Source organism: Embleya scabrispora DSM 41855 (assembly GCF_000372745.1).
GTDB classification, from domain to species: Bacteria; Actinomycetota; Actinomycetes; order Streptomycetales; family Streptomycetaceae; genus Embleya; species Embleya scabrispora.
This window is the reverse complement of the sequence record NZ_KB889686.1, coordinates 54,815-112,485: the sequence shown is the minus strand read 5'-3', so window position 1 is coordinate 112,485 and position 57,671 is coordinate 54,815. Positions and strand designations below refer to the sequence as shown.

The 57,671-nt window shown below is 70.3% G+C and carries 45 protein-coding genes (2 of these 45 running past the window's edge); 13 read left to right on the top strand and 32 right to left on the bottom strand.

The window, feature by feature from the left end:
* Together A3IC_RS57770 and A3IC_RS0132450 are read left to right on the top strand one after the other, a co-directional pair.
* On the top strand, positions 1 to 145 hold the 3' portion of the coding sequence (locus A3IC_RS57770; RefSeq protein WP_158696185.1) for an XRE family transcriptional regulator. The gene continues 668 nt to the left of window position 1, outside the view; the window shows 145 of its 813 coding nt (coding positions 669-813); its start codon lies off the left edge, out of view; its stop codon occupies positions 143 to 145.
* Positions 132 to 1,325, top strand: coding sequence for a hypothetical protein (locus A3IC_RS0132450; protein WP_026219003.1), 1,194 nt, complete (start codon positions 132 to 134; stop codon positions 1,323 to 1,325). The genes A3IC_RS57770 and A3IC_RS0132450 overlap by 14 nt, the downstream gene beginning before the upstream one ends.
* 59 nt (positions 1,326 to 1,384) lie before the next feature.
* On the opposite strand, the gene A3IC_RS0132445 is transcribed toward A3IC_RS0132450, so the two are convergent.
* Complete coding sequence (locus A3IC_RS0132445; protein WP_020554247.1) at positions 1,385 to 2,314, bottom strand: hypothetical protein; 930 nt, start codon at positions 2,312 to 2,314, stop codon at positions 1,385 to 1,387.
* 388 nt (positions 2,315 to 2,702) lie between these two features.
* On the opposite strand from A3IC_RS0132445, the gene A3IC_RS62930 reads away from it, so the two are divergent.
* Positions 2,703 to 3,701 carry a hypothetical protein gene (locus A3IC_RS62930; RefSeq protein ID WP_020554246.1) on the top strand — a complete coding sequence of 333 codons (999 nt, stop codon included), beginning with the start codon at positions 2,703 to 2,705 and terminating at the stop codon, positions 3,699 to 3,701.
* Between the two features lie 100 nt (positions 3,702 to 3,801).
* Here the strand turns inward: A3IC_RS62930 and A3IC_RS0132435 are convergent, their stop codons facing one another.
* A complete protein-coding gene (locus A3IC_RS0132435; RefSeq protein ID WP_020554245.1) occupies positions 3,802 to 4,947 on the bottom strand; it encodes a Glu/Leu/Phe/Val family dehydrogenase in 1,146 nt (381 codons plus the stop codon).
* 126 nt (positions 4,948 to 5,073) lie between these two features.
* On the opposite strand from A3IC_RS0132435, the gene A3IC_RS0132430 reads away from it, so the two are divergent.
* Positions 5,074 to 6,057 (top strand): LysR family transcriptional regulator, encoded by a 984-nt coding sequence (locus A3IC_RS0132430; protein ID WP_020554244.1) that lies wholly within the window; start codon positions 5,074 to 5,076, stop codon positions 6,055 to 6,057.
* A 789-nt stretch (positions 6,058 to 6,846) separates the two neighbouring features.
* Here A3IC_RS0132430 and A3IC_RS0132425 read toward each other — a convergent pair.
* Positions 6,847 to 8,805: a glycoside hydrolase family 71 protein gene (locus A3IC_RS0132425; protein WP_211232321.1), complete on the bottom strand. Its 1,959-nt coding sequence runs from the start codon at positions 8,803 to 8,805 to the stop codon at positions 6,847 to 6,849.
* Positions 8,806 to 9,048: 243 nt separating this feature from the next.
* Complete coding sequence (locus tag A3IC_RS0132415) at positions 9,049 to 9,900, bottom strand: hypothetical protein (RefSeq protein ID WP_026219002.1); 852 nt, start codon at positions 9,898 to 9,900, stop codon at positions 9,049 to 9,051.
* 715 nt (positions 9,901 to 10,615) lie between these two features.
* Between A3IC_RS0132415 and A3IC_RS0132410 the strand changes: the two genes are divergently transcribed.
* Positions 10,616 to 12,295 (top strand): helix-turn-helix domain-containing protein, encoded by a 1,680-nt coding sequence (locus A3IC_RS0132410; protein WP_020554240.1) that lies wholly within the window; start codon positions 10,616 to 10,618, stop codon positions 12,293 to 12,295.
* A 23-nt stretch (positions 12,296 to 12,318) separates the two neighbouring features.
* Here the strand turns inward: A3IC_RS0132410 and A3IC_RS0132405 are convergent, their stop codons facing one another.
* The 19 genes from A3IC_RS0132405 to A3IC_RS0132320 form a co-directional block, all read right to left on the bottom strand.
* Positions 12,319 to 13,215 (bottom strand): hypothetical protein, encoded by an 897-nt coding sequence (locus A3IC_RS0132405; protein WP_026219001.1) that lies wholly within the window; start codon positions 13,213 to 13,215, stop codon positions 12,319 to 12,321.
* Positions 13,208 to 14,368 (bottom strand): hypothetical protein, encoded by a 1,161-nt coding sequence (locus A3IC_RS0132400; RefSeq protein ID WP_158696184.1) that lies wholly within the window; start codon positions 14,366 to 14,368, stop codon positions 13,208 to 13,210. Before A3IC_RS0132400 ends, A3IC_RS0132405 begins: the two co-directional genes overlap by 8 nt.
* The gene (locus A3IC_RS57760; protein ID WP_158696183.1) at positions 14,365 to 16,641 is read right to left on the bottom strand and encodes a transglutaminase TgpA family protein; all 2,277 of its coding nucleotides are present in this window, start codon (positions 16,639 to 16,641) and stop codon (positions 14,365 to 14,367) included. Before A3IC_RS57760 ends, A3IC_RS0132400 begins: the two co-directional genes overlap by 4 nt.
* Entirely contained in the window at positions 16,638 to 17,819 is a 1,182-nt protein-coding gene (locus A3IC_RS57755; protein WP_020554238.1) for a DUF58 domain-containing protein, read from the bottom strand. The genes A3IC_RS57760 and A3IC_RS57755 overlap by 4 nt, the downstream gene beginning before the upstream one ends.
* Positions 17,819 to 18,856 (bottom strand): AAA family ATPase, encoded by a 1,038-nt coding sequence (locus tag A3IC_RS0132385; protein ID WP_245599739.1) that lies wholly within the window; start codon positions 18,854 to 18,856, stop codon positions 17,819 to 17,821. Before A3IC_RS0132385 ends, A3IC_RS57755 begins: the two co-directional genes overlap by 1 nt.
* Before the next feature lie 86 nt (positions 18,857 to 18,942).
* Entirely contained in the window at positions 18,943 to 21,573 is a 2,631-nt protein-coding gene (locus tag A3IC_RS0132380; RefSeq protein WP_020554236.1) for a fibronectin type III domain-containing protein, read from the bottom strand.
* A gap of 162 nt (positions 21,574 to 21,735) precedes the next feature.
* Positions 21,736 to 23,247 (bottom strand): hypothetical protein, encoded by a 1,512-nt coding sequence (locus A3IC_RS62925; protein ID WP_158696182.1) that lies wholly within the window; start codon positions 23,245 to 23,247, stop codon positions 21,736 to 21,738.
* Positions 23,248 to 23,483: 236 nt separating this feature from the next.
* The gene (locus A3IC_RS62920) at positions 23,484 to 24,143 is read right to left on the bottom strand and encodes a hypothetical protein (protein ID WP_020554234.1); all 660 of its coding nucleotides are present in this window, start codon (positions 24,141 to 24,143) and stop codon (positions 23,484 to 23,486) included.
* Between the two features lies 1 nt (position 24,144).
* Complete coding sequence (locus tag A3IC_RS57745; protein ID WP_020554233.1) at positions 24,145 to 25,317, bottom strand: NlpC/P60 family protein; 1,173 nt, start codon at positions 25,315 to 25,317, stop codon at positions 24,145 to 24,147.
* Between the two features lie 48 nt (positions 25,318 to 25,365).
* The gene (locus tag A3IC_RS0132365) at positions 25,366 to 25,545 is read right to left on the bottom strand and encodes a hypothetical protein (protein WP_020554232.1); all 180 of its coding nucleotides are present in this window, start codon (positions 25,543 to 25,545) and stop codon (positions 25,366 to 25,368) included.
* A gap of 22 nt (positions 25,546 to 25,567) precedes the next feature.
* Entirely contained in the window at positions 25,568 to 26,122 is a 555-nt protein-coding gene (locus A3IC_RS63925; protein WP_020554231.1) for a DUF4913 domain-containing protein, read from the bottom strand.
* On the bottom strand, positions 26,119 to 27,870 hold the full coding sequence (locus A3IC_RS0132355; RefSeq protein WP_020554230.1) for a type IV secretory system conjugative DNA transfer family protein: 1,752 nt from the start codon (positions 27,868 to 27,870) through the stop codon (positions 26,119 to 26,121). The genes A3IC_RS63925 and A3IC_RS0132355 overlap by 4 nt, the downstream gene beginning before the upstream one ends.
* 52 nt (positions 27,871 to 27,922) lie before the next feature.
* Entirely contained in the window at positions 27,923 to 28,768 is an 846-nt protein-coding gene (locus tag A3IC_RS69045) for a hypothetical protein (protein ID WP_158696181.1), read from the bottom strand.
* A 1-nt stretch (position 28,769) separates the two neighbouring features.
* Positions 28,770 to 30,347: a P-loop NTPase family protein gene (locus tag A3IC_RS0132345; protein ID WP_020554228.1), complete on the bottom strand. Its 1,578-nt coding sequence runs from the start codon at positions 30,345 to 30,347 to the stop codon at positions 28,770 to 28,772.
* Positions 30,348 to 30,395: 48 nt separating this feature from the next.
* Positions 30,396 to 31,895 (bottom strand): SCO6880 family protein, encoded by a 1,500-nt coding sequence (locus A3IC_RS0132340; protein ID WP_020554227.1) that lies wholly within the window; start codon positions 31,893 to 31,895, stop codon positions 30,396 to 30,398.
* Positions 31,895 to 33,529, bottom strand: a complete 1,635-nt coding sequence (locus A3IC_RS0132335; protein WP_158696180.1) for a hypothetical protein — start codon at positions 33,527 to 33,529, stop codon at positions 31,895 to 31,897. The genes A3IC_RS0132340 and A3IC_RS0132335 overlap by 1 nt, the downstream gene beginning before the upstream one ends.
* A gap of 72 nt (positions 33,530 to 33,601) precedes the next feature.
* Complete coding sequence (locus A3IC_RS0132330) at positions 33,602 to 34,396, bottom strand: DUF8175 domain-containg protein (protein ID WP_020554225.1); 795 nt, start codon at positions 34,394 to 34,396, stop codon at positions 33,602 to 33,604.
* Between the two features lie 56 nt (positions 34,397 to 34,452).
* Positions 34,453 to 34,692: a hypothetical protein gene (locus A3IC_RS0132325; RefSeq protein WP_020554224.1), complete on the bottom strand. Its 240-nt coding sequence runs from the start codon at positions 34,690 to 34,692 to the stop codon at positions 34,453 to 34,455.
* An 83-nt stretch (positions 34,693 to 34,775) separates the two neighbouring features.
* Positions 34,776 to 35,396: a DUF6668 family protein gene (locus tag A3IC_RS0132320; protein ID WP_020554223.1), complete on the bottom strand. Its 621-nt coding sequence runs from the start codon at positions 35,394 to 35,396 to the stop codon at positions 34,776 to 34,778.
* 543 nt (positions 35,397 to 35,939) lie between these two features.
* Here A3IC_RS0132320 and A3IC_RS0132315 point away from each other — a divergent pair.
* On the top strand, positions 35,940 to 37,298 hold the full coding sequence (locus A3IC_RS0132315) for a hypothetical protein (RefSeq protein WP_020554222.1): 1,359 nt from the start codon (positions 35,940 to 35,942) through the stop codon (positions 37,296 to 37,298).
* Between the two features lie 278 nt (positions 37,299 to 37,576).
* Here the strand turns inward: A3IC_RS0132315 and A3IC_RS57735 are convergent, their stop codons facing one another.
* From A3IC_RS57735 to A3IC_RS62915, 4 genes are all read right to left on the bottom strand, one after another.
* Entirely contained in the window at positions 37,577 to 38,206 is a 630-nt protein-coding gene (locus A3IC_RS57735) for a hypothetical protein (protein ID WP_158696179.1), read from the bottom strand.
* Positions 38,207 to 38,836: 630 nt separating this feature from the next.
* Positions 38,837 to 39,700, bottom strand: a complete 864-nt coding sequence (locus tag A3IC_RS57730; RefSeq protein WP_281174557.1) for an SAM-dependent methyltransferase — start codon at positions 39,698 to 39,700, stop codon at positions 38,837 to 38,839.
* 427 nt (positions 39,701 to 40,127) lie between these two features.
* Complete coding sequence (locus A3IC_RS0132300) at positions 40,128 to 41,144, bottom strand: hypothetical protein (protein ID WP_040877499.1); 1,017 nt, start codon at positions 41,142 to 41,144, stop codon at positions 40,128 to 40,130.
* Positions 41,141 to 42,538, bottom strand: coding sequence for a vWA domain-containing protein (locus A3IC_RS62915; protein ID WP_020554218.1), 1,398 nt, complete (start codon positions 42,536 to 42,538; stop codon positions 41,141 to 41,143). The genes A3IC_RS0132300 and A3IC_RS62915 overlap by 4 nt, the downstream gene beginning before the upstream one ends.
* 732 nt (positions 42,539 to 43,270) lie before the next feature.
* On the opposite strand from A3IC_RS62915, the gene A3IC_RS57720 reads away from it, so the two are divergent.
* Positions 43,271 to 44,446, top strand: coding sequence for a carboxylate-amine ligase (locus tag A3IC_RS57720; RefSeq protein WP_040877498.1), 1,176 nt, complete (start codon positions 43,271 to 43,273; stop codon positions 44,444 to 44,446).
* Between the two features lie 175 nt (positions 44,447 to 44,621).
* On the opposite strand, the gene A3IC_RS62910 is transcribed toward A3IC_RS57720, so the two are convergent.
* Positions 44,622 to 45,455: a hypothetical protein gene (locus tag A3IC_RS62910; protein WP_020554216.1), complete on the bottom strand. Its 834-nt coding sequence runs from the start codon at positions 45,453 to 45,455 to the stop codon at positions 44,622 to 44,624.
* A gap of 593 nt (positions 45,456 to 46,048) precedes the next feature.
* Between A3IC_RS62910 and A3IC_RS57705 the strand changes: the two genes are divergently transcribed.
* Positions 46,049 to 48,727, top strand: a complete 2,679-nt coding sequence (locus A3IC_RS57705) for a hypothetical protein (RefSeq protein ID WP_158696178.1) — start codon at positions 46,049 to 46,051, stop codon at positions 48,725 to 48,727.
* A 128-nt stretch (positions 48,728 to 48,855) separates the two neighbouring features.
* Here A3IC_RS57705 and A3IC_RS62905 read toward each other — a convergent pair whose 3' ends face one another.
* Positions 48,856 to 49,446 (bottom strand): flavodoxin family protein, encoded by a 591-nt coding sequence (locus A3IC_RS62905; RefSeq protein WP_020554214.1) that lies wholly within the window; start codon positions 49,444 to 49,446, stop codon positions 48,856 to 48,858.
* An 818-nt stretch (positions 49,447 to 50,264) separates the two neighbouring features.
* Between A3IC_RS62905 and A3IC_RS0132265 the strand changes: the two genes are divergently transcribed.
* The 4 genes from A3IC_RS0132265 to A3IC_RS0132250 all read left to right on the top strand — a co-directional run bounded on the left by A3IC_RS0132265 (position 50,265) and on the right by A3IC_RS0132250 (position 55,213).
* Positions 50,265 to 50,732: an Lrp/AsnC family transcriptional regulator gene (locus tag A3IC_RS0132265; RefSeq protein WP_020554212.1), complete on the top strand. Its 468-nt coding sequence runs from the start codon at positions 50,265 to 50,267 to the stop codon at positions 50,730 to 50,732.
* Positions 50,733 to 50,938: 206 nt separating this feature from the next.
* The gene (locus A3IC_RS0132260) at positions 50,939 to 52,288 is read left to right on the top strand and encodes a pyridoxal phosphate-dependent decarboxylase family protein (protein ID WP_026218998.1); all 1,350 of its coding nucleotides are present in this window, start codon (positions 50,939 to 50,941) and stop codon (positions 52,286 to 52,288) included.
* Between the two features lie 113 nt (positions 52,289 to 52,401).
* On the top strand, positions 52,402 to 54,198 hold the full coding sequence (locus A3IC_RS57695; protein ID WP_020554210.1) for a SpoIIE family protein phosphatase: 1,797 nt from the start codon (positions 52,402 to 52,404) through the stop codon (positions 54,196 to 54,198).
* Positions 54,199 to 54,505: 307 nt separating this feature from the next.
* Positions 54,506 to 55,213 (top strand): tectonin domain-containing protein, encoded by a 708-nt coding sequence (locus tag A3IC_RS0132250; RefSeq protein ID WP_020554209.1) that lies wholly within the window; start codon positions 54,506 to 54,508, stop codon positions 55,211 to 55,213.
* 192 nt (positions 55,214 to 55,405) lie between these two features.
* On the opposite strand, the gene A3IC_RS0132245 is transcribed toward A3IC_RS0132250, so the two are convergent.
* Positions 55,406 to 56,218, bottom strand: coding sequence for a hypothetical protein (locus A3IC_RS0132245; RefSeq protein WP_020554208.1), 813 nt, complete (start codon positions 56,216 to 56,218; stop codon positions 55,406 to 55,408).
* Between the two features lie 172 nt (positions 56,219 to 56,390).
* Between A3IC_RS0132245 and A3IC_RS0132240 the strand changes: the two genes are divergently transcribed.
* Entirely contained in the window at positions 56,391 to 56,579 is a 189-nt protein-coding gene (locus A3IC_RS0132240) for a hypothetical protein (protein ID WP_020554207.1), read from the top strand.
* 99 nt (positions 56,580 to 56,678) lie between these two features.
* Here A3IC_RS0132240 and A3IC_RS0132235 read toward each other — a convergent pair whose 3' ends face one another.
* Positions 56,679 to 56,876: a hypothetical protein gene (locus A3IC_RS0132235; RefSeq protein WP_020554206.1), complete on the bottom strand. Its 198-nt coding sequence runs from the start codon at positions 56,874 to 56,876 to the stop codon at positions 56,679 to 56,681.
* Between the two features lie 133 nt (positions 56,877 to 57,009).
* Positions 57,010 to 57,671, bottom strand: partial view of an NAD(P)H-binding protein gene (locus tag A3IC_RS0132230; protein WP_020554205.1) — the 3' portion only. 208 nt of this gene lie beyond the right edge of the window; only the last 662 of its 870 coding nucleotides appear in the window; its start codon lies off the right edge, out of view — the gene reads right to left on this strand; the stop codon is at positions 57,010 to 57,012.

The following is a 57,671-nucleotide window of genomic DNA, read 5'->3' as shown; positions in this document are numbered from 1 at the left end:
TCCGGACGGCTCGGAGAACTCGGTGACCCAGCACACCCGGTGGAGTCTCGACGAGGATCGACTGCACGTGACGTTGTCCAGGCAAGACCTGCACGCCAATCAGTACGTGACCCTGCGTTGGGATGTGGTCCATGACAGTGCGTAACGAGATCGAGGCGGCGATTCGCGCCTGGCACCATCTGGAGGTCGATCGAGGCGGTGCCCCGATCATCGACTTCGACTTCTTTCCCGAGGCCGAGCCGGTCGCCGCCGCCGGCGATCGGCTGGCGGTGCACGCGCGGCTGAGCGACCTCGCGGCGACCCCCGCGGTGGCCGACGCGCCGCGTCTGGCCACCCGGGTGAACGCCGATCTGGCTTATCTGGGTGCTCAGTTGGGGGAGCGGCGGAGTCTCGACGAGTACGTCCGAGCGACCCAGGGCTGCGCCGCCGTGGGCTGGTCGGTGGACTACGTCGGCGAGCGCGCGGCGATCGCCCGAGAGCTGCTCGGGGCGCTGGGGATCGGCTGGCACGACGCCACCGATCGGGAGCTGCGGATCGCCGAGGAGCCGTTGCACGCCGACTCGGTGCCGGCCGAGATACGTGCGGCGACCGCCGACTTCGAACCGGCCGTCCGTAAAGTCACCGAGTCCGAGGCGTCCTACGAGCTGACCATCGAATGCGTCGACGTCGACGCCTACTGGGCCTACTGGCTCGACGGCGCCGGACGGCACGTCCGGCTGCGGCTCAATCCGCGCAACGCGCGCTTCACCCGGGTCGGTGCCCGGCAGTTCGCGCTGCACGAGGTCCTGGGTCACGGGCTCCAGGCGGCGAGTTTCGCCCATCGATGCACCAGCGAGGACGTGCCCTGGGTGCGGGTCCTGTCCGTACACGGACCCACACAGGTGGTCCTGGAGGGCCTCGCCCAGGCACTCCCGTTGTTCGTGGCGCCCGACGACGCGGTGTTGATCGCGCGCGTGCGGCTGGACCACTACCTGCAACTGGTCCGCAGCGAACTGCATCTGGCGATCAACCGGGGCGTGAGCGTGGCCGCGTGTGCGGCCCACGCCCGGGCCCGGGTGCCGTTTTGGACCGACGAGCAGATCGCCGATCTGATCTGCGACCGAGGAGCCAACCCGCTGCTGCGCTCGTACCTGTGGGCGTATCCGGCCGGCTTCGATTGGTTCGTTCGGCTGGCCGAGGAAGCGGGGCCGGTGGCCGCCGACGTGCTGCGCGCGGCATACCGGGCGCCGCTGCTCCCCGACGACCTGCACGACCTGTGGGGGGATGGGCCACAGGTGGGCGGGAGCGGGAATCCGCTCCCGCCGCACGCGCTCGCGCAACGCTGATCGGCCCGGCGCGGCCCCGCCGGAGCGGGGCCGCGGAATCGGGTCGGGTCGCCGCGCGATCAGACCCGAGCTCGCGCGCGGGCCATTCGCTTGTCGGCCGCCCGCGCACCGGGGGAATCCGCGTTTCCACCGGCCGCGTAGGCGCCCACCACCAATTCGCCCACCGCGTCCGCCACGGCCGAGTCGGGGACTCGCAACCAGGAGAAGTGCGCATTCGCGGCCATCCGCGCCGGCCACTCCCCGGGCTCGGACAATGCGTCACCGAACGTGACCGCCTCGGCGTACAACCGCACCGCCAACTCGGGTCGCCCCATGACCAGCGCGACGTATCCGTGCACTTCGCGCATGGCCAGTCGTTCCGCCGGATCGGCCGTCGTGGCCGCGCCGGCGTCCAGATCGGCGGCCATCGCCAGGGCCCGAGCGCCGTCCCCCGCCTGCACCGCGCCGCGAATCAGGTCCAGCACCAGGCGCTGCTCCCGCTTGGGCGCGGGCAGCCCATCGGGCAGCCGGTCCGACTCGGTGACCCGGTCGCGCGTCGAGGAGGCCGCCGGCTCGGCGGCGGCACCCGGCGGGGCCCAGGTCGGCCGAGGCGCCATCGGCGCGGTTTGGGCCGTCGAGGGCTGCGCGAGCGCGACGGGCGGCGGCGGCCGGAGGGGGACGGGTGCCGGCGCGGGGGCGGCGGCCTCCGGAGCGGCCCGACGCCGGCCGAACCGGCCACGCGGCTGGGCCGCCGGTATCGGCGCACCCGCCTCGGCGATGGAGCGGTCCGCGTACACGTTCAACGGAAAGATCGTCCCGTCCGCCTCCATCGCGTGCACCCGCACCGGATGCCCGAGCAGGCGAGCGTGCTCCGCGACGACCGCGAGTGCGGTTCCGCGCGGATCGCCCCCCGGCGGGACCGGGACGGTTTCACCGGCCACGCGTACGGATTGGTCCGCCGAGATCTCGACGGTGATGACGGGCCGGTCGGGTACGAGGCCAGTTGTCATGGGGGCTCCTCAATATCAGGAATCGACGCACAAGCGACACGGCGGTGACACGCAGTTGAAAAGCGCTTACGGAATCGACCCCGGGACCACGATCGAATGCCACCGCGCCATCGCTCGATCCGGGCGCCTGCCGGAAAGGGGGATGCGGAACTGATTTGCAGCATACATTCGGCGGCGTGACACGAACAGCGGCAGTTGTTGGCAGGCGCAACATTTCGAGGATAAAATAGTCGCCCGGTGCCTTTCGATTCGATGCGCACAGTGACACCGCCCGGTTACCTTCGGGTTTACCGAGTTCGGGTAACCGCAACGACCTTTGCGCGCGCGCTCGCGGGCTGCATCCTGGCGGCAGGTAAGGCACGATCTCGCATCGGCGGAGAGATAACGCATGAAACTCCCGAACAAGGTCGACGCCCTCGACGAGCTCACGGACGCGACCGAGTTCCTGTCCCCGGCGCGGACGGCGGCGGCCGTCCGGCGGCTGGCGGCGGTGTATCCGCACACCGCTCTCCCGGCGATCTACGAGAAACTGGTCGCCGTGCGCCGGTGCGCCACCTCGGCGGAGCCCGGATACGCGGATCCGGACGGTTCGCAGGTCGACCCGCTGACGAAGGCACTCGCGCTCGGCATCCACGGGTGGTCCCGACACGACCTGGGAGACACCCGCGAGGCTTTGGCGACGACCCAGGCGGGAGTACTGAGCGCGGTCGTGGACGCGCGCGACCCCAGCGCCGAAGTGTGGCTGCGCGGAGTCCAGTCGCTGATCGCCTATCGCGCCGGCTGGGTGCACGAGGCGCTGCGCTACGCACGACTGGGAGCCTCCGTGCACGACCCCGAAGTGGGAACGGCGTCGGTGTGGTTGCACTCTCTCGTCGCGCTGACCCAGGCCACCTTGGGAGACGCACTCGCGGCGTCGGCCGCACTGCGCGCCGCCGCCGATGCCCGCGAGTTGTCCCGACGGGACGAACTGGACGAGATCGGCGGACTGTTGCTTTTCGATCCGGCCAGGCAAAGTGCCTATGAGGCGCTGACCCGGGTGTTCATCCCCGGCGCGGAACGTCGGGCGATCGAAGCCGCGGAGAGCACCTTGAGCAGCTACGAGGCGGTCGCCCCCAGCGGCTACTCGCGCTCGGACGAGATGCTCGCCCGGGTCGCCATCGCCTTGGCCTACGCGAGCCTGGACGAGATCGAGGCGACCACGGAGGCGCTGCGCCCGGTGTTTCGACTGGACTCGGCCTGGCGTGTGCACGGACTGATCTCTCTGATGATGGTGGTGCACGTACGGCTGCGCCGTCCGATGCGGGCGCGCGAGACGCGGGTGCGCGAACTCCAGGAGGAGATCGAGACCTTCTGCCAGATGCCGCTGTCCCTGGACCTGTACACCTGAGCCGGATCGAGCGTCGGAGCCCATCGCGTCGCGGGCGTGCGAAGGGGGTCGCGGGGCGATGATCGCGCGCGATCACGACGTCCGCGCCGGGACACCGCGGTCATCGCGGCAGCCGCCCCTTGAGCCGCATCGCCGCGTACACGCGATCCTGGGCCAACGAACGCGCGGCCTCATGCGAGGTGATCCCTCGCCGCGCGCCGGCCTCCTGGACGAGCATGGCGTTCTCGCGCAGCTTGGTCGACACCGTCGTGCGGATCGACTCCGGATCGGGGCGAAACGCCGAATAGCGCGCGTCCATGGCGAATCCGGCGGCCACCACGCCGCCCGCGTTCGCGATGAAGTCGGGCACCACCACGATGCCCCGGTTGGCGAGCACGCGTTGGGCGGCCGCGGAGGTGGGCAGATTGGCGCCCTCCACGATCAGCCGGGAGGTGATCGTGGCGGCCACCGCCTCGTCGATCACGTCCTGGGTCGCCGCCGGAACCAATACCTCGGTGGGCACCGACAGTTCGAATCCCAGGGGGTGCGTGGTCCCGCCCGAATATTCCTTGATCGCGAGATCGCCGCTGTCCGCGTGCAAGCTCAGCACCCGGGCCACGTCCAAACCGTGCGGGTCGTACAACGCGCCGTGCACGGAGGACACCGCGACCACCGTCGCACCGAGTTCGGCGAAGCGGCGGATCGCTGCCGAGCCGACCGCGCCCAGCCCCTGGACCGCCACCCGCGCGCCCCGGAGCGGCAAGTCGAGGTGCGTGAGCAACGCGTCGGCGACCTCGGCCACCCCGAAACCGGTCACCCCCAGCCGGTCGTAGGGGACTCCACCCAGCACCGCATCGGTGCCGACCGCCGTTCCCCGATCGCCCAATTCGTCCTGGATGATCGCGGCGTCGTCCTCGGTCAACCCCATGTCCAGGCCGAATACGTACTCGCTCGGCACCTCGTTCGACAGTGCTCGGGCGAACGCCCGCAGGACGGCCTCCTTGTCCGGGCCGGCCGGATCATAGACGATCCCGGCCTTGGCGCCGCCATAGAAGAGGTCGACCGCCGCCCACTTCCACGTCATCACCCGGGCCAATCGGGCCACTTCGGTGGTACTCACGGTCGGGGACATCCGGGTACCGCCCTTGCCCATGCCGCGGGCGGTGTTGTCGATGACCAGCACGCCCTTCATCCCGGTTCGGGTGTGTGACACGGAGACGACCTTTTCCGGCCCCCACTGATCCATCAGCGACAGGACATCCGACATGTCGAAGCGCTCCCTCAATCCCAACGATCGATACGGCCACCGTGCTCCAACAGAGTCGTGGCACGCATCGCGAGTGCCTAGAGGCGCCAGCCCGAGACCTCGTTCGAGCGAGGCCAAGGAATCCTGATGCTCAACCCCTTGCACTTGCGCACGCTCGTCGAAGTGGTGCGCACCGGATCATTCGCGCGCGCCGCGCGCCGCACCGGATACACCGCCTCGGCGGTCTCCCAACAGATCGCCGCGTTGGAACGGGCCGTGGGCACCCCGTTGTTCGAACGGGAGGCCCACGGCATCCGGCCGACCGGGACCGCCTTCACGATCGCCGATCGAGCGCGCGACGCGATCGCCGTGCTGGACAGCCTGGAGCGCGACATCCGCGATGTGGTGCAGGGCCGCAGCGGCCGGCTGAGTCTGGGTACGTTCCCCACCGCCGGCGAACGCATGGTGCCGCACGCCGTGGCCGAATTGACCCGACTGCATCCCACCGCCGAGATCCTGTTGGACGAGGCCGAACCGGACGACCTGGTGCCGCAGGTGCAAAGCGGCGACCTGGATCTGGCCCTGGTCTTCGCCTACGACCTGGTGCCGCGCGTGTGGCCGAAGGAGCTGACGGTTCTTCCGCTCGTGGAGGAGACCCTGGCCCTCCTGCTGCCGAGGGGACACCCGGCGCTGCGCGAGGACGGGGTCGACGTCGGCGAACTGGCCGAGGAGCGCTGGGTGGCCACTCGGCCGGACACGGCCGGCTCCACGAGTTTGTCCCGGGTGTGCGCCGCGCATCGGTTCGCGCCCAGGATCGCGTTCCGCAGCAACGACTACGACGTCGTCCAGGGTCTGGTCGCCGCCGGGGCCGGCGTCGCCATCGTCCCGGGTCTGGCCTATCAGGCCCGGGACGGCGTGGTCGGTGTGCCGCTGGCGCACACGCCCTCGCATCGCCGGGTGTCCGCGCTGTATCGCACCGCCAATCGTAATCCGCTGCTGCCCGCGGCCGTGGACGCGTTCGTGCTGGCCGGCCGGGGACTACAGGACCGCTTCGTGCGAGCGGACGAATCGGTCCGCCGTGCCGCGGACGCCGGCCCCGAGCCGTCCCGGCGCCGCGAGGAGGCGAGCTGACCCACCGGTGCCAAGCGCCAGATCGGCTTACCCTTCACGCCACATTCCCGCAGCCTGTGCGCACTTGGCCGAGGCCCGCGCATGACGCACGCTTGTCGCACAGAGAGACCCGGTCGTCGCCGGCGGCGACCGGGCCTCTCCGATCGCGACACGGGTTCTTCCTGGAACGATTCTCGCCGTCATTCAGGAATGGAAGGGAACTGAGATGACCTGCTCCACTTCGTCGCCCGGCCGAGGCCGCGGCGGCGGCACCAGAGGTGGTTATCGCAACGCCGAGACGCGAACCAGGCGGGGTGCCCACTGCCTGCCCCGACTGGTGGCCGAGTCACCCGACCACCCGACGTCCGCCCCCGCGGGCCGAGGGAACTGAGCGCCGCGGATCGGTCGGCGGCCGGGCCTTCCCCCTCAATGGCGCGGGGGACGCGCACCCTCCCGGCCATCGCCGACCGATCCGCCGCGCCGGTACCGGTACGGAACCGGGGCTCCATCCCCGCCCGGATCCGTACCCACCATGGCGGCCCGGGTGGACCAGTCGCGCCGTATCCACCCGGGCCGCCGTGCGCCCGAGCCGAGTCGTTCCCGACCGCACACCGGGCGGCACGCCCGAAAGCCCAGGACCCACCCGCACGACGAACGAGCGCCGACCCACAGCCGGGTCGGCGCTCGTTCGTCGTGCGGGTGGCCTGCGTCCGGCCTCGCGGGCCGCGGCCCCGAGACCGACGCGGCGGGGCCGGGTCCGTGTCGGACCTGGCCCCGCCTGTGGAACTCGACGTTGCCGACGGCGAGGCGTCAGCCGGCGCCGGGCCGGCCGCTGCTCGCGCCTCGGTATCCGAGGTCCTGCGCGGCGAACTCCTTCCTGACCGGGTTGGGGGAGGTGACGGTCGCCACGGTGGCGCCGTTGCGGACGATCGACGCCGAGTTGCTGCCGATCGCCAGCGGGAAGAGCCGGGCCTGCACACCGGCCGCCGCCTGGTAGGGCTGACTGCCGCCGCCGATGGTGGCATTCACCGTCGCGGGCGCGGTGAGGAAGGTGAGTACCTCAACCGTGTCCCGGGGCGCGTTGGTCCCGGACCTGGGCGTCATCATCTTCGTCTGCGCGCTTGCGGTGGGCTTGGCCGCGGCGAACTGCACGCGATGCGTGAGGTAGGCCGTGTCACGGACGATCCTCGGCCAGGCTCCGGTCTTGAAGCGGACGAGGTAGTAATCCGAGATGTCGACCCAGGTGTGCCCGGAATTGACCGAGGGCGCGAACTGGGTGCCCTCGGAGTAGTCGTTCCAGGTGGTGAGCTGTACCCAGTCGGCACCGCCGTTGATGGTGTTGTCCCACGAAGTACGCAGGTTCTCGGTGTTGTTCGCCTCGTCGTAGATGCCCTGGTTGGGGCGCTCGTCCTGAACCGCGACCGGCTGCATCCAGATCTTGCCGAGGCTGTGCGCCTTGGCGATGTCCGCCTGGATGTTGCCCTGTCGGTTGGGACTGCGGTTGCCCCAACTGGAGAACCCGTAGCTGACCGAGGCGTACTTGTCCGCGTTCGCCGAGAAGTTCAGGAACACCGGGACCAAAGCGATCTTGGTCTTGTGCGTCTTGTCCATCGCGGCGGCGAACTCCGCCCACCACTGCGGCGTTTGCTGCTCCGCCTTGAACGGTGAGATCACCACGCGCCCGTCCGCCAGACGCCGGAGCGACGTGGAGGCGGTGAGCTCGGCCATCGACGCGGCGAGGCCGGCGGGAGTGACGTCCTTGAGGGAGGTCATGTCCGGCATCGGCACGATCGAGAAGCCGGGATCGGTGGTCTCGGCGGCCTTGATCAAGGTCTTGAGCCTGGTCCAGTGCGCGCTGGAGGTGGACAGCACGTCGACGGTGAAGCCGTCGATGCCGGCCGCGCTCGCGTCCCGGATCTCGCGCTGCATGTCCTGGAGTTGCCAGTCCCCGGCCAGTGGCGGGCGGGGCTGTGGACGGTCGCGCAGCAGCCCGCCGTAGGCGGCGTGCTTGCCGCTTTCGCCGCCCGGGGCCAGGTAGTTGCGGGTGTAGTAGTCCTGGGCGGGCTCCTTGTTGTCGAGCGAGGCGGGATAGGGGGTGAAGTAGTGCGCGTACACCTTCTTGTCGCTCGCGCGCAGTGCCGAGGTGGCCGGCATGTCGAAGGGGAGCGGCCCGGCGGCGGGGGCCGTCGGGTCGGTCCAACTCACCGACAGGCGTGGAGCCTGATCGGCCTGCGCGCGTGAGGACTGGAAGACCCCCTGCGCGCCCGCGGCCGCGGTGAGCGCGAAACTGTACGAACCGTTTCCGGTGAACGCACCGGAGACATCGATCGCGCCGACCTGCGAGGCGGTGAAGCCCCGGCGCGATCCGACGATGTCCCCGAACGCGGGCTGCTTGTTCCAGGTGAGGCTCTTCGCGGACCACGTTCCGGTGACCTTGTGCACCCGCACGGCCGTGTCGGTGGTTCGAGCCGAGTACAGGTCCAGACTCAACCGCACGTCACGCGCGCCCGCGGGAACACCCGCGACGGTGAACCGGACGAACGCGCGTCGTTCGGAGGCGGTGGCCCCCTCGCAGTTCGCCGGACAGACCGACAACCAGGTCTGCGTGGCATGCGCCTTGGCCGGCGCCACCTGGCTCACGTAGGCGTTTTCGGTGGTGGGCACTGTGGCCTTGGAGTTGTCCGAGTCACCCGAGGCCACGCCGAAGGTCACGGCGGTGCCGACCACCAGGAAGGCGGGTAGCACGAATTTGAGTGAACGAAATCGCAAGAAGCCCTCCACGGTACTTCGATGCAACCGAAGTCGTCCGACCGCAACGGGTATGGGGGGCGCCTGTCGAGCGCCGAGGACTGGACCGCGGTCCCGATCAGGACACCGATGCGGGGCGACGTCGGGAGCATAGGGCAGTGCCTCACCGAGTGCGACGGCCGGCGGCGCATTCGCGTATTCCGGATGAGGCCGCCGCGCGGGCGTTCGCTCCTTCCGGTCCGGACGGGGTGAACGGGCGTCGTGTCAGCGGGAGTTGCCCGGTCGGCGGCGCACCAGCAGGAGAGCGCCCACGCCGGCGACCAGGATGGCCGCGGAGGCGCCGGCGATTCGGCCGATGCCGCTGCTCGCGCCGGTCTGGGCGAGCCGGCCGGGTACGTCCGCGGCGGTGGAGGGCGGCCGTTGCTCGTCGGTCGGCGTGGATTCGGGAGTGGAGGTGGCGGTGGTCGGCGGTGCCGACGTCGTCGGGGGCTTGGTGGTCGGAGGCTTGGTGGTGGTCGGGGGAGCGGTGGTGGGAGGGGCTGTGGTGGGCGGGGTGGTCGTGGGCGGAGCGGTGGTCGGCGGCTTGGTCGTCGGTGGGGCGCACGCCTTGCCGCCGTTCCAACCGGCGATCAAGTCGAGCGGATACTTGGCGTCGGGGTAGTGCGGCAGCGGATTGGCTTTCCCGTCGAAGACCTTGTCGTTGCCGTACAGGTCGATCTGGCCGAAGCAGGGCGGCGCGTGCTTGGAGATGTCGAGAGCGGCGCTCTTGTGGTCACGATCGAGGGTCACGGTCTTGGAGCCGAGATAGCGCTGGGTGCCCGAGGTCTTCCAGGTGGGCCCGTCCGCGCTGTAGGCGGCGAGCGAGACCTTGTACGAGCACGACTTGGGTACCTCGCCCACGACGCGCACGCTCACCTTGGTGGCGAGCGCGCCCAACAGGCCCGCCGAGGACCACTTCTTTCCGCCGTCGATCGACCATTCGACGCGGGCCGACCCGCAGGTGTTCTTGGCGTCGTCGGTCGCGTGGGCCGATCCGGCGACCAGGATCGGCCCGACGAGCGCCAGGGCGCCCACCCCCAGGCCGACCGCGAGCGAACCGATAGGGCTTCGTTGCACTGAAAGGCTCCCCGAACTGGGTGAGATGCGGCGACCCGTCCGATGACGGAGTCCGGGGGTAGATTCCCGCCGCGTATCGGCGGCCGGCAAGGTCGAGTCGCTGAACCGTCTCGGGTATACGCACCGGTAGCACGCGTCCTCGCGGCGGCGCGCATTGCGGGAACCTCGATATGGTTTCCGAGCCGGGCCGATTATTTCCACAGCGCATCCGCGACGGCACGGTGTGTGAGTGGAATTGCAAATTCGAGAGCGCGCCCGGGTGACGCCGTATGTGCGGCCCGTGATCGGTGCCGAATATCTACCACCGGGCCGCGTCCTCGGCGGCGGGCGCGGGCGTGCGATCGGCCGCCCTGCCCTCGCTGTTCCCGGCCGAGGCCCGGGACGCCGTCGTGCGAGAAGCTTCATCCGGGCCGTCGGACGGCATGCTGTCGCAACCCTTCGGCTCCGGCGGGACATCACGAAACAGTCTCGCCCGAATTTGCTTACGGTGAATTCCGCGCGGCTGCGGCGGCGGGAATTGCGAGGGCTTATATTACCCGTGAGTATACCCGAGTCGGATAACGTACTCGACCTTATCCGAGTTCCGCCGGCGGTAAAAAATCCCGAGCAATGTGCCTTATACGGCGCGGGTCATGGCTTCGGGAAACACATTGACCCCGGACGGTCCACCCGACGCATGCCCGCTCCGTGATCGGCCGGACGAACGGGGGCGGTAATGAGCGCGACGTACGCGGAGAAGAGCCAGGCCCTGCACCGGAGCCGGACGAGTCGTCCCGGCCTGGCCGAGGGGCGTCCCGAGCGGGCCACCCCGCTCGCCGACGCCTGCCAGGACCTGTACGGCGACCCGTTTCACCCGGAGGCCGACGGCGAGCACGCGGCCGAGCGACGCGTTCGCGACCTGCTCACCGCGCAACGGCTGGCGGCCGGCCCGAACGGGGCCCGCGATCTGCTGCGCTGGCTCGCTCATCGCACCGGCGCACACATGCGGATCGTGGACCGAGAAGGGGCCGTGCAGCACGAGGCGTTCGGGGCGACCGGCCACCCCCCGACGCGCGACCCGGGCGAGCGCGCGGGGACGAGCCAGTCCATCACCCTGGGGCCGATGGGTGAGCGGGACGCACCCGAGGGGACGCTGCACATCGTCGGCCGCGTCGCCGGCGTCGACCACACCGAAGGTCTGCTCGCCGATGCGGTGCCCGTTCTCGGTTGGGCCTGGAACGCGGAGCGAACGGCCGCCGAGCGTGCCCGGATCGCCGAGGCGGGCGCGCGCAGCCGGCAGGCGGTGTTGCGACTGCTGAGCGCCGGCCATATCGCGACGGCCAGAGACGTCGCGCTGGCCATGGGCTCCCCGCTCCCCGACGTGGTGAGCGTGCTCGTCGTCCGGTTCCCCGAAGAGCGGCGCCGGGACATCGAGCGCGCGGCGCACCGGCTGGCCGGCGCCGGCATCCGCTGGGCGCCGGACCTGACGTGGTCCGATTGCCTGGTGTTGCTGATCCCCGCGGACGGGCGGGCCACCACGACGTCGGAGTGCGGCGACGCCCGGGAGCAGCGACCCGAGGCGGCCCATCGGGTGGCCGATCGACTGGCCCGGGAGTTCGTCGACGTCTTCGTCGGGGTCGGCGACGCGTTCCCACTCGAATACACCTCGGTGGCGTACGAGCAGGCCGCCCAGGCGCTGTCGCGAGCTCCGGTCGGTACGGATCGAGTGGTCGCGTTCGGCGAACACGCGACACCGGAAGAGTTGATCGGCCGCGCCGGCTCGGCCTGGGCGCGGCGGTTGCTCGCGCCGTTGCGGACGTATCGGCCGACCCGGCGCGCCGATCCGGGGGCCGAGGAGTTGACCACCACCCTGGAGACCTGGCTGCGCCTGGGTGGACGGGCCTCCCGCAGGCTGCACGTGCACCGCAACACCCTGATCGCGCGTTTGAAGAGCGTGGCCGCGCTCTTGGAGATGGACCTGGACGCGCTGGCCGTGCGCGCCGAGTTGTCCCTGGCGCTGCGGATCCTGGCGCTGCATCCGGCACCGGAGCGGGACGCCGCCGGCCGGCCCGACGCGGCGGAGGCCGATTCGGCCGACGAGGCCGCGACCGTCGAGGATCTGCTGGCCGTTCCCCGGGTTCGGGTCTGGGCCGAGGAATGGGTCGGCCCGCTCGGGTCGCGGGCTCACGACGTGGAAACCCTGCGCACCTGGCTCGAGTGCGACGCGCGCATCGAGCCGACCGCCGCGGCCCTGGCGATCTCCGCGCCGGGAGTGCGCAAGCGCCTGGTCCGGATCGAGGAGCGCCTGGGTATGGGGTTGATCGGTTGCCCCGCCACCCAGATCGACCTGTGGCTCGCCCTGAAGACGGGCGCCCTCGGCGCGGCGACCGGGCAGGACACCGCGACGCGATCCTGAGGCGACGCGGGGCGCCGGGCCGGTCAAGCCCGCGCCCCGTGGTCGAGGTCCACGCGTGCCCGACACCGGTCGGCGTTCTCGGCCAACCGGTCCCGCCAGCCGTCTCGATCCACCGGGTGCGAGTCGCAAACGGCGAGCGCGTCGGCGTAGAGCCGGGCCGCCAGATCGAGTCGGTCGGCCAACACGGCGATATAGGCGTAGATCTCCTGCGTGGCCACGACGGCGCCGATGTCACCCGCCTGCGAGGCCGCCCTCGCCATGGTCTTGGCGACGATCAGCGCCCGGTCCGGCTCGCCCCGGTCGAGCGCACGCGCGATCACCGCCAGAGCGTGTGCCTGTGCGGACGTCGGCGAGGGCCCGGCCGGCGGCTCGTCGTCGGTCGGCGGACCGGGCAGCGCAGGCGGTTCATCCGCCGGTGGTTCGTGCGCCGGTTCTGCGTAGATCGGTGGTTCGTGCGCCGGATCTGCGTAGACCGGTTGTTCGTGCGCCGGTTCTGCGTAGACCGGTTGTTCGTACGCCGACGGTTCGTACGCCGGCGAGTGCGCCGGGCGGCCCCGGACCTCGCCGGCCCGCGGCGAACCCGCGCGCGGATGATCCGGCCTCGGCGACGCATCGGATCGCCCGCGGCGCAGGCCCCGGCCGCGCCGAGAGGGTTTGGCGGGCACCGGCTCCCCGCCCTGGACGACGTTGCCCTGCGGGTCGACGATCAGCGGGAACGTCGTGCCGTCCGGCTCGACCGCCCGAACACGTACCGCGCGACCGAGACTCCGAGCGGTATCCGTGGCGACCGCCAGCGCCACCTCCCTGGGGTCGCGGCCGGGATCCACCGGGACGGGCCGCCCGTCGATCTCCACGGTTCGGTCCGCGCTCAACGCGATCAGGACGACCGGCCACGCGGGGACGGCGGCGTTGTCACTCACCAGAGCCTCCCGATTCGCTCGGACCGGCGGTCGTCGGCGCCTCGGACCGGATCGCCGAGGGTCGCGGGCACACCGGGTCCGAGCGGGACATCATCATGCTCGGCGTACCGCTGACGAGCGTCGTGACCACGACGCACGAGTTCGGCCCGACCGGCGCGCCGGCCAACACCGCGGTCAACTCGCCGGCGCGCGGCACCTCGGTCTTTTGCACGGTGCCGTCCCGGCTCTGCGCGACGACGAGATACCCGACGATCAGGTCGGTGCGTTGCGGAGGCTTCCAGAAGACCAGCAGTCGCCCCTCGAACGACTTCACCGACACCCCCTGAGGGCGGTACGGCGCGGCCGCGTCCGGTGCCATCACGGTCGCCGGCACCGGGGGCGCGGTGGTGGGCTGCGCCACGGGCTGCTCCTTCCGGCCGGCGAGGACCAGGATGCAGGCCGAGGCGATCACCATCACGACCAGGCCGGCGATCACGAACACGACCCAACGCGGACGACGTTTGGGCGCGGGGAACCAGTCCGGCGACTCGGGAGAGGCTTGGCGGAAGTCCCAGCCGAACTCCTCGGCCGGTTCCGGCTTCGCCGGCGCCTCGACGGCGGAGCGGGCCTCGGGCTCGGTGCCGCCGTCCGGTTCGGCGGCGGCGGCCGGCCACGCCTCGGCGGCGGGCATCGGGTGGTTGTCGGCCTTGGGGTCCATCGCCCGCGACAGCGGTGCGTACGTCGTCTCCGCCTCGCGCGCGAAGTTTCCTTCCTCCGGCGACGAGGGCGTCTCGCGCACGGGTTCCGGCTCGCGCGCCGGAGGCGGATTGCGAGGTGGCGGGGGAGGGGTCGGGGTCGGGATCGACGCGGCGTCGTCCGCCTCGGGCGCGAACTGCTGTGGCTCGCCGCCGATCGCCTCGACGGCGGGCAGGAACTGCGTATGGCCGGAGCCCACTTCCACTGCCGCGACGCCACCCGCGGGAGCGAGTCCCGTCGGTCCCGACCCCGCGTCCGCATCCGCGCCCGCATGTTGTGGCGGTGTCGGCGAGATGTCGCGGACGTATCGCCACCACCTCGGTTCGTGCAACGCGGGTCCGCTGCCCGACCGGTCGTCGCGGGTCGGGTCCGCCGAGTTCGAGGTGCCGCGTCCGTCGATGGTCACGTCTGAGCTCACTCTCGTCCCCTGTCGGGCGATCGGAATACCAGCGCCACCGAACTCGGGCGCATCCTGTGACCGGCCCTGACGTGGGCGCGGGGCCGCCCGTCGAGCCGCCGGACGGCGCCGGCCACGATCGCCCGATCCCGCCACGCGGCATCCGCGTCCGCCTGGTCGATCGTGCGTCCGCCATAGGCGATGTCGTTGACCAGGGCGGCGAGTTCAGGCAGCCGGTCGGCTGCCTCGCTCGGCAGTCGGGACGCCCCGAAATCGGCGACATCGCCGACCGTCAGCGACGCACTCGTGCGCATCCCGGCGCCCACCAGGTCCTCGCTGATCTGTCGCCAGGCACCGATGACCTGCTCGCGCGGCCCTCCCCGGCGGCGCCGCCGCCGGGCCAGGACCGGGCCGAGCCAGGCCGACACCAGGTATCCGACGACAGCCACGCCCGCGCCCGCCGCGGCGAACAACTCCCAGCGGGTCCTCTCCCGGTGCGAGGATCGCGGCGTCTCGGAGTCGGGCGCGGGCCCGGATCGGGATTGACCGGCGATCTGGCGATCCTTCTCCGCTCGCGTGATCGGCTTGGCCGGCGTGCTGTTCGCGGGCGCCTTCTGCTCTGGGGCCTGCTTGTGCGCACCGGTGTCCGTGGCCTGCCCCGGCGTGGGGAAGAACGGCACCCAGCCGACCCCCTCGAACTCGACCTCCGGCCACGCGAGTACGTCACCGCTGCGCACCTCGCGGACCCCGTTCGCGCCTTCGCGTCCGGCCGAGAAGCCGACGACCACTCGGGTGGGCAGATTGAGCGTGCGCGCCATCACCGCGAAGGCGGTGGCGAATTGCTCCGACGTGCCTTCCTTGGAGGTCTCCAGGAAGAACTGGAGGTTGCGGTACGAGTGTCCGGGGACCGCCGAGATGTCGTAGCGGTGGTTGGCGCGCAGCCACTGGGCCAGGCGCAGTGCCTGCTGATACGGAAACGTACTGCCCGAGGTGGCCAGGACGGCCTTCGCCCGCAGCGCCTCCAGGGCCGGAATCGGTCGTCCCACCGCATCACTCTCGGGCAGGACCGTGTTCGCCGGATCGTGTGCCGCCGGCAGGTACTGCAGGCGGTCCGGATCCAGCGCGGGAATGCGCGCGTCGATCCGATACCGCGTACCCGAGCGCAGGCCCGAACCACTCGCGATCACACCACTGGCCGGATCGACCCGCAGCCGCAGATCCGGTGCGTCCACGCCGGTGGGGCGATCGCTCGCGGGCAGCCAGATGTCGCCCAGGTCGCGCAGGGTCACGTGATCGACCACCGAGGTCAGGACGGCCGGCCGGCCGTCGGGCGAGTCCGGCACCCGGCCGGCGGTGGCCCGTAGATCCCGCACCGGATACCAACTCGACCCGTCGTAGCGGTCGAGCACCGTCAGACGCCAGTGGCGGTCGGGCGCACTGGGACCGGCCACGCTGAACATCGGCTGGTCGGGGGACATCAGCCACGCGGAGATGCGATCCAGCGGACTGATGCCGGTCAACCGCTGCGGAGGCGGCTGCTCGACCAGATCCCGCAGATCGGGAGGACGCCGGTCGCGCGTGCCGGGCAGATCGGGACCGAGCAGGCCGGCAACGCACGCCAGCGCGACCACGATCGGCGCGCCGACCAGCGCCGTGCCCATCGGAGGTCGCCGTTGGGGTGCCCGGATCAGCAGCAGCAATCCGATGGCGCCGATCATGGCGAGCATCACCGTGACATTGGAACCGGGCCCTTGGACGCCCAGCACGACGGGGACCACGACGGCGAGCAGCGCGGGCAGGGCGGGCAGCGACACGGTGGCGGTGCGCAGTGCGAGTTCGGCGGACGCGAAGGCCGCGACCCACACGCATACCGACACCAGGACGAGCAGTTCCCCGTCGGGGGGAGCGGGCAGCACGGTGGTCAGGATCGACTTGGGCGCGTTGATGACGGCCGCGCCGATGTCACGCACACCGTCGGGGGTGGGCACCACGTACCCCACCGCGCGATCGCGGAAGAGCGTCCCGGACACGACGAGCAGCCAAGCCAGCGCGGACAGGATCACCGAGGGCCACAACGGCCTGGTCGCGCGCGCTCGTTCCGCGTCCACCACGAAGCGCTTCGGGCCACCGGAGCAGGCGGCCACCACGAGGGTGGGCACGATCGCGGACAGAGCGGTGACGAGCAGCACCTCGCGTGCTTCGAACACCCGCCGGAACGCGAGGCCCACGCACAGTGCGGCCAAGGTGGTGGCGACCAACGACCACCCGCGACGGTGAATGCCGGGGCCGCTCATCGCACCGCCTCGCGGTGCCACGCACGGGCCAACTCCTCCAGGTCGGTGACCAGCAGCCTGGTCACCTGTGTGGGCAAGGGCAGGGCGGGCGGCGGCGGGCCACCGGGTGCGGCGACCCGAACCAGGATCACCCGGTCGAAGCGGCGCGTGACCCGTCCCAGCGCCTCCAGCGCGGAGGCCGACTCGACGCCGGTGACCACCACGAGCGTGTCACTGTCGCGACCTCGCTCCAGGATGTCGAACGTGTCCCGCAACGAGTGCGACGCGTCGGCCTCGACCACCGCGAAGAGATCGAGCAGCCGGCCCGAACCGGGTTCGCGATCAAGGGCGTTCGTCAGTGGCCCGGCGCCGGTGAACACGCGCAGCGGGAAGTTCTTCCCGGCCACGGCGGCGGCCACCGACGCGGCCACCTCGACCGCCGTCTCGAACGTCTCGGTCGCCGTCGACCACGGCGGCCTGCCGGTGTACGAGCCGGGCGCGGTGTCCAGCACGATCGTAGTCGCGGGCAGGCTCACGTCGATCATCCGCCGGACCATCATCACCCCGGTACGCGCGGTGGAACGCCAATGCACGCGCCGCAGATCGTCGCCGAGGGTGTACTCGCGCAGCGAGTGAAAGGTCAGCGTCCCGTCCTCGGCCGTGTCCGAAGTGGGCCCTTCCAGATGGTGGGTGCGGCCGGCGGGCAGCACCGGCAGCGGGACGGTGCGCGGGCGGACCAACAGGGTCTCGACCGAGCCGTGTTCGCGCGTCCGCCGACTCAGGCCGAACGGGTCGCTGCGCACCAACGACATGGGACCGACCGCGACCGGCCCGCGGACGTGGGTGGGCAACGGGTAGCGGGCGCTGACCTCCGCCCCCGGGGGCACCACCGGCAGGGTGGCCGGATACACCGCCTCCCCGGCGACGTGGTCCTGTGCGCGCAGGCCGCGCAGGGGCCGGGTCCCGGTGTTGACGAGCACCACGACCGCGTGCGCGGCATCACCACGCGCGACCTTGACGGGCACGACCGTACGCCGGGCCCGGACCGAGGGACGTGGCGCCGTCCAGGCCAGGGCGAGCGCCACGGCGGCGAGCGCGGCGACCCCCAGTACCCGGGCCTCGCCGTATCCCAGCCCCCAGCCCACTCCACACAGGGCCGCACCCACCGCGAGCATTCCGCGACCGCCGGTGGAGAGCATCAAGCGTGGCCCTTCGTGGCGGTCGGCTGCGGAACCGGCACCCGATCCAGGATCTCGTCGAGCACGTCGGCGGCCGTGACACCGCCGAGTTCGGCGTCCGGGGCCAAGAGCAGACGGTGCGTCAGAATCGGTCGGGCCAGCGCCTTGACGTCCTCGGGCAGAATGTGGCCGCGCTCGTGCGAGGCCGCGCGTACCCGCGCCGCCCGGACCAGGGCGACGCTGCCGCGCGGGCCGGCGCCCAGTCTGGTGTGCGCGTTCTCTCGCGTGGCGCGGGCAAGGCGCACGGCGTAGTCGACGACCGGCTCGGCGGCGCTCACGTGATGGCGGGCCACCTGGACGAACTCCTCGATGTGCCGCGCCGTGGCGATCACCGGAAGACTCTCGATGGTCGCCCCACCGCCCGCGCCCGAGGCGACCGCGATCTCGGAGGCGAGGTCGGGATAGCCGACGGTGACGCGCATCAGGAAGCGGTCCAACTGTGCCTCGGGCAACGGGTAGGTCCCGGACATGTCCACCGGGTTCTGCGTCGCGATGACGATGAACGGGCGCGGGACCTCGTGGGTGATCCCGTCGACGGTGATCCGGCCCTCCTCCATCACTTCGAGCATCGCCGACTGGGTCTTGGGCGAGGCACGGTTGATCTCGTCGCCGATCACCACGTGGGCGAAGACCGGACCGGGAAGGAATTCGAAGGTGTTCGTCGTCTGGCGGAACATCGACACACCGGTGATGTCGGACGGCAGCAGGTCCGGGGTGAACTGGATGCGATGCCACGACGCGTCGATGGAGGCGGAAATCGCCCGGGCGAGGGTGGTCTTTCCGGTGCCGGGCACGTCCTCGACGAGCAGGTGGCCCTCGGCGAACAGGGCGGTCAGCGCGAGGTCCACGACGTCGCGCTTGCCGACGACGACCCGTTCGATGTTGTCCCCGAGCGCGCGGAAGCACTCTCGGAACAGCCGCAAGGCGTCGCCGGCGTGGAACCGGGGGGCCTCGGCCGGCGGGTTGCCGTTCACCGAGGTGGCGAGCTGCTGGGTCACGGTGCTCCAGACGGGTGGAACGGCGGGTGGCGGGAGGATGAGGCCCGCCACCCGCGAGTGAACACACGATGGGTGAAGCCGAAGGACTACTCGCACTCCCACAGCGGAGGCGAGAAGGTTCCCTTGTCGGTCTGGGGGGTTCGGATGTACAGGTCGCTGACGTAACCCGTGGCGTCCTTGCCCGGTCCGGTGTAGACGACCCGGTCCCAGATGGCGCTGTGCACGTTGGTGGCGGTGCGAGTCACGTTCTCGCCCTTCACCTGGCACTGCACGGTGATGTTGCCGGTGTAGTTGGCGCCGATCTCACCCCTGCGGGTGGCGGCATCGATCCGCGGACCGGCGTGGATGCCGATGCCGATCGAGTTGCTGCGGTTGGGGCCGACCTTGTACGTGCGCGGCGGCGGGGTCAGGTTGATCGTCGTGGTGGCGGAGCCACTGCCGGCGGCGTTCTTCGCGGTGATGGTGACCGGATACTTGTTGCTGTTCTTGAGGTCCTTGACGACATACGTGGTCGTGGAGACCGTCACCGGAGCCCGGGTGCCGACCTTGACCTGATAGGTCGTCTTGGGGTCGGTGCCCTTGGGCACGGTCCACTTCAGCGTCGCGCCGTGGCCCCCGGTTGCCAGGGTGACCGAGACGCCGGCCGGCTGCGGCGGCTTGACGCACGGTTGGATGGGCTGGGACCAACCCGAGTTCATCGTCTTTCGGCCGGCGTATTCGGCGCTGACGTAGAACTTGTACTCCTTGCCGCACTCACCGCCGGAGACGGTGAACTTCATGGTGCCACCGGGACCGATCGAATCGGGGGTGACGGAGAGTCCGGCCGTCACATTGCCCAGCGTGTATCGGGTGGGCTTGGCGCCGTCCGAGGGCGTGAAGGTCAGGGTGATTTTGCCCTGGCTCGACGTGGCCTTGGGCGTGCCCGGGGCCTTCATCTCGGGCGGGGTGGTGGACGGCGGTGTGGACGGCGTAGTGGTGACGGGGGGTTTGCCGGAGTCGGTCGGGGCGGAGGTGCCGGTCGGCCCGCTCGTGGCCGGCGCGGTCCCGGTCGCCGACGCGGTGGGCGTACCGGCCCCCGGCGCGGTCGGCCGCGAGGACGGCGGCTTGGGCACCTCGATCGGATCGTTCGGCGCGGTGTCCGTGGGCAGCGGCACGGGTGCCTGCGGGTTGCCGGTCGCCGACGGCCGGGGGACGGGCTTCGGCGCGTCGTCACCCGGGAGCGGCGGGACCGGATCGTCATCCGGCACGTCCTGCGGGGGCGCCTCGCCGCCGCCCGGCAACTGCTGGTCCTCGGAAGGCGGTTGCGTGGGTGGAGCAGTGGTCGGTGGGGCAGTGGTCGGACCGGTTCCCGGTGCCTTGCTCGGGGTCGGGGTCGACTGGTCGCCCGGCACCCCGTCCGCACCCGGTTCGCCGTCCTTGCCGATCCGGTGGATGCGACCCTGCACGTCGACGACGGCCGCCTCCGCATTGTTCTGGTCGTTGACCCAGAGGAGGCCGTTGTTGACGTACGCCTCCAGCTTCCCCTTGACGCCGGTGACCTTGATCGGCTCCTCGAATTTGGCTTGGACCGTGTTGTACACGAGCAGCGCGCCCGTGTCGTGGTCCGGCACGTAGACCTTCGCGCCCAGCACCGACGGGCTTCCGTAGGTGTGCTTCCCGGTCTGGATCGGAGTCGCCTGGACGGAGCCGCTGTTGATGTCCACGAGGATCAACGAACCGGTGTCCGAGGCGAGGAAGGGCACGATCGCCCCCTCGTTGACACCCGGCACCAGGAATTTGTCCGGTGCGCCCTTGGTCGCGTCCGTCGGCAGCTTGAAGGTGCTCGCGACGGCGGTCTGGGACAGCGTCATGGCCTTGCCCGCGCTCACGTCGGTGACCAGCACCCGGTCCGCGCCCGACTTCTGCCCGCCTTCGTTCGACGGAGGCGCGGCCTTGACCAGAGTCAACAACAGTTGATGTCCGGGCTCGGCGACCTTGATCGGCGCTCCCCGGTCGGAGCCACGCACCGGCACCACCTCGCCGGTGGCCGACAGGGGCACCCACAGGGTGCCGTCGGCGTCCGCCTGGGTCTTGCCCAGCTGGATCGGTGCCCCTTGGGCGTCCTGGAACACGATCGGCGGGCCGATCGTGGCGAACGAGCCGAGCGCGTTGGCCGCGTCGGTGGTGGGTCGCGGGTCGATGCGCTGCACCTCCCCCTTGCCGGGGGTGATGCGCCAGGCGTTCCCGCCGCCGGTGGCGATGTCCTGGTTGGGAGTTCCGTCCGGTGAGCTCTGGGCCACGGTGAGTTGACGGGGGTCGATCTGGTTGAGCTGCCCGGTTCGCTGATTGAGGACCAGGACGGTCTTGCCGTCCGTACTCACCTGCAAGGTGGTGGGGTCCTGGCCGCCCGGCAGAGTGATTCGGGCATCCACGCGCCCGGTCAGGCCATTGACGTGGACGACCATGTTCTTTCCGCCGCTGGGCAGCCACGCGCCGACGTCCGAGAGGTCGGAGTCGGCCCCCGCCGCGCCGATGCCGACGACCACCGAGGCGGCGACGACGGAGACGGCCGCGCCGATCGCGATGATCGCGGTCGGACGGTTACGGTCCAGGCGCAGTCGGGACAGGCCGGGTATGCGGGACAGCCGGCTTTCGCGCGGCGTGCCGGAGCGCCGCTGGGGATCGGGTTCCTTGGCCGACGACGGGGTCGGCGAGTCGGGCGCAGAGCGCTGGGACATGGGGCTTCTCCCTGGAACACGGACCGGTCCACGATCCTTGGGTAGCGAGTACGCGGCCGAAGTCGGCCGGCGTGAGCGTCGACGCGTTCTTCGGATGTTGCGAAAGACGTGCAGGCCGGTTCCCGAGGGGACCGGCCGCCGGTGCGGTGGGTGGGAAAGGGTTCACCTCGATGGCGCGGCGCTCGTGGGCGAACCCGGTGCGGCCGGATACATCGCGATCGCCGTCGACGCGGTGGGGTCCTCCTCGCTTTGGACGGACAGCGTGAACAACCCCGCGCCCGAAGCGGTGAGCCGGTCCGGAATCGCGGTTCCGGCGGGAAGCGGATCGATGCCGCCCGCGGCAACGCGCACGAGCGCCGGCTCCTTGGCGGGCGTCGCCTCTTCGCCCTCCCGGGGGACCCGGCCGTCGGCGAGCAACGAGCCGAAGGCGATGCCGTCGTCACCCACCGCGCCCAGCTCGACGCCACGATGGTCGTGGTCGCCGGCCAGGCAGGTCAGGGTGCGTGCGGACAGATCGAGCGCCAGCGAACCCGCCACGACGTAGCGCCCACCGGGAGCGGCGTCGAAGAGCGAACGCAGCCCCTGCGGGTCGAAGTCCCCACCGCCGGGGGCGGAACAGCGTCCGGAGAACAGGACCGCACCCGACGCGGGATCGTGCACGGCGTACAGCGTGGGTTGGCCGTCCGGGCCGGCCCAGGCGACGAGCATCGCCCCCGGCAGGGTGCCCAACAGCGTGCCGCGGGTACGTCCGTCGGGACCGATCCGGGAACTGCTCCAACCGCCGACGAGCGCGAATCGGCCCCAGGGGCGGGCCGGTGTCTCGGCGGTCAGCACCCCGGCCCCGATGGTGGAGACGGGCACGTCCCGCACCGTGCAACCGTCGACGGCGTCCTCCTCGCACACCTGCGAACGCCGGCGCTCTCCCGCCGGCACGGTGCTGCTCGCACCGGTCGTCGGATTCCACAACGTCGCCGGTCCGACCTCGATGTAGTCCTCCGCGGGGTTTTCCACCCGATCACCCAGGAAGAGCACTCCGCCGTCGTCGATCGAGATGCCCGAGCCGCCGAATTCGCCGGGGGTCTCGCGCTCCAGATGTTGCGTCGGCGGCACGGTGTTGCCCGAGGAGGCGACCGGGAACGTGTCCACCACGGTGAGCCGCCGAGAGCGGACGAGGCCGCTTCCGGGAACCACGCCGAAGCGCACCAGGACCGCGAACTCGCCCTGGTCGGTGTTGATCACCCGCAACTGCGGAGCCCGTTCGATCGACAACTTCCGCAGCGGGGTGGACGACCAGACCACGGTGCCCTTGTCCGCGCCGCGGGCGATCAGGACGGTTCCGTTCGGCTTCTGCTTCGCGGCCGTGGGGTCCGCCGTGGACACCGGGGCCGGCGCGTTCTCGGCGCTGCCGGGCGCGCCGCTCGCCGAGGACTCCGGCTGTGCCCCGAACTCGTCGCTTCCGGCGTACACATCGAGCAGGAAGCCCGCGCGCGGCGCGAGCGCATAGGCGCGGTTGGTCACGTCGTTGCGCCAACCCCGCTTGCCGTCGAAGGTCGGCGGGACCGACAGCGCGGAGGCGGCCACCGGCGGTGCCGCCAGGGGATTGCGTTCCCCGGCCGACGGTTGCCCACCGCCCATCGCCGTGCAGCCGGTTGCCACGCCGAGGGTCACAAGCATCGAGGCGAGCGTCGACAGCGCCCGGCGGCGTCTCAGGAAACGCCGAGAGGCCAAGGTGTACTCCTGCGCTGTGCTTGATGTCCGAGATCGGCGCCGGGGCGCCGTCGAATTCCCTGCCGACGCTAGGCGGTCGATTTCGGGCCGACAACCTTCGCGGCCCTCGACTGGGCAAGCCGATACCGACGTCGCGCCACGGCTGTGCACGGGCGCACCGTGCTGGGGCATCCCACTCGGTTTCAGTCGGCGGCCCGGACCGAGGACACCCGCCACGGCTGAGCGGCCGAAGCACGCTCCAACGAGACGAACACGGTGGTGGTCAGGGCCGGTCCGCGCCAGCCGTCCCGGCCCGTGGGCGTGACGGTCAGGGTGAACGCGTGGAAGGCCGAGGTCTCCGTGTCCTCCGGCTTGCCCAGGTCGTCGGCGGACGCGGCGGCCACGGCGGTGACGGATTTGTGCTCGGCCCAGGTCGACCAGGTTTCTCCCGGCGCGGCGACCTGCGGACTCAGCCGCAGACTTTCCGCGTACCGCGGCGTCAGGAACGGCGCGGCGCGTTGAGCGGCGTCCCACCGGGTCGCGTCGATGGTGGTGTCCACCGTCCACATCGTCTGCGCCACGGCTCGGGCGACGGCGGTCGCGTCGCGCCCGTCGACCTGGCCCGGCGCCGGAAGCGAGGCGGCGGGGGTACCCGTTCGTCCGACCAGCGCCGGCAACGGGGAGGTGGCGACGGAGGGTTGCGGGTAGGTCGGAATCGCCTCGGCCGTCGTGACGGGCCCTCGGGTGGGGGCCGGCTGCCCCGAGGGTCGAGCGCTTTCCCGGCCATTGCCGTCGCCCAGGCCGCATCCGGCGAGTGTGGCGGCGATCGTCAGCGACGCGAGCACCGCGAGGGGTCCGCGCATCTCAGGCCTGAGCGGTCGTGGCGACGGCATAGCGCTGGACCGTCCACACGTCCTGTGCTCCGCGCACGAGGAATCGGGAGAAGGGGTCCTCTCTGATGATCGTGCCGGTCTTGAGCGCATTGATGGTCATCCCGTTCCCGACATACAAGGCGGTGTGGTGGGTGGCTCCGGTGCCGATACGGCCGCCCGAAGTGGTGAAGAAGATGACGTCTCCGGGCTGCATCTTGGCCTCCTCGGCTTTGCTCGGCGGGCCGACCGAGGAAAGGATCCGTTGGCCCACGCCGGCCTGTTCGCCGGCGGTGCGCGGAAGCTTCAACGCCCCGCCGGAGGCTTGGTGGAAGAGATAGCGCACGAAGCCGGAGCAGTCGAAGCCCACGATTCCGGCCCCCTGGGCGAAGCCCTCGCTCGGTCCGGTGAAGCTCCCACCGCCCCAGGAGTACGGATACTTGCCGATCGATGCTTTGGCGAGGTTGACGGCGCGTCCACCGAGTGTCTTGTTGTCGCCCGAGTAGACGGCGCTCACGATCTGCGGCGCCGAATACTTGCTCATGATGTTCTTGATCCCGGGGACGTAACCCTCGGTCTCGTCCCACGGCGGAATACCCCGGTAGTAGCAGACCGCACCGGGACCCGCGTTGTACGACGCGAGCATCAGGTCGAAGACCTCGCCGCGCATCTCACCGGCCTTCGGCCCGGGCTTGGTGTAGACCTTCCCGTGCATCACCATCGTGCATGTGCCGTACTTGCCTGCCTGCATCTTCCGGACCTCGCCGGCGAGATGGCAGTCGTAGCGCTCCTGAGCCATGATGTTGGCTCTCGGATCGGTTTGTGCGGCTCCTCCGCCCCACGTCGCCCACGTCCCGGGCATGAACTGACTCAGACCGACCGCGCCCGCCGGGCTCACGATGGACGGCCGCCAGCCGCTCTCCTGATCGATCTGCGCGGCGACGACCGTGGGGGTCACCTCGGGGCACACGTTTCCGGTCTCCGCCACGAACGACCTGAATTGAGGGGGAACGGCGTTCGCGTTGAATGCGGCGTTGGCCAGTGGATTCCTCAGCAGGTTGAGCGGATTGGTGGCGGCTATGAGAGCCGTCATCACGATGACGAAGACCAGGAACCCACCGGAAGGAAGGATCAGCAGCAGCCCGAGCTTCTTCTTCTTTTTCTGCATCGCCTTTCCCCGCCCCTGTGCATCGACGTGACCGTCCGATCGACCCGCCTATCGCCCGGTCGCCACTCCCTTGGCCACCTTGGCGGCAATATCCAAGCCCGGCAGGAAATCACCGAGCTGCACCTGGGCGCCGACCACGTCGAGCGTTTGCTCCGCCCTTTGCATCGTCTCCCCGATGAGGTTGTAGAACGCTTCCGCGATGCCCTCGACACCGGTTTCGTCGGCCATGACCGCCGCCTCTCCTCGAGAATCAGAAACCCATGTTCTTGTTCAGAACCTTGTCCTTGGGATAACCGGTGGGCCGGTCCCGCGCGGCGGCGTGCTCGGCTTCGTTCGCCCGCATGTTCTCGAAGATCGATTCCTCGACCCGGAATCCGGGGTGGTCCAGCAGCCCGGGCGGAACGGGCGTCAGCGGCAGGGGCCCCAACGGGCTGCTCGCATGACCGTCCCTGGGGTCGCACACCGCGAACGGCCCGACATCGGGATCCATGAGGGCGCGCAGGTGCGGATCGGCATGGTGGGTCCACCAGATCGAAACGCCCAGGGCCGGGTCCCGGCGCAGGTATTCGAAGGCCCGCCACAGGCTGGTCAATCGGGCGACGGCTTCCGGGTGCGCCCACCAACTCGGACACCACACGGCCAACGACCGGTTGAGCCGGCGCCGCAACAACGGTGCCAGATACTCGGTGACGAACACGTCCACCGACGGAAAGAACAGCTTCTCGGGCTCCGGCTCGGTCTCGAGTGCCGGCTCGCCCGCAGCGCCTTGGTGGGCCGGCGGTTCGTCATCGCGAGGATCGCTCATGAGACCTTCTTGAGTGTCATCGGCGCCTGGGCGCTCGGGTCGAAGGCGGCGATCGACTGCCGAATCTCCTCGGCGTACTCGGTCTCCCACCAGGGAATCGTGCGGATCAGCGCCGGTTTCGTCCCGCTGAATTGCACGAAGGCACGACCGCGCGGCATCGACGTCAGGTCCGCCACGTCGAGCACGGCCTCGGAGCGCGACGCCTTGTTCACGTTGCTCTCGAAGAAGTCGGTCGACTTGCGGGTGTAACTGGTGGTGCCCGGCTCGAAGATGCCGGAGGCGGCCGAGAGGTCGCCGAGGAATTTGGTGTCCAGGACACCGCCTCCGTAGACACGCACGTTGGCCGCGCCCCACAGCTTCGCCATTCCTCCGTCGCCCCAAGCCGCGGCTCCCTGGGCCCAGGACTGGAGCATGGTCATCATCACGATGCCGCGTGAACCGAAGTGCGAGTACTTGTCCGGCAGTGCCTTCCACGGGCAGACGTTCGCCGCCTCGTCCAGCACGAAGAGCATCGGGATCGGCAACCGGCCGCCCGGACAGTCTCGTCCGGTGTTCTCGGCCTCCTCGGCGATCGCCGCGGTGAAGGCCGTCACCAGGGGCGCGGCCATCTTGTTCGTCTCTTCGGACAGCATGTAGAGCGTGTCGCCACCGCGGACGAATGCCTTGTAGTCGAAGGCCGGACGGTTCGGCTCGTTCCCCGGTTCGATCCACGCGGTCACGGTCGGCGCGACGAGGAAGGAGACGATCTGGGCGGCCGTGCCGTAGACACCGGCCCGTTGCCGATCCGGCGCGGTGATCACCGAGTCCACCGCGTCCGCCGAGGGGATGTGGCCGTGCTCGCGCAGAATGCGCTCGGGGGTGTCGTCGGTGGGGCGGGTGAGCCAGGTGAAGATCTGTGAGATGGGCTTCCCGCTGATGGACGCGGCCAGCAACAGATGCGCGATCAGGTCTTCCGCCGCCGGCTCGAAGTACGCGTCGCTGCGCGAGTGGGCGGGTCGGTTGATGGACGAGAACCGGCCCGCCATCTTGACCGCCAGCGTGATGCTGCTGCCCACGTAGGACAGCGGATCCCAGTACCACGTGGGTTTGGCGCCGGCCTGGTTCTGCGGGTCGAACACCCACACCTTGCCGCGCCGGGCCCGCGAGCCGCGTGTCGCGTCGACGATGTCGCGCTTGTTCGAGGTGACGACCACCGCACCGGGCGCCGCGACGATGTTGGGAATCGCCCTCGATGTCGTCTTCCCGGTACGCGGCCCCCAGATGTCGACGTGCATGTCCTCCCACGAGCCCCACACGTCGACGCCGTGGCGCACGGTCTTGCCGATGTAGAGTCCGGGCACTTCGGTCGGATCAAGACCGAACTCGTCCGCCTTCGCCCGCACGCCCTTGGTGGTGGAGGCACGGAGATCGCGGGGCTTGGCCAGGTAGGGAATCGCCCGATCGATGTCGAGCAGGCCACGTTGGTGGACGATCACGAGGTAGGTCGCGCCGCCGGCCGCCGCGGCCATGACCACGCACAGCGCGACGGCGATGACGGTGGCGCCGGTCCCCGGCCAGGTGTACTTGTCCAGCACCAGGCCGAGCAGGATGACGGGAGGAGGCGGTGGTTTGAGGTCCGTCTCGGCGCGGGTGGCCATGGCGCCGACCCACATCGCCCCGGTGACGGCCATGAGCACGCCCACGACGGCGAGGATCATGTACATGTCGCCGTACGGATTGGGGCCGCGCTTTTTGTTGGTGGCACTCACGGGGAGAACCTCCTTTCTGGCATTCGTGGGGCCTGCCGGGGCGGGAACATCCCTAGATGAGGACGAACTGGGTGATGCTGGATGCGCTGCCGACGATCAGGGTTCCGATGAACACATAGACCACCCCGTGCGCCATTTCCCCGCCGCTGCGGCGTGCGCCGACGAATTGGAAGAGACACCAGAACGCGCTGAAGAAGCAGCCCACCAGGCAGGCCCAGGCCACCCAGCCGGCCCCCTCCATGAGCGGGTCCATGACCTCGGGCGGGCCCGAGTAGTCCTGGGTGTTGTACGAGTTCTTGTCACCGCGGGGTGGTGATTTGATTCCGTTCTGAAACCATGAGTTGTCGCTCAGGCACTTGCTCTGCTGTTCGGGTTCCAGGTAATCGGCGCCCGATTCGTTCTTCAGCATGCACGGGTGGGTGGACAGGTCCTGGAACTTGGACTTGCGGATGTCCGGGCATCCGGTTTTGTATTTATCGGGGAGGGCATCGCACGGATTGTCCCGGATATTGCCCGGATCCACGTGCCCGGCGGTCTTGTTCTTGTCGTTGAGCAGCCAGTCCTTCAGTTGTTTGCGAACATTGTATTTACAGAAATTCGTCAGGTCCGGAACGCCGTCCCGATTGACATACGAAGGACTACTGGGGCCTCCGTCGCAACCGCTTACGTCGTTGGAATATTCGCGCGCTGCCTTTCCCGGACAATAGACCTTGAAGACGACGCCCTGGAGATCGCGAGGCACCTGGAGGCAATTGGCCGGTGGATAATCCGATTCGTCCGCTCCCGCAGGAGTTCCGCCCGTCAGGAGAATGAGGATCGCGGCTGCGACGACCAGCAGAATCCGACCCGGGACTGCGCTCGCCCGCGTTCGACCGAAGCCGGTATCTCGCCTCGTCATGTCACGTCGTCCATTTGCGGTTCGTGTCGTTGATGCGCAGCTCGGACGGTGTGAGCTCGACCTGCACGGGAATGCCGGGACGCCCGCCCACCTTGACCATGAACTTCCCACGCCCGGGAGGCGCCGAGTCGGTGCCCATTTCGCTGTCCCAGGAGGGGGGAGTGGACCAGTCGGTGATGATCTGCTGCTCGGACTCCGTCATGCTCACGACCTCGGTCAACTGCGGCATCTCCGCGGCCGGCAGACCGCCGCAGATGACCATGCCGGCGCGCTCGACGAAGCCCTTGGCCTTCATCCGGTCCTCTTCGGCGGGCAGCGCCAACAGGTCCGACATGGTGTGCGTGATCATCGCCATGCCGACGCCGCGTTGGCGGTTGAGTCGGGTCAATGCGTCGACCCGGTCCACCAGCCCACGTCCGGCGCGCAGGACACGCCACAGCTCGTCCAGGATCACGAAGTAGTGCCGCTGCGGCTCCAGTCCGGCGTCGGCCAGGGCCTGGGCCACCGAGATGGCGCCGAACCCGTAGCTCCAGCAGGCCAGCAGGGCCGCGGCCTGAAGTTGGCCCTCGGAGTCGTCGATGCTGCTGACGTCGAAACACACCGGGCGGTCGTGGTGCATGGCCTCGGTGGTGGGGTGCGCGAAGAGTTCGCCCAGCCGCCCGCCGCCGAGCAGACCGACCAGGGACGCCTCCAGGCCCTCGGTGATGTCCCGGTAGCGGGCGAGATCACCGCGATCGAGTGCCACCGCACGGACCGGGTCGGGCGCGTCCCGCAACAGCCGCACCAGATCCGCCATGACCGGAACGCCGTCGTGTCGGTCGTGCAGGACCGTCAACGCGGCGTTGAGGATGCTTTCCTCGCGGTCCGTCGGCGGCTGCCCGCGCAGGACGGTGACCAGCGAGGCCACCGCGTTCAACCGCCTGCCGTGCGCCTCCGCCAGCAGGGCCTGCCGGGCCTTGAGCGGGAGCCGTGCGGCCGCCTCGGTCACCTCTCCGGGGTCGAGCACGTTGAGATAGCCGCGCCCGCGCCCCAGCGTGATGACCTGACCGTCGAGGGCTTCGATCAGATCCACGTAGTCGGGCTTGAGGTCACCGAAGACGACCGGATTGACGCCGTACCCGGCGAGCCCCAGAGCCTGCCTGCGCACGATCGTGGACTTGCCCAATCCCGGCTTGCCGAGCACGAATTCACTGGGGTTCAGCAACAGATTGGCACGCGTGAACCAACTGATCGGGTCGCAGCACACCGTGGCGCCACCGGCCAGGGACCGGCCCAGCGGTACGCCGACGCCGGGTGTGCCCGAGCCCGCGCCGAACGGCCAGAGGCCGCAGACCTGCACCGTCGTGCCCCGCCATTCCGGCGGGGTCTCGACGTACGCGGGTGCGCCCTGACCCCAGCCGCGAAAACCCCTGGGCCCCGGCCGTCGAATCTGCGGCCGAGGTTGCTTGCCGGCGCTGTCGCCGGACTGCTTCGACTTGCGTCCCCAACGTTTGCGCGCCTTGTCGGGCGCGGGCGATGCGGCGAAGGACGCCGATGCGTCGAAGGCGGTGCTGTGATCGACCGAAGTGTTGTTCGTCAACGGGCTCGACTCCCTTGTCCGAAGCGCGTGTTCCGGGGACCCGACGGGTTACGCCGCTTCACGCAGAGCCTGTGGGAGCTTGAGGTGGTTGGGCAGGACCAGCCCCAACGGGAGCGCCGCCGCGAACGCGGAGGCCTGTGAGCCGTAGACGCGCCGCACGAGGATCCGGGACGAGGCGGTGAGGTTGTCCACCGCGGACGCCGCGAGTTTGATGTCGGCGGCGTCGTTGACGGTGGCGGTGATCAGCATGGCGAACCGCACGAGTCCCGCGCCGGTCGCCTCTTCGCGGGCGGCCTGCTCGGCGGCCTGGACCGCGATCGAGTCGCGGGCATTGGCGACCTTGGACTGCTTCGCCTTGAACATGGCGTCCTTGCGGTCGCGTTCCACCAGTCGAGCCGACGTCGCGGGATCGTGCGGCCTGTACAACAGGGTCACCCGCTTGCGCATGATGTCCGGGTGCGGAGACACCAGGCGAGTCAGGACACTCGAATAGACCTCGCCGCGAGGAGCCTCCGACATCGCCCACGTGACCGAGAAGGCACTGTCGTGCCGGTAGTGGCCCCACGATTCCTCGGTGGCCGTCGGGCCGGCGTCGTCCCAACGCAGATCGCTCGTACGCTCGGAACGGGCCTGATCGATGAAGGTGGCCACGCTCGGGTCGTAGGCGACCCGGACCAGTTCGGTCAACTCCCGACCCGTCATCGGCCGGGCCGGGCCGGCCCCGGTCATCTGCAGGCTGCTGCACAGTCCGGGGAGCCGCATGCCCAGATCGACCGCCATCTCCTCGGCGTTGCGACGTGCCCGCGCTCCTCGCGCGGCCCCCGAGTAGGTGAGTGCCACCCGCGTCGACATCTGTGCCGATCCCTGCCCGTAGGCCTCGCTCACTTCCTCCAGCACCTGCTTGGCGAGCGAAGGCGCCCCGGCGACCACGTTGCCGTCGATTTCGCCGCGCAACCGCTCGCCCGTGTCGGGCGCGGCCTCGATCGTGACCGAGGCCGCCACGAGACCGGGCTCGTGGCCGATCTGGGACAGCCACAGGCCCCAGTAGGCGACCCACGTGTCCACCTGGTCGGGGTCGACGAGGGAGGCGCCGTCGGCGCTGCAGGTGAGGACGACGGTGTGGTGATTTGTCGCGGGAATGGTGACGAGGGCGAACGGTCGGCCGTACGCGTCGTGCGCCTCGAAGAGCTTGGAGGCGGCGGCGAGGCCGGGCAGCTTGCAGGTGCCGAGCAGGAGCCGACCGAGCGGGCCCGATCGGTACAGATGGGCTCCCTGGGCCTTGCCCGCGCTCCAGGAGACCCGGGCGGCGGCCCATTGGAAGCCGTTGCGACCGTGCTTGTCGCGCATGACCATCGGCAGCAGGGCGAGGGCGATGAGCACGCCCACGACGAGGGCGGCGACGAACGAGATCATCATCACCAGGATGACCAGCAGCAGACCACCGATGCCGGCCACGGTGCCGATGAAGCCGAGGCGGCCCAGCCCGGGCGAGATCGGCTTCTGCCAGTTTCCATATGTGCGAACGTCGTGGCTGGTGACGTTACTCATCAGTTGTTGCCCCCTTGGTTCCGGTGTCGCACCAGGTTCGATGCGGCTCCGACGCTCCTCGCGCCGACTGTCAGGACGGCGCCCGCCGCACCGATGTTCGCCGCGTTGGATCCGGCCGCCGGGCCGGTCATGGCGAAGACGACCCGGACGGTCGCGGGACCGACCAAGGTGACCAGCGCGAGCACGAACAAGCCGCGGAACTGATCGCTGTAGTCCAGACCCTGATATCCCGGCGGTGCCCAGAGTCGGGCGCCGGCGACAAAGATGATCATCGATGCGGGCTTCACGAAGATGAACGCGACCAGATACGAGATGTGCCGCTGGAACAGACTTCTGCCGGCCGCGGTCGAGGTGGCCGCGGCGGTCAGTGGGAGTGTCCCGGTCAGCACGATCACGAAGAACAAGCGGGCCGTCATGTAGAAGTACTGGACCATGTTGGACGAGATGATGATCAACGCGGCCAGGAGGAAGAGCACGATGGAATCGAACCCCTCCAGACTCTGCGCGAATCTGTCCGCGGCCTCCTGGAGTGCGCGGTCCGTGTTGGCCGCGCCGTTGGTCTCCGGACTGAGTCCGCGGACGACGATCCAGTCGGTGAATCCCTGACAGGCCCGGACGGCGACATTGACCAGGAAGATCGCACTGCCGGTGACCAGGACGAGAGTGATCGTTCCCTTGATGACATCCTTCACCGAGCTCGCGTCGCGCGTGTATGCGAGCTTGAAGCCGGCGAATATGACGCAGGCCAGTGCGAGGAAGTAGGTGAACGGGTTCGTGTGCCGGGTGAGGAAGTCGGTGGTGTTCCTGCTGCACGGATACGGTTTCGTGCGGTCCGTGTACTTGCCGGTGCCGTCGTCGCAGTCCGTCTTGTCGGTTTCGCTGATCAAGGGATCCGGCGCCTTGATCCACCACAACAACGTCGTGCGCACCGCGCTCTTGCTCTGGTCGCGAATGAACGTGATGGGTTCGTTCAGGAACTTGCTGTCCTCACCCTTCGCGTTTTGCGCGACCACATTGTTGTCGGGGCAGACCGAGGTCTTCGAGGTGGTGTCGCACGACGGCAGGTCGCCGGGAGCCGGTTTGGCGTAGTCGGACCAGGACAGGTGGTTCTGGATGCACAACGGGCGCGATTGGGGCGGTGCCATTGTGCACGGGTGCTGCTTCTTCTCCAGCATTTCCCGGACCTCGACGCACTTGACGTCACGCTTCTCGTTGGCCCCGCCGTGCTTTCCGTCCATCAGGACACACGGGCTCTGGGCCTTCTGAGCGCCGTCCAGCATGAAGGATCGGTTCTGGGGCTCCTCCAGCGTGTTGGGCTCGTTGCCGAGACCTCCGGCCGCCTCCAATGCCTTACCGGTGAGGTTGAGTTCGTTCTTGCGCCATTTATCCAGATCTTCCTTGGCCTTCGCCGTGTCGCCGCCGATGAGCTGGAAACCGTTCCACGAGCCGGTTTCGTCCTTTGCGGAGGAATCTTCACCCGGGCAGTAGAAGGTCCACTTCGATCCCGCGGCATTGTCCGGAAACCAGACGCAAGATTTGTCATATTTATCCACGGCCATGCTGGGGTGACCGCTTTGCAGGACGAGGAAGGACAGCACGAAGCCGAGGAGCACGGCTGCCCGCGCCGTGATCAAGAAGGCCCTGCGACCGGTCGGGCGGTGGGCGGCCCGAGGCCGCGTGACCCGCCATGTTTTCCGCTCCACGTTTTAAGAGCCCCCCCAGGGAATGAACCCCTCCAGCGAGATCAGGTTTCTTCCTATCGGCGCATCGGCGCCGTCCGGCTGGAGCTCCAACTTCCAGTCGCCGTGCGTCCAGACGACCGTGTGCACGAACGCCTGCAACTTGCCGTCCGGCGTGCGGCGCGCGATTTCCAGCGAAGCGGATTGGAAGCTGTAGGTGACGAACTTGAAACCGGCGATCTGCGACATGCTCCCGGGCTCCGGTGGTCGCGGGGCGCCGCGGGTCAACTCCCGTTCGATGCGCGGAAGCGAATAGGCGTCCGCACTCGGCCCGGGCAGAACCTGCTCGGCGACCACTCGGAGCCAGTTCTCCGCCAGGGCGTACCGGGTGGTGATCTGCGCGGTCGCCAACAGGGCGCCGGTGGGGGTCTGTTGGTAGCAGCGGGCCACGTCGCCCTGGGTGACCATGGGCCCGGCCGTCGAAGAGGCCGGCAGCAGTACCGTGCGGAACGACTGCCAGGCGACATCCCGAGGGGGTTGCGTCGGGCGGGTCACATCCGTCACCGGCGTGAAGGGACACTCGTTCGCATCGGCGGACACGGAGTCCGGGATGGGAGCCAGAGTCACCGGGGCGACGTTGGGCGCCGCGGAAGGCGGGGCGGATCGGGTCTTTCCGTCGTTGCCCGCCACGGCGAGATAGACGGCACTGAGGACGACGAACAGGATGACAAGCGCGGATGCGATGAAGCCGGGCTGTGTGAAACGGCTGCCTTCATCGTCGTATCCGCTCGATGCCGACTGTTCCTTTCTCAACCAGGCCATGCGCTCTACTCCGGATGAGGCCGCGAATCACGGTCAAAATGGGACGGGTTCGCGGGTCAGGTCACCCAGTTGAAGATGGTGGCCAGGCTGCCGGAAACAATCACCGTGAGCATGGCCATGCCGAGTCCGACGAAGGACGCCTGCCCGCCGTCCTTGTGCGCCTTCCAAATCATGCCCGTGCATACCAGGGCGACCAGGAACGAGAAGGCGAGGATTCCGTAGGACACCACGCCGGCAACCTTCGCGATGCCGTCGGTGAGACTGGAGTCCGGCGTGAAAGTCTTGGGCTTCGGCATGGACGGCCCGGGGGGCGGTGGTGACGGAGATTTATTGTCTCCCCACGCCTGTATTCCGTTGATCGCAGCGAACACAGTAGATATCACCAGGAGCCTCGGTTTCTCGCAACAACGTGGCTTAGATCTCCGGCCAGCCGGGTCAGCGGTTTCGGAAGTTCGGCGATCGGAGGGGTTTCGCCGAATCTCCACGGTTCGATCCATGGGACGGCCCAGGTGCGGGGAAAGGCCCCGGCCACCAGCTTCACCAGATCGCGCAACGGTTTGGGCAGCGTGCCGGGCGCGTCGGCGACCGCCACCAGGCCCAGCAACCGGACCTGCGGCACGCCTCCCGAGGCCCACTGCCGAGCGGCCGTCTGCGCCGCCCGCAGACCCGGGACGTTGGTGCGGGCGACGAGCAGGACGCTCGTCGACGTGCCGTCACCGGGGACCGGCCAGTGCCGATCCGCGTCCCGACCGTCGGGGAACGTGGCGCTCAACATGCCGACGCCGGCACCCCCATGACAGCCCAGCCACCACCACGGCGCCTGTTCGTTCGGGTGAAGGTGTCGAATCGGTAGACCACCGTCGTGCGGAGGCAGCACCGCTCCGAGCCGGGGCCGAGTCGGCAGCATGGTGGCCGACGGTGCCGGCTGCGGGTCCAAGACTTCGGGCACTTCGGTGACGGTGGCGGTAATCCACGGATTGGTTACCGTCGGTTTGCTCATCGCACCTCCAGCCTCAACTCTTGGATCGGCTATTTATCGCATGTGAATTCATGCGACTCGAACGTGCCCGCCTTCCGGACGGTCGCACGCAGGTGTACGCCACTGCACCTTGGATGGGTGATATCTCGATCGCGCCGATCATTCGCCCTGGTTCGGCTCCGGAGACCGGTCCGGTCGCATCGGATTCCTGCGGCAAGAGTACAAGAGCACGAGCGGCCGACGATTCGATTTTCCGGTTACACATTGCACTGGCAAAGTGCCGTCCCGGCGAATACGAGTTTCGATGTGCACAGTGAATGTGCGCGATGCGGCGAACGGGTCGCGTCCTCGCCGGCACCGACCGGACGTTTGCAACTGCAACGACAGTCGGGTCGTCGGATGGTGGGCCTGCGCGGGCCGGGTGGGCACCGCGTGGTCGCGAATGCGCTGCTCATACGGGCGGCAAGCTGATCAATCGGAACAAATGGGGGCATCGGCGGCTGCGCCAAGATTTCTACTAGCGAATCTCTTGTTTGCGACTGCAACTCGATCTACATTCCCGGCATGAGATCCAGAGCACTTCCGGCTTGCGCGGCCGCCGCCCTCACGGTCGCGCTCGGTGCCGCGTCGGCACTGCCCGGCGGGCCGCCGGCGCACGCGGCCGAATTCGAAGGACCGGCCCCGGCGGTGCTTGTCCCGGACGCCTCCGGATCGACGAACGAGCGGGCCGAGGCGGAGACCGGGATCGATGTCGCCAAGACCGCGCCGCGCGGCTACGAAGCGACGGGGACCGCGGTCGACGGTGGCCCGGATCCGGCCCGCGCAGCGGCGCTGGCTCCCGGAAGCTACCTGGACGAGTTGGCCGACAAGGAGGTGAAGTACTACGCCGTGGATGTGCCCGCAGGGCACACCGTCTACGTCTCGGGTACCACCGTCAGCCGGATCAAGGGCCTCGAAGCACTGGATGTCAAGCAGATCGGCGAGCGTGGTTCCGGCGTCTGCACCTCGGATACCGGCCTCGACCAGAACCTGTCCAAGGTTGTCACCGCCTCCGTGCGCTGGACGGCCTCGGGGACCGGTGCCAACGGATGCGGTGGACCGGGACGGCAAGTGTTCTCGGTGACCCGTCGCGGCACGGGACCCCCGGCGCCGCTCGAACTCCAGGTGCTGCTCGAACCGCAGGTCCTGGACCAGGGACCCCCCGAAGCCGACATCGCGCGATACACCGAGCCGGGTGGTGCGCTGCGACCGGTGGTCGGCGGCGGCTCGTTCGCCTCGGCGACCACCCTGCCCGGGTCCGGCCACTACACCGACACCCTCGCCCCGGGGGAGTGGGCCTTCTACCGGGTCCGCCTCGATTGGGGCCAGAGCCTCGCCTTCCAGACCCGGGTCGGCGGTGGGAAGGAGATCATCGGAGTACAGACCCACTTCTACAATCCCATCCGCGAGCAACTGGCTCAGGATTCGTCGGGCGTGCACGACACCGAGCACATCTTCGCCAAGGGACTGAATCCCTTCGCCACCCGTCCGGTGCGCTTCCTCAATCGCAGCGACCGGCAACAAGAGGTCGCCGACATGCTGCCCGGCTGGTACTACATCGCCGTGGCGGCCCAGGGGGAAGGGGAATCGCGCTCGCTGGCCGTCGACGTGTCGGTGGCCGGCAGCAAGGAACCCGGCCCGGCGTACGCGCAGGACGCGCACCCGCCCGGGCCCGGCCGGCCCTCGACCCCGCCGGCGAACGAGTCACCGGGCACGCGCAACCCGGTCCTGGCCCAACACAAGCTCACCGACTCGTCCGCGCGGGACGAGAGATCCGCAGCCTTCGGCGGCCCGCTGGTCTGGGCCGGATTGCCCGCGACGATCGTGCTCGGCGCCGGTCTCGCGGCACTCCTGCTGCGCCGACGTGCCTCCCGAAAACCTTGACCCCCACCACACCCGTGATTCCCACCACGAACACAAAGGACGAACACATGACTTCCTCCCCCGCGCCGCACAACCGAGGCCGAGGCGGCGGTACCCGACGAGACGGCTTCCGGGCCGCCGGCCCCCGGGCGATACGTGGCTCACACGGTCCCCGCCGCTGACCTCACCCCGGCTTCCTGCGACGACGCGACGCCGCTCGCACCGCAGGACCGAGGCAACCGAGACGCCAAGCCGGGCGCCGACCCCCGACGGGGGTCGGCGCCATTCGTTGTCCCCACTCAGGCCGACCGCGAGACCATTTCCTCCGGCAGCATCCGGATCAACCAGTCGCGCACCGCCTTGCCCAGCTCCGTCTCGTCGATCCCGCGCCGGTCGAAGATCCGGAACCGGTCCGGGTCATCCGCCGCGAGCAACCGGAACAGAGTCGCCTTCTCCAGGAGTTGGTTGGGTTCGAGGGTCTGCTCGCGGTCTTGTTGGCGCAACCGCTCGACGACCGCCTCCGGTTCGTCCACGGTGAGCATCACGACATCGGGCAGCGGACGCCACTCGGCGACGGTGGACAGAAACCGTCGCGCCGCCCAGTGCGCCCGATCCGAGTCGCCGGGATGACGGGTGACGGCGTCCTCGACCGCCGCGGTGTACACGCCGCGCTGCTCGACGACGGTGCGGCCGGCGGCCAGGAACAGCCGGGTCGATTCGTAGCGATGGGTCTGCATGGCGACCAGCGTCAGGGTTTCGGAGGCGGATCGTCCCCCACGGATGTAAGGCTCGCCCCCGACCGCCTCGGCCAACGCCATCAAGGTGGCGAAATCCGGCCGGGCGTTCGGCTCGCGAGCCGACCCGACGAAGATCCGCGGAGGAGAGGAGATCGAGCGCAACAGCGCGGAACCGATGTCGTGCGCTTCCAACCCCTCCACTCCCAAAAGCAGGCCGGGGCGGCGGGTTCGAGGACCGGCCGGCGTCTTGGATGCGCGTTTGCGTGTTGCCTCTTGAGCGTTCTGCGGCATACCCATATCCTCGCGAATCGCGACGGTGCGACAAAGGCCGCGACGGGCACCTGGGACTGGTAAACACCCGAGTAATAAAGGGAGTTCGCGCCGCCGACGGCACCTTGGAGGCACGCCCTCTCCGGCATCGCCCCGAAGACCACCGTGACCGCGGGACGAGTCACCGCGGCCACGGGGTCGATCAGGTCGCGGGCCGCCCGCCACATCGCACCACGCGCCGGGTGGTCGGGCCCACGGCAGGAGATCCCCCGATGCGTCCGGGGCTCGGACAGCGTCTCCTGCACCGGGCCGGCGGGACCCCGACTGGGCCGGGTACCCGCGGGTTCCCGCCGCACCACCTTGTCGCTCCGGACCATCCGACGGCGTCCGGGCAACGGTGACCATCGTCGTGGACCGCCGATCACCGGGGAAAGGACGGCGCGGGTACCACGGTCCGGTAAATGCACCGGTAGCATCCGTGCCCACCGACGCTCCACCGCGCCCGTTCCGAACGCCGACTGCGCATCCGCTCCGGGCCGGCCCGAGAGCCCTCTACAGACACGAACTCCGGGAGGTGGTCGTGCCATGCCGCGCGCCGGAGCACTGCCACCGACCCGTCGACGGCGGCTTGACGCCGACTCCCGCATACATCCACTGCCGCTCGGCATGGACGCGGGGGAGTCGGCCCGCGCGCCAGGACGCGACCGGAACCACACCGGGTTCGACCGGACTCAGCCCGGTGAACAGCGCGCCCACCTCTGGAGCGGTGCGTGGGAACAGCCGGGCCGCCGACTGGCGGTATGTCGCGGCCGTCTTGCGGGCCGCCTCCGGGCACAGATCGGCGGCGGCGTGCGAGAGCAGCAGCATGCTGCCCGGCCTGGTCGCCGCCATCACCTCACTCACCGCGGACCAGGGGTCGTCAGCGTCCGACAGGTAGTGCAGGACTGCGGTCAGGACCACCGCCACCGGCCGATCGAAGTCCAAGCCGCCCCGCTCGGCGGCCCGTTCCAACAGCGGACCGGGATTGCGGAGATCACCGTCGACCACGCACACCCGACCGGGGCGGGCGGACAGCGCCCGGGCGTGCGCGAGGACCATCGGATCCCTGTCGACGTACACCGCCCGCGCCTGCTTCGTCCCGAGCAGCGCGCACTCGTAGGTGTCACCGGCCGCCGGCAGACCCACCCCGATGTCCAGGAACTGCCGGATCCCGAACCCGGTCGCGAACGACACCGCGCGGCGCAGGAAGGCGCGATTGGCGAAGGCCATCGAGCGGACTTCCGGGGCCAGGGCGAGTACCGCCTCGGCGGCGCCGCGATCGACCGCGAAGTTGTTCTTGCCGCCGAGGTAGTAGTCGTACATGCGGGCGGGATGCGGGAATTCGGTGCGTATGCGAGACGGTCGCGCCGAGGGCACCCGTACCGACGGTTGCTCCTCGGGTAGGCAACCGACAGGGGAGCGGCGGTCCGTGGTCCGCTGAGACATCACCATCATCGACCTTCCCGATTCTCGGGTCGCGGTCCCGTCGACCGATCGGCGCGGACCGCGCCGCACAGCCCCTCGCCACCGAGCTGCCGTGCACAGGGCGGCACGTGTCACCTTCGGCATCGGCCACAAGGTCGCCGACCCGTGTCCCGGCAGTGTGCGCGAGCGCACGAACTTCCACCAGACGCCGGAGGGGGGTTGCAGCAACGTTGCAACCACCGACGCGTACCGGCCCCCTCGCCCCTCCCGTGGATGGGCCGCCACCGAACGCGCGATGCCCCGATGGATTGCTCCACCGGGGCATCGGGCGGGCGGGTCGGCCCGAAACGCGTTGTGGTCGTGGCTCGTGGCTCGTGGTTCAGTGCGATCGCGGCGCCGCGCCAGGCGGGTGCTCCGGGCGGCGGGGCGTTTCGAACGCCTGGGTCACCTCGTGCGATTCGGGTGCCGTGCCCGGGGCGTACCTGGCTTCGTCGGGTCGCCACGTGGTCGGGGGCGGCGCCGTGTCGGGGTGCATGTGCGCGCTCCATGGCGAGGCCGGTATGGGCGCGGTGACGGCGAACCGACGGCGCAGCATGTAGCCGACGCCCGCCGCGAGCATGAGGGCGAATACCGCGCCGCCCACCGGCGCACTCCAATCGGAGGCCACGGAGGACGAGTTGCCGCCCGAACCGGCCACCGGTGGCGCGGTACCGCTCGCGAGTGTCCGCGTCCCACCCGAGGGAGGTGCCTCGGGGACTGCGCCACCCGTCGAGCCGGGGTCCTCCTCGGGCCCCGCCGGCTGATCCGGACGTTGCACCACGGTGCCAACGACCGACACCTCCAGCTTGATCGGCACCACGATGCCGCGCTGCGGTCCCTCGGCGCCCGAGATGGACATCTGGATGTAATAGGAGCCGCGCAGAGCGTACTTGTCGTCCTTGAACTCCTTGAAAGAGCCTCTGGTGCCGTCGAAGTTCTCGTACTTCTTGCCGTCTCCCACCGTCCACGCACCCGAGGTGGCCTCGAAGTGGGTGGTACCGGGCACGAGTTGGTTCGTCGGGTTGTCCAGGAGCGGAATGGCCTCGCGCAGCGGGTTGTAGAGGTTGAGGACGAACCGGGGACCCTGCTTGTGTGGGAAGTCGGCCGGAATGTCGACGGACCCCTTGATCGAGAGCTTCTGACCGGGCTGCACGAACACGCGCCAGAACAGGAAGTCGCCCACGACCATGCTCTCGCGGTGGATCCCCGGTCCGATCTCGCCGGCACTGTTGAAGGAGAAACCGCTCGGGTTGTCGGCAGCCGCCGCGGGAGTGGCGGCCATCGCGCCGATGGTCGGTACCGCCAGGACCGCGCCGACCGCGGCCACTGCCGCACGTACGCGCATGACGCCGTTCACGCCTGCCTCCCCTGCCCACGCCGGGAACCGGCCAGGAACGACCCGAGCGCGCCGCCCAGCAACACGGCGCCGGCGATCAGGGTGAGGGTCATCGCGGTGCCGGGTCCGCCGTCGTCGGAGGAAGCGGTGACCGGGACGCGGGTGTCGGTGCCGGGTGCCCCGGAGGGCGCGCCGCTCGCGACGGGTGCCGAGCGCTCGGGCGCGGGATTGCTCGCGGCGTTCACCGCACCCGGGCGCTTGGGGTGACTGATCAGGAGTTCGAGCAGGATCCGGCGCTGCGGGTCGACTTCGGCGTTGTGCGAGATGCGCAGGCAGCCGATTCCGTCCGGAGCCCGGGCGGAACTGTTCGTCCCGCCGGCCGCGCCGGTGGTGACGATGTTGTTCGCCTCCAAGGCGACGCCCTCCTTCAGAATCCAGCTCTGGGGTTGGTCCGCGGGACCCGAGCGGATGAACAGGTGGGTCAGGAAGGCGGAGTTGTCCCGGTCGTCGCCCGCGCGCATGCGTTCGGAGAAGATCGCGGTGGCGCCGATGGCAAGGTCCTCGTCCGGATTCTTGCGAATGCGGTACCACAGGTCCCGACTGGTGACGAAGGCGTCGAGGTACTGACCGTCCTCGACCATCGGCGCGTTCGCACAGCCGGTCGTCGCGCCCCGGATGGGTCGTCCGGACGCGTCGTAGGGGGTCCAGGCCCGCCGAAAGAGGCTGGACATGTTGGATACCAGCGAGTCGGTGTCGTTCGCGTCGGCGTAGACCCCACCGCCGGCGGTGGAGATGCACTTGAGTTGGTCCCGGGCCGCCCCGGAGACGTTGAAGCCGACCGTATCGACCGTCAACTTCGTGCCGCGCGCGTTCAACTCTCGTGCCACATCGCATGGTTGCGGAGGCGCGCAGGTGTCCTCGCCGTCGGAGACGAGGATGACGTGCCGCTCGCCCTCGGTGCCGAGATCGTCGGAGGCCGCGCGCAGGGCGTTGCCGATGGGAGTGAATCCCACCGCGTTCAGGGAGGCGACCCGCTGCCTGGCCGCGGCCTTGGCGCTCTCACCCATCACCGCGACCGGTGCCAGGAGTTGGGTGTCGGCACAGCCGACGGCCTTGTCCGCACCGGGATATGTGGCGCCGTAGACGCGGATGCCCACCCGGGCGTCGGCCGGAGCGGCGTCGATGATGCGGTTCACCGCCTGCCTGGCGGCCTCCAGCCGGGTCTGCCCGCCGGCGTCGTTCTGCTTCATCGAACCGGACAGGTCGAGTACCAACTCCACCTTGGCCGACGTCGCCTCGGCCGGTGGAGCGGGCTCGGCCGCCGCGGCGGACACAGGCCCGTACAGCGCCAGGGACATCGCGCCCAGGGCAACGGCCGAGCGTGTGTGTAGGTATCGGATCACGAAGTCGATCATGGGATCCAACGCCTCGGATGCCAAGGGGGAGGAACCATCACGGTTCCCTCACGACCCCATGAGGGGGCCGGATGGTGCCGAACCCTGGACGGCGGTCGCCGTTCCGTGATTCGCTGTCGGCGGTCGACCACCGCGAGCCGGCAACGACTCACGGGAGGGGAGTTCCGGGCGGACACCTGCTCTTCCGCCCGTTCCTCCCGCGCGCCCTGCGGGGTCCTTGCGACGCCCGTGCCGCCTGCGGACCCCGCCGGACGACGTGGGACACGACGAACAGGTTCGACGGTCGGTCTCGGTCACGGCAAGGTGAACCAAGCCCCGGGCCTGCCCGTGGGTCGGCCTCATCCTCGACGTCGCCGCCCGCGATCGATAGCCATATCGCGCACCCGTCGGCTCCACAGCGGGTACGGGCCGGCGCACCGGGTGACGAATGGGATTCCGTGCCCCTTAACGCGACCATGTGCGATCGAGGCCCAGAACCAGGCGCGCTGAGCGCAAGACTTCCTGGACCCAATGGGACTTGGCAGCACGGTCACGGGGTCGCAGTCTTGTCCAACGGCCTTGTAGGCCAACGGGTTTCGGGCGCCTTGGACCAGTCGGCACAGGCTTGTGCGCGCCTTCGGCGCCGGGTGCCGCACCGAATTCGAGCAGTCCCGTTCCACGGGCGCCGATCCGGCGCCGCCATCGGACGCGCCGCGCACGACAACGGACGCGATACACATCTCAAGGGGACATATGTCGATTCGGACTGTGGGTGTCGAAGAAGAGTTTCACATCGTCGACCGACGCACCGGGCGGTTGAGCCCGGCCGGTACGGAACTGCTCGCCGAACTTCCGGCGGTTGGTTTCACCGGTGAAGCCAAGGAAGCGTCCATCGAGACCAACAGCGAGCCCCATCTCGAACTCGCCGACCTGCGTGCCGACTTGATCCGCTCTCGGACACTCTTGGCCCAAGCCGCGGAGAAGATCGGGGTCGCGGTGATCGCCTCGGGGACCGCGCCTTTGATGGAACTGGCGGACTCGCCACAGGCCGAAGGCGATCGTTATGCCGCGATCAAACGCGACTACGCGTTGGTGGCGGAGGAGCAGGTGGTGTGCGGACTGCATGTGCACGTCGGCGTGGAGGATCGCGACGTGGCCGCGCGGGCGATGTCCTGGATCTCGCCGCACCTGCCCACGCTCCTGGCGTTGTCGGCGAGTTCGCCCTACTGGCTCGGTGTCGACACCGGCTACGCGAGTTGGCGCAACATGCTCTGGCAGCGGTGGCCCTCGGCGGGCCCGGCCGACGGCTTCGCCTCGGCCCGAGAGTACGACGACATGCTGGAGGGCATGGTCCGCTCGGGAGTGATCCTCGACCTCGGCATGCACTACCAGGACCTGCGCCTGTCCTCACACGTGCCAACGATCGAGATGCGCATCTGCGACGCCTGTCCCGACGTGGACACCTCCGTCCTGATCGCCCTCCTTTTCCGTGCCCTCGTACAACGCGGCGTTCGGGCGGCCGAGAGCGGCGAGCAACCCCGACGGCACTCCCAGGCATGGTTGCGTGCCGCGACCTGGCGAGCCGCCCGCTCGGGCCTCGAAGGCCTTTTGATCGACCCCACGACGATGGCCACCGATTCGGCGCGCGTGGTCGTGTGGCAACTGATCGAGGAACTGATGCCGGACCTGGTCGCCTCCGGCGACCTCGCCTTCGTCCGTACCGTCGCGCGACGGCTGTTGGAGGAAGGCAGCAGCTCCGCTCGACAACTGCGCCTCCAGGATCCGTCGCCGCGCGCGGCCGTGAACCTGCTCCGCGCCCAGACCCTCACCTTCCCCGACCTCCCGGGCGCGTCCCTGAAACCCCAAAGCGCGACGGCGAACCCGATGCCCCCGGCCCGGACCGCCGACTCGTCGACGCTGGTCGCCTAGATCCACCGGACCGGGCCCAGGACACGCTCGGCGCCGCCGACTCGCCCCGTGCGATCCCTCGGCGACCAGCACGACCCCACGCCCGGCAACGCGCTGGAACCGGTGCCTACCGCCCCCCGCACCGTTTCCAGCGCCTTTGCCCGGGCCTGCCGTCGGGCCGGGGACGGCCGTCGGCCTAGGACCCCGCCGCGGCCGAGCGGCGGTCCAGGGAGTCGCCCACGAGGTGGTAGACGGCGTTCTGCGCCGCGACGTGCTTGTCGACCTCGGCCGGCGTGCGGTCCGTGCCGTCCATCCGACCGGTCATCTCGTAGATGAAGTAGCGGTACAGCGATTCGCTGACCCAGCTGTACGCGGCGCCGTCCTCGAACGTCTTGGTGATCGGGGCGGTGGGTTGTTCGACCTGGTTGTACGCGCCCGCATCGCTCTCGGCGAGCGTTGCCGCAGCGATCGCGGTGGGCATCTCCAACACGCCGACGGTCGTCTGGACGTTGTTGGCCTTGTCCACGTACAGCGCCGCGACCGCACGGGTGCAACCCAACTTCGCGATCAGCTCGGCGGCTTTGTCGGAGGCTATCGGGGCGCAGTTGTCGAGGATCTTCACGCACGTCCGGGTCAGCGTGCCGCCCGGGTATTTGTAGGAGAGTTCGGGGAGGCCGAACACCTCGTCACCGGTCAGCGGCACGGAGTTGGTCGAGGCCGAGCGCAGGTCGTCCTTGCTGAGGGTGCCCCGGGTCGGCTTCGCGGTCGCGGTGACGGTCGCGCACGACCTCAGTGTCGAGCCCGTCGGGGCGGCGTCGGGGGAGGCGAGAGCGGAGGCCGACGCCGCGGGTGTGCCGGGCGCGACGGGAGGTGCCGACTGCCCGGGTGACCGCGCGCCCGCGGCCGGGGAATCGGCCTTTTCGTCGTCACCGCCCCCACACGCGCTGGACGTGGCCAACACGGCCAACGCGCAGGCGATCACCGCGATACCCCGGACCTGCCCCCGTCCGGTCGCGGCGGCCGCAGGCATCGACGCGCTCTCGCTGCGCCGACGGTGCCATGGCCGCTTCGGGCGGGGAAGGGACGTGGGAACCGTCGTGCGGCGGGCGTCGCGCGCATGCCGCGTACCGTCTTCGGACATCGGGACTCGTTTCGCATCACGGCCGCCGTCCGGCGGGCCCGATGAGGCGGCCGGATCCGGTCGCACCGGCTGACAATCGGGAGAAACCTACCATCGGGTCACCGGGCAAGATCCACTTCACCCCCCATATCGCGAAACGCGCGTGAATTGGATATGTCCACGGCCATCCGCCGGAGCCCGCTCGAAGCCGATGACGTCGCTGGTGGAGGCCCCGACGCCGACGGGGCCACCCCGATGTCCAACCCACCGTGGATGTCCCGATCACGCGCGCCTGCCGCCCCCGCCGCGAGCCCACAGACCCGGAGCGCGAACCCGGATCGACACAAGAGGACTTCCGGCGGATTGCGCCCCGCGTACTCGGTGCCTTCGTCCGCCCGGCCGCGACGCCGACCCGGTTGGTCCGTGCGGCCCTGCGCCGGCGGGCCCATCGCACACCGCAGACTGATGGCGCCGAGGGTGGACGGGCGGATCGGAGTGGCGTGGTGGATGTCGAGGATACCTGTGTCGTGGTGGCGTTCGATGTCGCCGCGCGAGGGCTCGGTGCCTGCGGGGCGCGGGAGTTGGCGGGCCGGTTGCGGGACAGGGCGCGGCAGGTGGTCGCGCGTGGGCAGGGGTTGTCCGCCGCGTTGACGAATGGCGTGTTCGCGTCGGGCGATCCGGAACTGTTGGGGGCGCTGGTCGCCAATGAGGCCACCGACCCGGCCGTGCTCTTCGACGCGGCGGCGCTGGGGCGGCCGGAGTTGGCGGTGAATCTGTATCTTCGGGATCGGGAGCCCTGGTTCCTGTACTCGCTGCGCCGGGCCGTCTGGGCCGCGGCGGATCCGGCGGACCCGCGGTGGGACGCGCGCGACGGCCTGGTTCATCGGCTGTTGTGGGAGGAGTACGGGAGCGAGGGCCGGGTTGCCCGGCTGCTGCCGGCCCTGTACGCACCGTTTCCTCGGCTGCTGGTGCATGCCCTGGTGACCGTCGGTCGGCTGCTGCCGCCCGCCGTGCTGTTCGACCGGGTACGACGGTTGCGCGAACTCGGCGGGCGATCCGCCCTCGACGACTTCGTGCGGCGGGCGGGGCCCGGATCCGGGGATTGGCACGGCGCGGTGGCGGGGGAGCCGATGCGGGAGCCGGACCCGAAGGAACTCGCGCTGGTTGCCATGCGGATCACCCACCGGGGGTCGGACGGGCGACTCCGTCCCGCGCTGCCGCCGGCGCGGTCCGGTCGCGAAGATCGGCGTGCTCTCGCCGGTGGTGTCGCCGACTTCCTGGCCGGGGACCTCGATTGGGACCTGGTTCGAGCCGAGATCGCCCGCCATCCCTTCGACGACCCCGGCACGGCCGTGTTCACCATCCGGGCGGACTGTCCCGACGATGTGTCGAGTCCGGCCGCACGGGAGAACTCCCGCGAGGTGATCGCGTCGGCGGTTCGGGTGCCGATGGAACTGTTCGCGCAGGAGACGGATCGCGAGCGTTCCGCGAAGTGGCGGGCCGCGTTGCGGCGCGGGTTGGCGGAGGGCTTCCTGGACATCCACCGGGTCCTGGCCGAGGCGCGCCCGGTCGCGACGGTGCTCTCGTGTCTGCCGCTGGAGCGGCCCGAGGTTCGACGGGCGCTGGTGGCCGAGGTGGATCGGCTGGGTGCGGATCCGGACACGTGGCGGCGCATGTATACGTTGGTGCAGGGGGACCGCGGCAGCCTCGTGGAGATCGTGAAGCGGGCGATCCGCGGATCCGCACGCGGAGGATGGACGCCACCGCGGATCCGCGACACCCGGCAGCACCACGACGTCCGCGACATCCGGGACGGCCACGACACCCGGGAGGCGGACGACGTCGACCGGGAGCCGTCCGCGCCGGAGGCGGCCTTTCGGTGCCTGCTCGATTGTGCCGCGCCGAACGCGCAACGTGCCTTCGTGACCGGCCTGGACCCGGACGGGGCCCGGCGGTTCCTGCGGTACGCGGGGACCGGCACGGCACTGTGGGCATACGCGCAGGCCGTGCACGGGCGCAGCGCGATCCTGGCCCGGGCGAGCAGCGGGCGGGAGTGCGCCGCCGGCATCGTGGAACTCCTGGACCTGGACGATCCGGAGGTGAACGAACTGCTGCTGGTGCATGCGCCGGTCACCCGCGGCCAGTGCGTCCGGATCCTCACCGGTACCGATCGCACCGGCCGGCCGGGTCGGATCCCGCCGAGCGAGCGGTTGTTGTGGCGCCTCGGCGGGATCGACCGGGGGGTGGCCGTCGAGCGGTTGTGGGTGGCAGCCGCGGCCGGGTATGCGCCGGTGGTCCGCGCGGTGCTGCGGCACCTGGTGCCGCGTACCGAGGCGATGCGGTTGCGGGTGCCGGTCGCGTTGTGCGAACTCGGCCGCCCCGGTGAGGTGCGGGCGTGGGCGGACGAGGCCCAACGTGCCTGCGGAACCGCGTCGTTCGGCCCTTCGCCGGCGGAGCGGATGGTCGAGGCCGCGCTCGCGGTGCTCGACGACCCGGACGGCCTCGCCGAACTCCGGTCCCGCCTGGCCGTGGCCGAGTCCCCGGATCGGCTCGTGGCGGAGCTTCGCCGCTCCGACTGTGAGCCGAACGCGCTCCTGGCGGAGTGGGGGCCGCTGCCGTGGCCGGCGGTGATCCGGGCGATGCGGCAGCAGCCGCTGTCGCGGTTCGTCACCCACGTGTTGATGAACCATCCGGATTGCCCGCGTGAAGCGCTGCTCGAAGGGCTGCGGGTGGATGCGACGGACAACCGGCGGGCCACGCCATGGGTGCAGCGGGGGTTGGCCACGGGTGCGCTCACCCCGCCGGACATCGCACGCCACTGCGGTTCGGCGGCACAGGCGTTGTGCATCCTGGGCGATCGGGATCTCGCCGGCGGGGCACGGGCGTGGCGTCCCCGGGGAGACGAACTCCGCGCGATCGTGGCCGAGCGCTGGGGCGTCGAAGCTCCGGAACGGGTAAAAAGCGTGGAAGGCGTGGAAGGCGCCGAGGACGCGGAATCCGGCGTGCCCCACGCCCCCGGCCTGCTCGACGCGTGGGTCGTCGTGATCTCGCTGCTCCCCGACTTCTCCGGAACCCTCCTCGAACTCCTCGACACAGCCACCGCGGTACTCGCACCCACCCCCGAACCACCCGAGGGCCCGCGTCACCTGGGCACGACACACCCGACGTCCCGAACCGGCTGAGCGCCCGCGCCGGACCGCGGCCCCGGCCGGCAGCCTCCCGCTTCCACTCCGAGCAGCTGCCGGCCGCCCACTCCCTACCTCCCACCCGGCTCAACGCGCGGCAACCCCCGCCCTGCCGCCCCGCGCGCTCAGACCGTCAACGCCCGTTCCGCCCGCAACGCCGCCGCGATCGCGACGCAGCGCCGAGTCTGGGTCCGGGCGAGGTCGAAGGACAGCAGCGTCGGGTCGTCGGTGCCACCGGAGGGCGCGGGCGCGGCGACCGAGCGCTCCGGCCCGTTCCGCGTATCGCCGGACGCGGGCCGGTGGACGATGCCGAAGCTGCGCATCAGCCCTCCGTGCCGCGTGCCGGGCGCGGGGGTGGTGACGAAGACGCCGAACACCTGTTGTTCGGTGCGGCGTTCCCACTCGTCCCGCATCTCGCGCGCGGCCGACGCGGTCGCTGGACCGATGGCCGAGTCGGCGAGGCGGCGCAGCAACGCGACGACATCGCCGTCCCGGGCCGGCGCACCGAGCACCACGACGTCGGCCCAGGTCAGGTCCCGCGCTGTTGCCGGTGGATCCGCCTTCGCGTCGGTCGGTGGCCGGTCCGGAGTCGCCTCGGGCAGCCTGCGCAATCGCACCTCGGCGCCGGTGTTCCAGGCGACCGCCGCCACCGCGTCGGCCAACGCCCGAACACACTCCGCGGTGTCGTGGTAGATCACTGCGACCTTGATGCTCATCTTCTCGTCTCCTCTGCCGGTACTTCGACCCCCGGCCCGCGTTCGCGGGCGCGGGATCACCTCACGCTATGCGCGGGCGGCGCGTGCGGAGCTGCCCGTACACGCCACGAAGCGGACCCCTCGCGCCAGACGGTTCGTCGCCGCCACGCCACCACCCGTTCCGGGCCGATCGAGCCGCCGTCCGCCGCTACCGATCGGCACCCGACTCCCGTCGGCTCACCTTCGCTCGGATCGGCACCCCCGCTCCGCCGACACCGGTCGACCCGCAGGCGCGCGGCAGCTTCGTTCCGATCGGTTCGCCGTCGACCGAATTCTGCGGGGACGACAACAATTCGCGCTCGGCCTTTTTCGCCTCGACCCGCCGGCCGGCGAAGCCCGCACACCCCCCGTCCGCGTCGCCGACGACGACGATGCCCGGATCCGGTCGCGACGAGCGCCGCGCCGGGAGCGGCCGATCGGCGCCCGCGCCGCGGTCCCGTGGCAACTCCGCGTCGTCGGCGATCACCACGGCCGGTCCGGGCAACCTGTCCTGTGCGAGCGGGTCGCCGGGCCCCGAGTCCGACTTCGATTAATGCGCATCGGTGCGTCCGCGAAGTGAACTCCCGGACAACGGAGAGTACTTACCATCGGACAACCACGCCGGCGGGCACCGGGCACCGGGCCCGCCGGCGTCCGTCCGTCCCGCGCCGTATCGCTCGTTGCCCGCGCGCAGCACGCCGTGAGTGCGCGCGAATCGGGTACCGAAGCCCTGGTGGGCTACCGTCACTGTGCCCCGTCCGCCCGAACCCGCCCGACCCGTACCCCAGGAGACCCGATCGATGGCGCTGGACCCGTTGGACAGCCGGATCATCACTGCGCTCATCGACGACGCGCGCTCGACCTACGCCGAGATCGGCACCCGGGTCGGGCTGTCCGCGTCCGCGGTCAAGCGGCGGGTGGACCGGCTGCTGGCCGCCGGCGTGATCACCGGCTTCTCCGCGTCCGTCGAACCCGCCGCGCTCGGCTGGACCACCGAGGCGTTCGTCGAGCTGTACTGCGTCGGGCGCACCTCGCCGAGCGAGATCGGCAAGGCGCTCGCGAAGTTTCCCGAGGTGGTCTCCGCCAGCACCGTCACGGGGGACGCGGACGCGGTGATCCACCTGCTCGCCGCCGACGTGCAGCACTTCGAGCAGGTCCTGGAGCGGATCGCCGCGGAACCGTTCGTGGTGCGCTCGAAGAGCTGTGTCGTGCTTTCCCGGCTGGTCAGGCGCAACGGAACGGCCTGGCAGGGAGTGGAGACGCAATAGATCGGCGTCGGCGCGCAAGATCAACCTCTTGGCCCGATCGCACACCCGTACGTAGGCTTTGAGCTGCCGGTGCAGACCGACCCGGCACCCTCATCCGGCTTTCGTGAGAACGCCACCCGCGCGGGAAACGCCCCCCTCGCGGGCACCCAACCCTGCGCGGGTGTCTCGCCCGAACGCGCCGAGAGATTGCCGAGTCCCGTATGCGCATGCACCGGTACGATCCCGCCCTCGCCGACCTGGTCTTCGACTACATGCGTGAGCGACTCGCCCTGGACCCGGTGCCGCTGGACCACCCCGGGCGCAAGGACAAGCTCGACCGCGCGCTCGACGGCCTGATCGGCGCGCACGGCAACGACCCGGGCGACGTGTTGTCGATCTACGCCGACCAGCTCGCGCCGGCGGTCATCTCCTGCGACAGCCCGCGCTTCCTCTCCTTCATCCCGGCCGCGCCGACCAAGGCCGCGCTGCTCTTCGACATGGTCGTCTCGTGCGCGTCGCTCCAGGGCATCTCCTGGCTGGAGGCGGCCGGCGCGGTGGCCGCCGAGAACCAGGTACTGCGACTGATCGCGGACCTGGCCGGACTGCCCGCGAGTGCCGGCGGCTGCTTCGTCAGCGGCGGCTCGGCGGGCAACCTGTCCGCGCTCGTGGTCGCCCGGGACATGGGTCGGCGACGTACCGGCGCCACCGCCCGGGAGCGCCTGCGGATCGCGGTCAGCGACCAGGCGCACTCCTCGATCGGCAACACGCTGCACATCATCGGCATGGAACCGCTCGTGGTGAAGACCACCGACCACCGCCTCACCGGCGAGGCGCTGCGCGCCGCGCTGGACGCCGATCCGGACGCCGACGACGTGGTGGGCGTGGTCGCCACCGCCGGCACGACCAACGCGGGCATCATCGACGACCTGGCCGGGATCGGCGCGGTCGCCCGCGAGCGCGACCTGTGGTTCCACGTGGACGGTGCCTACGGCGGCGCGGGCCTGCTCGCGCCCAGCGTGCGCGCCCGTTACGACGGGATCGAGCTGGCCGACTCCTTCGTGGTCGACCCGCACAAGTGGCTGTTCGCGCCGTTCGACTGCGCGGCGCTGGTGTACCGCAACCCGGGCTTGGCCCGCGGCGTGCACACCCAGGACGCGTCCTACCTCGACGTCCTGCACACCGACGCGCCCGAGGAGTGGAACCCGACCGACTACGCCTACCACCTCACCCGCCGGGCCCGCGGCCTGCCGCTGTGGTTCTCGCTCGCGGTGCACGGCACCGACGCGTACACCGAGGCCATCGAGACCGCGCTCACCCTGGCCCGGGACACCGCGGAGCTGATCCGCGCCACCCCGAACCTGGAACTGATCCGCGACCCGGAGCTGTCCGCCGTACTGTTCCGTCGCACCGGGTGGAGCGCCGACGACTACCTGAAGTGGTCGCATCGGCTGCTCGCCGGCCAGATCGGTTTCGTCACACCCACCGGTTGGGAGGGTGAGACGGTGGCCCGCTTCGCGTTCCTGCATCCGGGTACGACCATGGCCATGGTCGAGGAGATCCTGGCCACGATGGTGTAACGCCGCGCGGCCTGCCGCTCGCGCGTTCGGGTTCCCGTGGCCCAGACTGGAACCCGAAGGGCGGCTTCCGGGAGCCGGGCGCCTCGCGGGACCCGGGGCTGGAGAGGACAGGCGTGGCGCTGGACGAGTTCGCGGACCCGCCGATGACGGCGCCGGAGGTCGACGCCGTGACCGGTGCGGTGGCACGCCTGGTCGGGGCCGTAGGCACCGACTCGCGCGAGGTCGGCGCCTACGCGGTGTTGCAGGGCCTCTTGGACGGCACGCGCGCCGCGATCGCGGTGATGAGCCCCGGTCTGCGCTACCTCTACGTCAACCCGGCCCTGGCCCGGATGAACGGCGTCTCGGCCGAGGAGCACCTGGGCCGGACCATCGGCCAGGTGCTTCCGGACGTGGACGCCCAGGAGGAGATCCTGCGGGCGGTGCTGCGCGACGGCGTGGCCCGCGAGGCCACCTCCACCGGAGTTACCCACGCGGGCCCGTTCGACCGCCGCTGGTGGCACGGCGCCTATCACCGCCTGGAGCACGATGGCGTGGTGGTCGGCCTGGCCGGCGTCATCCTCGAGGTCTCCGAGTCCCACCGCACCCGGATGGAACTGGACGCGGCCCGTCGGCGCCTGTCCTTCCTGGACGCGGCCGCGACCCGGGTCGGCACCACCCTCGACCTGGTGGAGACCTGCGAGGAGCTGGCCGAACTCTTCGTCGCCGAGCTCGGCGACGTGGCCGCGGTGGACGTGTTCGCGGTCGAGGGCGCCAACGGCACCCCGCACGCGCCGCAGGACATGGTCCGGATGTGGCGCGCCGCCCTGTCGCACCGGCCGGGGATGGCCGAGCAGGCCGCGATCCTGCGCCGACCCGGCGAGAACGTGGACTACCAACAGGGCTCGATGGTGCCGCGCGCCCTGAGCGAGCGCAGCCCGGTGGTGGTCAACCGGGTGAGCGACGAGGAACTGGCCCGCGAGGTGTCCAGCCCCGACCGGGTCGACATCTTCCGCTCGGTCGGCCTGCACTCGATCGTGGCCCTGCCGCTGGTCGCCCGGGGCAGCGCGATCGGCATGGTCACCCTGGCCCGCCACGGCACGGCGCAGGCGTTCTCCACCGAGGACGTGGTGCTGGCCCGGGACCTGGCCCGGCGCGGGGCGGTCAGCGTGGACAACGCCCGCCGCTACGCGCACGAGCACGACATCGCGCTCGCCCTCCAGCACGCGCTGCTGGCCGCCCCGGACGCACCTCACCCGGACATCGAGCTGGCCTCGCGCTACCGACCCGCGGGCAGCAGCGTCGAGGTGGGCGGCGACTGGTACGACGCGGTCGCGCTCAGCGGCGGTCGCACGCTGCTCGCGGTCGGCGACGTGATGGGACACGGGGTGCAGGCCGCGGTGGAGATGAGCCAGTTCCGGGCACTGCTGCGGGTACAGGCGCGCTCCGACCTGGAGCCGCACGAGATCCTGGCGGCGGTGGACCGCACCAGTACCAAGGCGGGCATCGAACGGGTGGCCAGCTGCCTGCTGGTCCTGGTCGACCCGGCGGCGGGTACGGTCACCTTCGCCAGCGCCGGCCACCTGCCGCCGCTGCTGGTCGGTCCGGGTGACGCGGCGGAACTCGTCGACGTCCCCGTGGGGCCGCCGCTGGGCACCGGGTTCGGCGGCTACACCTCGGTGCGCCGGCGCGGCGAACCCGAGCGGGTCCTGGTGATGTACACCGACGGCCTGATCGAGCGCCGGGGCGAGGACATCGGCGAGTCGCTGCAACGGCTGACCCGGGTGGGGCTGACCGCCGAGACCCCACTGGTGCGTCTGGTCGACACGCTGATCGCACGCATGATCACCGACAAGCCCGAGGACGACATCGCGGTCCTGGCCGCACGCCAACGCCCGACCGCCACGTCCGCGGCGACTCGGGGTCCGGGCTGATCCGGGTGGGGGCGGGGGGTCGAACTCGACGTCCCGCGGCATGCGGTCCTCCGGAATCGGCGATCGATCGTCTGTCGCCGGGAGGCACGGGTGGGCCGTCGTGTCCAGTCCCTCGTTCGCGGGACAGGGCTTTCGGCCAAGCCCTCCGGGGACGTCTTCGCGTGCCGGATCGTGTACCTGGAGTGATCGGGCGACGGGTGACGGGCCCGGGGTGATCGTTCCGGCCATTCGATGATCGAACCGTTTGGTCGGGTCGTGTTCTCCGTAGGTATCCGGTGAACGTCCGGCATCAAGGGGAGGATTCGACATGGCCGATTGGAAGACGATCACCGGCAGTCTCACCGCGATCTCGGTGGGGTCGCGCACGATCGTGTGGGGACTGGACTCCGCCGGAAGCGTCTACCGGTTCACCAACGACGACAACAACCCCTGGGTGAGGATCCCCGGGGTCCTCAGCGACATCGGCGCCGCGGCCGACGGCACCGTGTGGGGGGTCAACGCCGGGAACGAGATCTTCCGCTACATCGGTGACCGGGACTCGGCGAATCACTGGGTCAAGATCCCCGGCAGCCTGGTGCGCATCTCCGCCGGCTCACGGACCATCGTGTGGGGCCTGGACTCCGCCGGGAGCATCTATCGGTACACCAACGACGACAAGAACCCCTGGGTGAGGATCCCCGGAGTCCTCAGCGACATCGGCGTCGCCGCCGACGGCACCGTGTGGGGAGTCAACAAGGGCAACGAGATCTTCCGCTACATCGGCGACCAGGACGCCTCCGCGAACCACTGGGTCAAGATCAGCGGAAGCCTGGTGCGCGTCTCCGCCGGATCCCGCAGCAACGTCTGGGGCCTGGACTCCGCCGGAAGCGTCTACCGCTTCACCAACCACGACGCCAACCCCTGGGTGAAGATCCCCGGCGTGCTGAGTGACATCGGCGCCGGCATCGACGGCAACGTCTGGGGAGTCAACCCCGGCAATGCGATCTTCCGCTACACCGGCGACCAACTCGGCTAGACGACACCCCCCCGTGACGCCTTCGTGGCCCTGAAACGGGGCTCCCGACCTCCGGGGCTGGCACGACTTCCACCCCTGTCGAACGCATGACCGGGGGCGGGGTCACCGGTCCCGGAGCACGTGACGTGTGCGGCGTCGCGGCGTCGGGCGCGCGCCGCCCCGGTTACCCTGCGCCCGGAGCGCCGTGCCCGATCACCCGGCGCCCGCCCCCACCCGGCGCCAGGTGTGGCGCGCGCCGTGGACCTCGCGTCGTCCCCGTGGTTCGGGCGTCGGTGCCACGGACGGGAGAGCGGGTGCGACCACCAGTCGGCCCGCGATGGTGTCCTCGAAACGGCGGCGGATCGGCTTCCAGCGGGCATCGCGGCGAGCCGCCCGCGCGGTGGCGCGGCGCAGCTTGCGGGGCTTGTCGCGGTAGTACCGCCGGGCCCACGGCGAACCGGGTCGGGCCAGTCGGATCCCCGCGACGATGTTGACGATCGGGATGAACACGCCGATCACGCCGGTGCCGACCTTGCCCTTGGCGAAGGTGATCGCGGCCATCACCACATCGAGCAGCAACACGACCACCCACGCCACGCGATCGTCGATGGCGTCGCCCTCCGGCGTCGCGTCGAAGGGCACGAACCCGCTCGCCGCCAAGCCGACCGCGGCGACGGTCAACACGGTGGCCTCGATCGAGATCCGACCCTGCTCGGTCCAGTACACGTCGGCCAGGTGCACGATCATCCCGAACTCGTCCAGCACCAGCCCCGCGCCGATCCCCAGCACCACCCCCGCGACCGCCCGGGCGACCAGGTATTCGCCGGTGCCGACCGCGAGGAATCCGCCGATCAGGACGAGCACGATGCCGGGTACCACGTGATGGATGTGCACACCGCCGCTGCTGACGTTGCGAAAGGGACCCCGACCGGCCCGGATCAGTCGGGTGATGGTCCGCGTCACCAGGAAGGTGAGCAGCAGCGACGCGAACACCAGGCCCATCGGCAGCCGACCGCCGTGCATCATCGGGCCACGCCGCCGGCCGGCCGGCTCCGGTGCTCCGCCATCCGCACCCCTCCTCCGAGTCGCTGCTCCTGTTCCCGGTGCGCGGCGGGCTACGAATGCCGAACAGGTGAACCGGGCCGTCCGGGTGAGCGCCATGCGGTGACCAAGTGCCCGTGATCTCGTTGGGCCGGGCATGATCAAGCACATCGCCGCCGCAGTGGCCGGCACCGCCCTCGCCGTGACCTTCGGCGCATCCGCCGCCCACGCGCACGAGCCGACCCCGAACAGCGGCCGGGTCGCCGGTGTCCCGAGCGTCGTCTATCCGGACGGCCTGAACACCCTGAACACCGTCAGCCCGCTCCCGAACGCGCTGCCGCTGTAGCGCGCCGCCCGGGTGCCGGGCGGGCGTGGTGTCCCGCTCCGACCCCGAACGGGGACACCACGCCCACGGCGTCGAGCAGCGGGGCTGCCCGGCTCACGGTCACTGGTCGTCGAGCGCGCGGCGCAGCTCCGCGGTCTCCCGGTTGGCGGCGGCGAGATCCTCCGTCATCCGGCGGGTGCCCTCGGCCACGCCCGCGTCCCAGATTCGTTGCACGAGGGCACTCGCGCGATCCTGCGGCAGGTCCGTCTCGCGCATCAACAACTCGGTCAGCTCGATGATCGGGTGCTTGGGGTGCATAGGCCCAGCAGAACCGGCTCCGGAGCGGGCCGCACCCGGGCACGGCCGCTCGGGGGAGTCGCCGCCGGTCCGGCTCGTGTGCCGTCGGGCACGCCACGTCTCGAGGCGCCCTCGCCCTCTGCGCCGTCGGACGCTACGCCTTGAGGTGCTCCCACGCCTGCGGGTGCGTGGTCAGGTAGCCGGCCAGGTTCTGCGCGGGCCGGCCGGTGAGCATCGGGATCGCGGTGGAGACCTTGGCCATCTCGCCGGTGGCGATCGCCTCGTACGAGGTCACCCAACCCGCCATCTCCCAGGCCGGCGCGTTGTACTGCGCGCGCGAGGCGTACGCCTGGTCCCGGGACTCCGCGATGTACTCGATCAGTCTCCCGGTGAAGCGGGTCAACACGGCCGCCGCCTCCGCGAGGGTGATCGCCTCGGGGCCGGTGAGGTCGTAGGTGAGGTGGTCGTGCGCGTCGCCGCCGAGCAGTACGGCCGCCGCCGCGTCCGCGATGTCGTCGTGTGCCACCGCCGCGATCCGCCCCTGCCCGCCCGGGCCGCGGATGGCCCCGTAGGCGCCGACCATGGCGGGCAGCACGGCCAGGTACAGGCTGTCGCGCAGGAACGTGTGGCGCAGCCCGGTGTCCCGGATGTGCTGCTCGGTGTGCCAGTGGTCGCGCGCGAACGTGAAGGTCGCGTCCGGCGCCGCGCTCTGGAAGGACACGTAGACGATCCGCCGGATGCCGACCGCGACCGCCGCGTCCACGGCGGTGATGTGCTCGCGGACCCGATCGGCGCTCTCGCGGGCCGAGACCAGAA

What these genes read in the sequence shown, in the direction of transcription:
- A3IC_RS0132450 (WP_026219003.1), top strand. Translation starts at nt 132, where the DNA reads ATGACAGTGCGTAACGAGATCGAGGCGGCGATTCGCGCCTGGCACCAT.
- A3IC_RS0132445 (WP_020554247.1), bottom strand. Translation starts at nt 2,314, where the DNA reads ATGACAACTGGCCTCGTACCCGACCGGCCCGTCATCACCGTCGAGATC.
- A3IC_RS62930 (WP_020554246.1), top strand. Translation starts at nt 2,703, where the DNA reads ATGAAACTCCCGAACAAGGTCGACGCCCTCGACGAGCTCACGGACGCG.
- A3IC_RS0132435 (WP_020554245.1), bottom strand. Translation starts at nt 4,947, where the DNA reads ATGTCGGATGTCCTGTCGCTGATGGATCAGTGGGGGCCGGAAAAGGTC.
- A3IC_RS0132430 (WP_020554244.1), top strand. Translation starts at nt 5,074, where the DNA reads ATGCTCAACCCCTTGCACTTGCGCACGCTCGTCGAAGTGGTGCGCACC.
- A3IC_RS0132410 (WP_020554240.1), top strand. Translation starts at nt 10,616, where the DNA reads ATGAGCGCGACGTACGCGGAGAAGAGCCAGGCCCTGCACCGGAGCCGG.
- A3IC_RS57760 (WP_158696183.1), bottom strand. Translation starts at nt 16,641, where the DNA reads ATGAGCGGCCCCGGCATTCACCGTCGCGGGTGGTCGTTGGTCGCCACC.
- A3IC_RS57755 (WP_020554238.1), bottom strand. Translation starts at nt 17,819, where the DNA reads ATGCTCTCCACCGGCGGTCGCGGAATGCTCGCGGTGGGTGCGGCCCTG.
- A3IC_RS0132380 (WP_020554236.1), bottom strand. Translation starts at nt 21,573, where the DNA reads ATGTCCCAGCGCTCTGCGCCCGACTCGCCGACCCCGTCGTCGGCCAAG.
- A3IC_RS62925 (WP_158696182.1), bottom strand. Translation starts at nt 23,247, where the DNA reads ATGCTTGTGACCCTCGGCGTGGCAACCGGCTGCACGGCGATGGGCGGT.
- A3IC_RS62920 (WP_020554234.1), bottom strand. Translation starts at nt 24,143, where the DNA reads ATGCGCGGACCCCTCGCGGTGCTCGCGTCGCTGACGATCGCCGCCACA.
- A3IC_RS57745 (WP_020554233.1), bottom strand. Translation starts at nt 25,317, where the DNA reads ATGCAGAAAAAGAAGAAGAAGCTCGGGCTGCTGCTGATCCTTCCTTCC.
- A3IC_RS0132365 (WP_020554232.1), bottom strand. Translation starts at nt 25,545, where the DNA reads ATGGCCGACGAAACCGGTGTCGAGGGCATCGCGGAAGCGTTCTACAAC.
- A3IC_RS63925 (WP_020554231.1), bottom strand. Translation starts at nt 26,122, where the DNA reads ATGAGCGATCCTCGCGATGACGAACCGCCGGCCCACCAAGGCGCTGCG.
- A3IC_RS69045 (WP_158696181.1), bottom strand. Translation starts at nt 28,768, where the DNA reads ATGACGAGGCGAGATACCGGCTTCGGTCGAACGCGGGCGAGCGCAGTC.
- A3IC_RS0132340 (WP_020554227.1), bottom strand. Translation starts at nt 31,895, where the DNA reads ATGAGTAACGTCACCAGCCACGACGTTCGCACATATGGAAACTGGCAG.
- A3IC_RS0132330 (WP_020554225.1), bottom strand. Translation starts at nt 34,396, where the DNA reads ATGGCCTGGTTGAGAAAGGAACAGTCGGCATCGAGCGGATACGACGAT.
- A3IC_RS0132325 (WP_020554224.1), bottom strand. Translation starts at nt 34,692, where the DNA reads ATGCCGAAGCCCAAGACTTTCACGCCGGACTCCAGTCTCACCGACGGC.
- A3IC_RS0132320 (WP_020554223.1), bottom strand. Translation starts at nt 35,396, where the DNA reads ATGAGCAAACCGACGGTAACCAATCCGTGGATTACCGCCACCGTCACC.
- A3IC_RS0132315 (WP_020554222.1), top strand. Translation starts at nt 35,940, where the DNA reads ATGAGATCCAGAGCACTTCCGGCTTGCGCGGCCGCCGCCCTCACGGTC.
- A3IC_RS62915 (WP_020554218.1), bottom strand. Translation starts at nt 42,538, where the DNA reads ATGATCGACTTCGTGATCCGATACCTACACACACGCTCGGCCGTTGCC.
- A3IC_RS57720 (WP_040877498.1), top strand. Translation starts at nt 43,271, where the DNA reads ATGTCGATTCGGACTGTGGGTGTCGAAGAAGAGTTTCACATCGTCGAC.
- A3IC_RS62910 (WP_020554216.1), bottom strand. Translation starts at nt 45,455, where the DNA reads ATGCCTGCGGCCGCCGCGACCGGACGGGGGCAGGTCCGGGGTATCGCG.
- A3IC_RS62905 (WP_020554214.1), bottom strand. Translation starts at nt 49,446, where the DNA reads ATGAGCATCAAGGTCGCAGTGATCTACCACGACACCGCGGAGTGTGTT.
- A3IC_RS0132265 (WP_020554212.1), top strand. Translation starts at nt 50,265, where the DNA reads ATGGCGCTGGACCCGTTGGACAGCCGGATCATCACTGCGCTCATCGAC.
- A3IC_RS0132260 (WP_026218998.1), top strand. Translation starts at nt 50,939, where the DNA reads ATGCACCGGTACGATCCCGCCCTCGCCGACCTGGTCTTCGACTACATG.
- A3IC_RS0132250 (WP_020554209.1), top strand. Translation starts at nt 54,506, where the DNA reads ATGGCCGATTGGAAGACGATCACCGGCAGTCTCACCGCGATCTCGGTG.
- A3IC_RS0132245 (WP_020554208.1), bottom strand. Translation starts at nt 56,218, where the DNA reads ATGATGCACGGCGGTCGGCTGCCGATGGGCCTGGTGTTCGCGTCGCTG.
- A3IC_RS0132240 (WP_020554207.1), top strand. Translation starts at nt 56,391, where the DNA reads ATGATCAAGCACATCGCCGCCGCAGTGGCCGGCACCGCCCTCGCCGTG.
- A3IC_RS0132235 (WP_020554206.1), bottom strand. Translation starts at nt 56,876, where the DNA reads ATGCACCCCAAGCACCCGATCATCGAGCTGACCGAGTTGTTGATGCGC.